This window comes from Acidobacteriaceae bacterium, from assembly GCA_035944135.1.
Lineage (GTDB): Bacteria > Acidobacteriota > Terriglobia > Terriglobales > Acidobacteriaceae > Granulicella.
On record DASZBM010000002.1, the window covers coordinates 1,038,088 to 1,095,758 of the forward strand.

Consider the following 57,671-nt stretch of genomic DNA (forward strand, 5'->3'; position numbering starts at 1 on the left):
GCTGCCCGTTGCATCGGACTACAAAACTGTGAACGTCCAGACGGAAGAGCAGGAACCGAACTCCGAATTGAACTGGTTTCGCAACCTCACGATGCTGCGTCGAACCAATCCGGCGCTGCACAATGGCAAGGAAGTGATGATCGACCAGAGCGATTCAAGCGTTCTCAGCTACGTGCGCACCGATGGAGCATCAAGCGTGGTGGTCGCGCTGAACTTTACAGACCAGCCTCATGCGATAACGCTCGATGTCGACACCGCCGGCGTGCATGGAAAATCCGTGAAGACTCTCATGAGTGATGTTCCGTCACTGCAGGGCGCAACCAGCCTGAATGTCACACTGCCGCCATACTCAAGCTGGATCGCCAGCGTGCAGTAGCGAAATCAAGACCAACGGCCCCGCCTACCAGCGGAGCGTGACCATTCGCGTGCTGTATTGATCTCCCGAAGCCTCGAAGACAACGTGCAGTACTTTCTGTGTCGGCATCTCCGCGCCCTCTACTCTCACCGCCGCAGAGCTATGCTCATGCACGGGCAGATCGAACGCTGAGCCCGCGGGCGCTTCGAGCTCCAGTTTCAGCATGCGCGGCTCACGCGTTTCGCTCAGCACCTTCAGCCCGCGAGTGCGCGCGCCACGGAGCGGCAATCCGTGCGGCAGCTCTACCTCGACCACTGACGTAGGCACGCGCATTGTCTGGCCATCACCTGCCCCGTCCAGCTTCACGGCAGGCCCGCTCCGTTGTTCCATCCTCACGATCCACTCCGCAGACGTGCGCTCAAACAAGAGGTCGACCGTACTCGCCCCTACATGCACGCGGCGCAATTCTGCCCGGTCCCAGCTGGCAGGCAGTTGAGGAGCGACACGGAGAGTGTGTGTGAGACCGTTCACTTCCAGGCCGAACATCCCACGCACAATCGGCGTGATGACCATAGCCGAAGACCAGAGCTGGTGGCTGGTGCTTCGCCCAAACGGTTCGTAAAACTCGCCTGAAAGAAGCTCGGTCACCGCTCCAGGATCTTGCGCAAACGTCAGATCTGCGTTCTGCATCGTGAGAGCATAGCCTGCTAGCGGATGTCCGCCGCGATACTCTGCGATGGCGGCCCACCCGGTGAACAGCGGCCACACTGAGCCTTCGTGGTAACTCATCGGGTCGAATCGCGCATCATCCTCTGCAACCGAGCGCGTTCCCCAGTCGGTGTCGAAACGATGCGAAGCCCAACCCCTGAGCGCAGCTTCCTTATGTTCGAGCCCTTTGCCATCGGTCCACCACGCAACGGCCGGGAAGATCGTGTCCGTCCGGTCGTCTCCCTGCCTGTTATCGCTGAACGCATAGCGACCGTCGCCGGCCCGAAAATATTCCTTCTCAATCGTGCCGCGGATCTTACCCGCCCGCTCTTGCGCGCCCTTTGCGACATCGGTCTCACCGAGCTCGTGAGCCAGCCCGGCCATGGCAGTCGAGGCTTGCGCGTCGAGCAACGCAAGATAAATCTCCTGCTGCGGAAACACGCCTTTCCAGCTTTCCACCCAGCCGGTTCCCTGCGCATTATCGTAGATGCCATCGCCATTGGCGTCGTGCGTGGTTTCAAACTCCCACGCCTTTCGAACCGTCTCTGACTGCTCGTGTAAGAACGCCGTATCACCACTGGCACGCACATAATCCTCCATGGCCAGCAAAAACAAAGGAGTGGCGTCCGCCGCCGCGTATTGGTACGGCAGCGCTGCCCAATTTGTATTCTGGGCGGTCTGCGAACGCTCGTGCATGATCTTGCCGTCACCACGTTGATGGAGTGCAAGGTAGGCTAGCTCCGAACGCACATCGGCAAAGTCACCATAGCTGTCTAGCGCGAACAGAGTGTAGAGCGCATCACGACCGAAGAACCATCCAAAGCCCGGCCGGGCGGAATCTCCCGAGGCATAGTAACCTGCGACGAATGCTGTGCCGCCGTCCGGAGTGCGCGCACGCAATTGTTCAATCGAAGTCTCTGCCCAACCAAACTCTGAATTTAACGTGGGGTCAGGTGAATCCAGATCCATGCGCTCGTTTTCCCGCGCCTGGTATTGCGCGGCATGAGATGCGTACAAGGAAGGAAGTTGCGCATCGAGTTCAGCGAGCTTCCCACCTAGCGCCGCCGACGAGGCGTGCTCTTTATCCTGACCGATGGCCATCAGTAGCGGAAATAGTTTGCCTCGATCCCTGACGGGATCGACATGCAAGATCAATTCCAGCGGATGAGTTTGCGGTCGCTCTTGATAAGGAGCCAGAATGCCCGGCTGGCTCCCCGGAATTGTGAATGCTCCTGAAAAGCTATCAAAGTCACTGTGCAACACATAGTAACCGCTGCCATCACTTGTCTTCACCCACTCCGGCGAAGGATTACCACTGCTTAACTGCGGCCACATGGCGCGCAGATCCCCTTGGAAACGGAATACCAGTTCGGTCGGATGAAGCGCATCAATGGAGAACAGCACAACGGGGCCTGTCCCCTCCGGGGCCTTATCTGGCGAGAACATGATCTGACGAACGACGAGCGCGATATGCGAGTAGGTGATCGCAGTGTGATCGGGACGCACCTCGATCTCGCGCGCCATGTCATTCAACTTCAGTGGGACGGGATAGCCTTCAACGCGTGCCTCAATGGTCATGTGACTAAGCAGCTTGACCGGGAGTACCCACGCCTCTAGCTCTCCGCTCTGCTGCCCAACTAACACGCCCCGTTCCCCTGCGACCGTAAACGGCTCTTGATCTTCCACGGGGCGCACAATAACCGCTCCATCGCCAGTAAAAGAAAGCCCAGTTATTGTGGTCCATTGCAGGTCCTGCCCGCCCGCGATCGCACAGATCGGGAAGAGGATCGAGGCCAACACCCAGTTCTTTGCCAACATGTATGCCACCTTCAAAAGCCGCTTCATTCTAACTTGCAGGCGTTTCCCTTTAGACCGTAGCATCAGACCATTGCCACAGTAGATCGACACGAGGCATCACGCGTCATCCGTAGACAATCGACTTACACTCTCGTCATGACCGAGTTCCTCAGGACGGCTGGAGCGCGCTTTCGCCGCATAGTCACAGGCACCGTCCTTTGCGCTGTGCTGGGGATCTCGGCCGCACAAACGCCACCATCCCTACAGAACGCGACTCGTCTTATGCGTGCAGGCCTTGAGGAGGCCAATCGCGGTGATCTCGTGGCGGCTCGCCGCGACCTGGAGCGAGTCGTTCGTCTGGCGCCCCAAATTGCTCCCGGGCATAGCGCGCTGGGGTCGGTCCTGCTTTCGCTGAATCAGCCTTCCGAGGCCGAACTGGAACTCCGCACGGCATTACGCCTTGCACCGGGCGACGTTCCTACGCAGATCAGTCTCGCTCGCTGCGATTCAGCCTTAGGCCGTCACGCGGAGGCAGTTATTTTGTTCCGCGAAGCGACCTCAAAATCGCAGGACGTGGTACTGAGTGAGGCGGAGGTTCTCGCCTTTGCCGTCTCCCTTAGCGCCACCGGAGACAACGCGGCCGCCATGCAGTTGCTTACATCTGCCGAGCCATCGTTTCAGAATTCTGCACCGATAGCGGACGCGATAGGAGTACTGCTGGCCGGACAAGGACAGTCCTCAGCGGCGCTCCACTATTTCGATCGCGCATTAGAACTCGATCCGAACAGTAATCGCGCTCTTTACCATCGTGCTGCCGCTTTGCTCGAAACAGGGCAAGCCTTGGAATCTGTAACTTCGGCTCAGGAGTTGGAGGCTAGGACTAATCCGCCGAGCTTCGACGTGGAACTCCTGCTGGGTCGCGCTTTGTCTGCGACGCACGATGACAGCCATGCGCTCACTCATCTGCGCCGTGCGGTTGGCATGCACCCGGAGCTACACTCGTCGGGAGCGCAATACGCACTCGCGCTAGCTCTGCAGGCGAGCGGTGATTCTGCCGGCGCGCTGCCGTGGTTCGCACGCGTTGTGAACGATGGAAGCGCTCTTCCTGCTGAGGGAAACTCACCGCTGATCAACTACGCGCTGGCTCGCGTTCAAACCGGCGACGCAACCGGGGCTCTTCTTCTCTATGCGCGTGCGCTCGAGGAAGGTCGCGATTCGGCGACGCTTCGCGAGGACTACGGGGCAGCCTATCTCCAGGCGAACAAAGTTGACGAGGCTCTCAAGCAATTCACCGCGGGAATCCGTCTGGAACCGAATTCCGCTTTGCTGCACTACGATCTGGGCCTCGCATTCAAACTTCAGGACAACCTGACCGAGGCCGTGCCAGAATTTGAGAAAGCAGCTGCGCTCGATCAGAGCCTGCCGGATCCGCCCTATACTTTGGCGATCATCTACATGCAGCAAGGACGATTCGCTGACGCGGCTAGCAGCCTGCGTGATGTTCTCCGGCTCCAACCAGAGAATGGGGAGGCCTGGGCTCTCCTCGGAAGCGTCTTGAAGGATAGCGAGCATATGGATGAAGCTGCCGAGGCACTGCAGCACGCAATCGCGCTGGAACCGGACCAGCCCAGCTTGCATATACAACTCGCCGCTATCGAAACAACGAAAGGGAATAAAGAACGGGCAGCAGCAGAGCGGAAGATCGCGGCTGATCTGAGCCGCGCAGCGAACGAGCACCAACGCGCAAACTTCGCCCTGCGCAGTGGGCGTGCGCTGCTGGCACAGGGCCAACTGGATATGGCGGTACTTCAGTTGAAGACTGCTGCGAATGCCGAACCCGCGCTCGCGGAACCACATCTTCTTCTCGCCGAAGCCTACACGAAGCAGGGCAAGACCGCAGCCGCCGCGCTGGAGCGCAAGGAAGCCGCGAAGCGGACCAACAGCGTAACACCGTAAGCACGCGCTCCTGCGACGCATTACCTGAACAAGATCGCACAGCATGAAACCTGCACATTTGCTGTATTTTCAGACCCGCAATCCGTTCAACGTGTCGGGAGAGTCCGTTGTGTTTTCTGTTTCTGAGCATGACGGTGCCGGTGATGAACCATCTGCTAACCATTCGATAGCGCTCAGAGCATGAGCCGCTAATGTCTGTAAGTTGCTTATTTTGGTGCCCGAGGGGGGACTTGAACCCCCACGCCGCTTTCGCAGCTGCGGATTTTAAGTCCGCTGTGTCTGCCGATTCCACCACCCGGGCGCCTGCTCCATCCTACCAACTCTCAGCCTCGCGCCACGACGAGGGAACAACCCGCCTCACGCCTGCGTACCCCAACTAACGCTCTTCATCGGGCGGACGCCATCATGCCCTTTCACGAGATCCTCAAACAAACGCTTGCCGCACTCTGGGAGTCGAAGCTCCGCAGCTTCCTCACCATGTTCGGCATCCTCTGGGGCATCACCTCGGTCATCCTCCTCGTCGGCCTCGGCATCGGCTTCAGCATTCAGCAGCGCAAGCAGCTCGCCACCATCGGCACCGACATCGCCATCATGTTCGGAGGCAAAACCGGCATGCCCTTCCAGGGCTACCCCGCCGGCCGCGACGTGCTCCTCAGCATCGACGACGCCGTCGCAATCAAGCAGCTCGCTCCGCTCATCAAAACCGTCTCACCCGAAATCCGCAAGACCGTCAACGAAGTCAGCCAGTGGAACGCCTCCAACCGCGCCGTCCGCGGTGTCTGGCCCGAGTACCAGCACTTTCGCTCGCTCACTGTCGCGCAGGGCCGCCTCATGTCCCAGGAAGACGAAGACTCGGGCGCACGCGTCGTGGTCCTCGGCGCTGACTCCGAGCGCCAACTCTTCCCCGGCAAGCTCTCCATCGGCCAACCCATCCAGATCTCCGGCTACCCCTACACCGTCGTCGGCGTGCTCGAGAAAAAACAGCAGAACGGCAGCTACGGCTCCGGCCCCGACAACACCCAGCTCTTCGTCCCGTTCTCCGCCATGGAGCGCGACTTCCCGCCCGACTTCAAAGGCTCCTTCGCCGGCTACGTCAACAACATTGTCGTCGCGCCCGTCGACCCCAAGCTCCACGAGGCTGCAATGCGTCAGGTCCGCGAAGTCCTCGGCGCGCGCCATCACTTCGACCCAATCGACCTCGACGCCCTCTGGGTCTGGGACACGCTCGACAGCGTCAAGTTCACCGACCGCATCTTCCACGTCATGACGCTCTTCTTCGCCGCCGTCGCTCTGCTCACGCTCGCGCTCGGCGGCATCGGCGTCATGAATATCATGCTCGTCGCCGTCTCCGAACGCACCCGCGAGATCGGGGTCCGCAAGGCACTCGGCGCCACCGCCCGCGACATCCGCCGTCAGTTCCTCACCGAAGCCGCTATCATCACCCTCGTCAGCGGCGGCCTGGGGCTCTTGTGCTCCTTCGCCATCATCGCCGGCATCCGTCTCATTCCACTGCCGCCGTTCATTCCGGTTCCGGCCATCTCTCCGTTCGCCATCGTCTCGTCACTTCTCACGCTCGCGGCCATCACCGTCGGCGCCGGCATGTATCCTGCCATGCGCGCCGCCAGCCTCACGCCCATCGAGTGCCTCACCACCGAATAAAAAGCATTAAGCAGATCCGGAAATCGTAGCCATGCAAATCCGCGAAGCCTTCATCCAGTCCGTCGACTCCCTTCGCCGCAATCGTGTGCGCTCCGTCCTCACCATGCTCGGCATCGTCTGGGGACTCGTCACCGTCGTTCTCCTGCTCAGCTACGGCAACGCCATCGGGAAGTGCGTGCTCCAGGGCTTCCTCGGCATCGGCAACAACATCGTCATGTTCTGGGGCGGTCAAACTTCAATGCAGGCCGGCGGCCAGCGTTCCGGCCAGAAAGTAATCCTCAAGGAAGAGGACGCCGAAGCCCTCCGCGACGCGCTTCCCTTCCTCCGCGCCGTCTCCGACGAGATCGACGACGGCCTCAGCGTCAAGTACGGCCCCAAAGTCGTCAGCATCCAGTCCAAAGCCGTCGAGCTCCCCTACGGTGGCATGCGCCGTCTCGACGTCGAAACCGGCCGCTACTTCGAGTCCGACGACTTCACGCAGCATCGCCAGGTCGTCATCTTTGGCTCCCACGCTGCCGAAAAGCTCTTCAACGGCTATCCGCCCGTCGGCGAAACCGTGCAGATCGAAGGCCAGCCCTTCGAAGTCATCGGCGTCCTTCGCAACAAGATCCAGGACTCGTCCAACAACGGCCCTGACAACGAAAACATCTTCGTTCCCTACGAAACCATGCGCTCGATTAAGCAGGAGCGCGACCCGGGCTCCATCGTCTTCCAGCCCAGCTCGCCGGAGATCCATCTCCGCGCCATCGCCGCCGTCCGCACCGTCCTCGCGCAGCGCCACCACTTCAACCCCGCCGACGACAAAGCCCTCAACATGTGGGACACCATCGAAAACTCCAAGCAGATCATGGCCTTTTCTATCGGCCTCGAAGTCCTGCTCGGCATCATCGGCGCCATGACCCTCGCCGTCGGCGGCGTCGGCGTTATGAACATCATGCTCGTCTCCGTCACCGAACGCACGCGGGAGATCGGCATCCTCAAAGCCCTCGGCGCGCGCCGCCGCGACATCCTCGCTCAGTTCCTTCTCGAGAGCCTCATCCTCACCTTCATGGCCGGTGCCATCGGCATGATCATCGCCGTCATCCTCGGCCATCTCATCCCGCCCATGCCCCTCTACTCCGACATCTACAAGACCGCGAACCACGAAGGCGACATCATCCTCCGCGCCTCCGGCTCCACCATGATCGCGTCCTTCGCCATCCTCGCGCTCGTCGGCATTATCAGCGGCTTCATCCCCGCCTTCCGCGCCTCACGCCTCGACCCCGTCGTCGCCCTTCGCCACGAGTAAACACAACTGCAGCGAGCCGCTTCTCCTCAGTTTGGCGTCGGATCTTCACTACGATCGACCACCAGCGTCTCGAACATCGCCTTTTTCGGCGTTATTTGCAATCCCAACTCCCCTTTCAGAGCAGCGTTCAGAACGGCGCCGACGCTCGGCAGCTGAGACTTGTCGGTCTCGGCAACGTCAACGTAGGACCTGAAGTCAAGCTCGAGGTCGTACTGTCCAGGCAGGCCGGTTTGGTCGGCCACAGGACCCTCCAGAGGACCGGAAAGAAAATCGGCGAACTCCTTCATCGTGATGTTGCGCGCCACAGTGCCTGTCGCCGAATTCTCGTGATAAGCCTGGCCGGGCGCGGCGGATCGATGAAACTTCGCTGGATTCTTCGGCGGTTGCGCGAAGACACTCATCACATATCCGCGCATCTCTCGCTGTTCATGGTGCAGAGTCAGATGAAACCGATCGGCGAGCAGTGCCTGCATCATCTGCCGCATCTGGTCGGCAGTAACGTCGTGATCTACCTTCGCGACAATGTCGTAGCGTTTGTCGCTAATGGAGGCAGGACCGGCTACCTGTGACGTAGAGACGCCGTAAGCAAACGCCACGCAATTCCGTACCGATACGTCGTGCATCTGAAGAGCGTCGCGCGAAATCGTCGTGCGGCCGTCCCTTTCATTAGCAACACGCTCTGTCGCAGGGCGAATGCTGGCGACATCGAAGCTCGTTTGGGCAAATCCTGAATACGGCAGCGCTGCCATGAGAGCGAGAAGAATCGAGCGAAGCATGATCCTGACTACGGCGCCGCCCTTGAGGAGGTTCCCACGCGTGAAAAATTCGCCCTACTTCCCTCCATAAATCGCCCGATACATCTCACGATTCCGCAAAATACTCTGCACATAATCCCGCGTCTCGCTATAGGGAATCGACTCCACCCACTCCGGCACATCCTTGTAGTCACCCTCCGCAATCCACTGCCTCACCGGCGAATCGCCCGCGTTGTAGCTTGCCAGCGCATACTCCACCTGGCCGCCATACTTATTGATCGCCTGCTTCAAATCCGTCGTCCCCAACTTGATATTCACCGTCGGGTCCAGCAACTCATTCGCGTTGAAGTGCTTCACGCCATCCTTGCGCGCCAGCCCCTTGCCCGTCGACGGCAGCAGCTGCATCAGCCCCACCGCATTCGCCCGGCTCACCGCGCCCGCATTGAACTCCGACTCCTGTCTTATCAGCGAAGCCACAAGATAGGGATCCAGCCCATTCGCCGCAGCATTATCCTTCAGCGTCGACCAGTACGGCCGCGGATACAAAATCTCCCAGTACGCATGCGGCACATCATCCACATTCAGCGCAAAGAACGGAATCTTGCTCCGCTTCATCGCCTGCAGCGCCCGCGTCGTCTCGCCAAAGCTCTCGTAGATATCCGCCTCCGCCAACGCGCCCCACTCGTTCGAGGTCGCACTCAGCGCAATCTCCGGCCGGATGTACTCATTCAGCGCCGCGTTCGCCAGCAGCCGCGCCTTGATCAAATGCGGATCGTTCTCCGGCAACTGATCGATCAACTCCGGATCATCCACCTCGCGCACCGCCGCCAGCGTCGTCGCCTCGACCGCCTCATCGCGCTTTCCGATCGCCGCCATCCTCTGCCGCGCCAGCATCGCGTAATAGCTGTTCACATACGCGTCGTTCAGCTTGTTGTAGTAGTTCAGCGCCTGCGAGAAGTTGTGCTCTACATCCTCGTACAATCGCCCGCGCCAATACAGCGCTCCCGGAATCTCCTGCCCTCCCGGATAGTTCTGTATCTGTTCATCCATCAGCCTTGCAGCCTCCGGATAATTCCGCGTCCGATAGTTCAGCCACGCCGCACGCCAGTGCGCGCTCGGCGCATACACACTCTTCGGAAAGTGCTGCACCAGCGCCGCGTAATCCCCAATCGCGCGCCCCGTGTCCCGGCGGATCAGGTACATGTTCCCGCCCGAGTACAGCGCCTCTTCCAGCCACCGGCTCTGCGGATACTGTTGCATCAACTGCTGCACAAGAATGTCCTGCGCCGTCGTGTCACCCACGTTGCGCGCGATCTCCGCCTGCAGATATAACTTCAGCGCCGCACTGTCATCGCCCGTCACCGGCAGCCGTTCCACATCCGCCCGGCTCAGCCGCTTCAGCTTCAGATCGCAAACTGCTGCATAGATCTCCAGCGCGTCGCGGTCCGCCTGCGTCAGATCTTTGTCATCCTTCTGCAGCTCGCGATACTCGATCGCCGCATCGCCATACTGATGCGCATTGAACATCGCATCCGCATGCTGCTTGCGCTCCGCCACCGTCAGCGGAATCTGCATGCTGGCCAGCTGGTTCTTCGCCTCATACGCCTGGCTGCTCAGCGGATCTCCCAGATAAATCCCGCGATACAACTTCGCCGCCTCCGCAGAGTTCCCACTCTGCTGATACGCCTTCGCCAGCGTCGACCGAAAATCCACATGGCTTCCCGCCGGCGTATTCGCCAGTGGCTGCAACACGCGCAGCGCGCTCGCAGCATCATGATTTTCCAGATACGCCTGGGCCAGCGTTACCGGCGCATTCGGCACAAACAAACTGTCCGGATACTTCTCCGCAAAATTCGCCAACGCCGGAATCGCGTCTGAAGGTCTGTTCGCTGCAATCGCCGCCTGCGCGCCCAGATACACCGCGTAATCATCCAGCGCATCGCCGGCCTGCTTCGCCGCCGCGTATGCCTCCTCCGCCTCCGGATATCTGTGGTCCAGCATCAGCGCATGCCCCAGCGCCAACTGCGCCGCCGCCGCGCCATCGCCCGGATGCCCCGCAGCCCAGTGCTGCACGCCCTCGTACGCAGCCGCACTCCGCGTGCTTATCAGCTCCTGCGCCATAGGCCGCAACTGCGCACTCGCTACAAACGCCGTATGCAGCCGTTTGCTCAGCGCCGTCGCCGCCACCTCAATATGCTTCCGCCGAACCTTCCCGCGCCCCGCATGCCTCTTCGCTGCAGTCCGCTTCGACGTCGCTGCATGATGAGTCGTCGCTGCGTGATGAGTCGTCGCCGCATGATGCGCAGCCTGACACGGGCAGCTCTTCCCGGAACTGCAGCAGCTCTTCGAAGGCGCGGCCTTCTTCTTGTGTGTGCTCGTACTCGAGCTCTGCGCCAGCCCAACAGCCATCGCCGTGCACATTGTGCCGGCTACCAACCACTTCAATCCCGAACCCTGCTTCACCATTCCACCTTGATTCGACTCTACGGCGTTCAAAAAGACTCTGCATCCACACCTCCGTGCTACCCGAACCACCACAGGTACATCACTGCCGCCCCGCGACCACCAGTGTGTCGGGCTGCGCCCTTTCGTTCCTGGGATCGATCGGAACTAAAATCCGGGAATGAGAGTTCTGATCGCCGGAGCCACCGGGGCGATTGGTAAGCCTTTGCTGCGTTGTCTCGACGACGCAGGACACCAGATGTTTGTACTGGTGCGCCCTTCCAAAGCCGCCGCCATCCAGGTAAAAAACGCCACTCAGGTGGCCGCCGACGCGCTCGATGCCGCAGCCGTGTCGCAGGCGGTTCGGCAAATCAAGCCTGACGCCATCATCAACGAACTCACGTCGCTTCCGAAACATTACACGCCGGCGGACATGAAAGAAGCCTCACCGCGGGACACCGAAGTGCGGGTGAAGGGCAATGCAAACCTGCTAACCGCCGCCCGTGCCGTGAATTGCCGCCGTTACATTCTGCAATCTTCCGGCTTCTGGTACGCGCCCGGGCCGGGGCTGGCCGATGAGTCCACTCCGTTTGCATCCGACGCCTCGCCCGGCATCGCCGCCGGATGCAGAACCTACGCGGATTTGGAAGCGACAGCCCAGAATTCCGGCGTGCAGACAGTACTGTTGCGTTACGGATTTTTCTACGGACCCGGAACCTGGTTCAGCCCGGAAGGCGACGTCGGCCAGCAGGTTCGCCGGCGCGAGGTTCCCGTCGTCGGTAAGGGTGAAGGAATCTGGAGCTGGGTCCACATAGACGATGCCGCCGCAGCCACCTGTGCCGCGCTCACCGCGGACCCGGGCGTGTTTAACGTGGTTGGCGATCAGCCAATTGCACAGTCTGCATGGCTGCCCGCATTTGCAAAGTTCGTTGGCGCCCCGGAGCCGCCAACTGTGTCGGAAGAACAGGCCCTGCAAAATGCCGGACCGGATTCTGTTTATTACGCCACCAGGCTCCGCGGAGCCTCCAACTACAAAGCAAAAATACAATTGGAATTCCGTCCACGGCCTCTCGAGTGGATCGGTACGCAGGCAGGCGCGTCGGCCTGAAATGAAGAGCAACTTTTTCCGAGCGAGCGTCACATCCGCGCCGGCGCTCGTCAAACGTTTATGAAGTCTCAATAGGCCACGGCAGCCGGTTCTGTCATCCATTCAATCCCAATCTGAGTCCTGTAAACTAAGAACATATGGCGGCCCATCCCTCATCTCTCGCAGACGACCCGGCCGAGCTCCACGGAGCCGCTGCCGTTGAGGCTCCGCACCCCGACCTCGAGCTCGTCGAGCGCGCCAAGGCTGGCGACACCGCCGCCTTCGAAAAACTGGTCCGTCAGTACGACCGCCAGATCTATCGCACCGCCCTCCACATCACCCAGAACCGCGAAGACGCCGAAGACATCACTCAGGACGTCTTCTTCAAGGCCTTCCAGAAGCTCGATCAGTTCCAGGGCAACTCCAAGTTCTCCACCTGGCTCGTCCGCATCGCCGTCAACGAGAGCCTCATGCGCCTCCGCAAGCGCAAGACCTCCAAGACCGTATCCATGGACCAGGACGTCCAGACCGACGAGGGTTCCATCCCCCGGGACTTCGCCGAATGGCGCCCTAACCCCGAGCAGATTTACTCGCAGGGCGAGCTGGGCGATATCCTCCGCAAAACAATCGCAGGATTGCCCCCAGGTTTCCGAACCGTTTTCACCCTCCGCGACATCGAAAACCTGTCGACCGAGGAAACGGCCGAGGCGCTAGGATTGAGCGTCCCTGCCGTGAAGTCACGACTGCTGCGTGCGCGCCTGCAACTACGCGAGCGCCTCAGCCGCTACTTCCGCAAAGCCAACGAGGGCTCGAAGTGAACTGCACCGATTTTCTTGCGAAACTAACCGACTACTTCGACGGCCAGATCGACCCCGATCTCCTTGCAGAAGTCAAAGAGCACCTCGGCACCTGCCACCACTGCGAAGTGGTCGTGAACACCACCCGCAAAACCATCGACATCTACCGCGGCAACCAGGCCTACGACTTCCCCGAAGACCTCTCGACCCGCCTTCGCTCGGCCATCATGGCCCGCTGTAACGCCTCCAAAGAAGGCGCAGAAGCCAAAGCCAAACTCCACGCTGAGCTCGTCCGCGACGCCTCCTCCCGCTCCTCCTGAAAGAATCCGAACCGTCCCGACCGGGCGGCCTAGCCTTTCACGGTTTCATCGTGAAAGGGCGGGGTATCGCCCGTTAAGGCGCGCGAGCCTTTTGCTTTCGTTTTCCTTGTTGTCATCCCCGAAGGGGATCTGCTTTTGCTTCTAAGTGCCTCATGACATGTTCTTCCAAACAAGCTGAGACCCCTTGACACGCCACCTGTTCCGAGAGCCCCTCGCAACGTCACGCCATTCCATCCTCGTCCACCAGAGACGCACTAAGGTCCACCCCTAAGGTCTTTCGTTCGAAGATTTTGCGCAAAAAGTACGGGGGGAGGGGGTACCCCACCCCGAACGCAAAAAGGCGGCCCGAAGGCCGCCTTTCACTAACTACTAACTACTAACCACTAACTACTCGCTTACTTCACTACCTGCTGGAACAGCGGCGAGCTTAGCAAACCAGCAAACTCGCTGTCCGACGACGAGTAATCCACCGTCAGCGTCCCCGAGTTCGAGTCGATCGACGTGTCATCCACCGCGCTCCGCTCGAGCGGCGACCCAGACGTCTTCTTCAGGATGGCAACACCCTTCAGCAGCGTCGCCGCCGTCGCCGCGGTCATCGTGTCCGACATCACCACGGACATGTCGAACTTCACCCCGTTGGAGAAGTCCATCGTGTACCGGGCGCTCTTCATCCGGTTCTTCACCGTGTCGTAGTCCGCCAGCTGCGAAGCCTCACCCAGCACGCTCTTCATCATGGTCTGGGTGCCCTTCTGGTCCAGAAGGCTCCAAACCGGACGGCTGTCCACGATGGCCATATCGTTCATCATGTCGCCGTTCTGGAGGAAGTTCGGCGCCAGGCCGTCGCGCGCATCCAGCGCCGCCTTCACCGCATCCCGGTCCCCGAAGATCATGACCGTCTGGTTCAGGAACGCCACACTCATCCCTGCCACACCCATCGGATACACCGGATTATTCCGCACCATCAGCGGCTTGGTCTTCTTCTTGGCGAAGTCCGCGAGGATCGACTGATAGTTGAACTGTCCCTGTGCAACTCCAAGAATCCGCACGTTATCCACGCCGGGCGCACGGAAGGCCGCAAACGCCAGCGTGTCGGCATCCTGGTCAACTTTGAGCCCTGAAGTCTTGAGCGAGGTTTCCAGCCGCTTCAACTCAGGTGGAAGCACCCGGTCCTTAAGCTGCATGGCGGCCGGCGAGTTCTGCATCGCCCGGTAGTCCACCACAATGATCTGCTGCACGTCCCGTGGGATCGACGAACGCGCGTCCCCTGAGAGCTGCGAAGCCCCTGCTATTGAAGGAACCGCCACCAGGCCCACGAGAAGGCCCAGAACCGCTCCACCCTTGAAAATCTTCGACATCGTCACTGTCCGCACTCCGACTGAAACCGCGGTTTCCGCAGCCTCTATTGTTTCGTGAACTACCTAAACTCGCAACAAATTCGCGCTACTGCTTTCGAATCAAGGCCACGCCAAAGGATGTAGCAGCCGGCGCTCCAGGACTCTCTCCTCGGGATTAAACCCGACTATTTGACGAACCCAATCAGCATTTGGCTCAAACGCCTGCTCCGGAATCAGGCCAATCAACTCCCCGTCGCCGACCAGTGCTCCGTGCCGCGCAGCACTTTCGGCGACCGCCGCATGCACCCGGGCCATCGGCGTGTGCCGGAAGTCCGTAACGTTCATGCTGACCTGCGCGTGGCCGTTGACCATAACTCCCATGGCTTTTACGCCATAGAGTCCCCCGCTCGACGCCCGTACGTCCTTCGCAACCGTCCGGGCAAGCCCGACGTCCGCCTTCCCGCGCCGCGCATGCAGCGTGATGTTGTAAGCGATAAGGAAGTGTCGTGCGCCCACCGCGCTGGCGCCCGCCGTGGAATGAATCCCCGGCCCCCCGATGTCCGGCTGTCGCGTCGAGTCCTTCAACGAATCCACGCTGAGGCCTTCGAATTCGCCCCGGCGCACATTCTCCAGGTGCACACGATCCGGACGCGACGCCGCCGCCTCATAGAAATAAACCGGAACGCCGAAGCGCTTCCATATCTCCATCCCAGCCTGGCGCGCCAGCAGAACGCATTTGGGCAACGAGATTCCGTTGACCGGAACAAACGGCACGACATCCGCCGCGCCCATGCGCGGGTGTTCGCCCTTCTGCTGCGTCAGATCGATCAGTTCGGCAGCCTTGCCAACGCCGCGCACAGCAGATTCAAGAACCGCTTCAGGCGAGCCCGCGATGGTCACGACCGAGCGGTTGTGATCAGGATCCAGCGACCAGTCCAGAAGGTGAACTCCCTCGACGTGCATCGCGCGAACAATGGCGCGGACCTTGCCCGCGTCTCGGCCTTCGGCGAAGTTGGGAACGCACTCGACGATCGGTGAAGCAACCGCTTGCGTCTCGTTTTCCTGGACCAGGACTTGGCTGCTCATCAACGGCTTCCCTACTTCCACCAGCTATACCCAACTGAAAACTGCACGCTTGCGTTCACGCCGGGATTCCGGTCGCCAAGACTAGCGCTGGAAATATGCACCGCGTTCGCGCTGACGTCAATGGATCTTCCAGGCCGCAGGAAATAATGCGTTCCAACTCCGAACTGCGGCGTAAAGTTCCACACGCTGGTGTCGGCACTGGGTCCGTCGTTATCCAGATAGGATTGGCCGCTGGGTGGTCCGATCGTCGTCGGTCCAGACGCCGACGTGGCCATCCCATAGGCTGGATATTTGTGATTCGTCCAGACCAGGCCACCGGCTCCCTGAATCCAGGGCATCCAGCGCGCCCCGTGCGTGAAGTTCCAGCGCAGAATAATCGGCGTAACGCTCACTCCTGTAAACGTGCCGCCGACGGTGTAGTTTGCCGAGCAACTCACGTAGGTTCCTGGTTGCGCGGGAGGAAAAATCTGGGTGCAGTTGGCGCGTTGGAACTTCGGCGTATAGCTCTGCCACAGCGGGAAGACTTCGACCCCATACTCGAAGTCGCCCTTAAGCAGACCCGCACCGACCTGAGACGTGAGGATGCGTCCGGCGTGCACACCGGCGGTAAGAAATTTGAAGCTGCCGCGATCTTCTGTGACGCCGAAGCCGCCTTGTAGGAGCGCGCCGAAGTTCCACTTGGCTGTTGCGGCAGCGTCGGCCACCGGCGATTCATTCGCATTTCGCTGTGCAACGGCGCTATGAGCCATGGTCAGCGCGATGAAAACCGCCAACACCCCTGCAACGTGTTTTACCGTCACTCGCTGCTCCTCACAGTGAAAAGCCGCCATGAGAGTGGCGGCTTTCGCTTCGTTCTCTGATGTTAGACGACTATGCCGGAACCTGCGCTTCATCCATTTCGAAGTTCGAGTAAACATTCTGCGTATCGTCGAGATCTTCGAGAGTTTCGAGCAGGCGCATCATCGCAGAGGCCTGCGTGCCTTCGAGCTTCTGATAGGTCGAGGGAACCATCGTAACCTCGGCGGATTCAGGCTCAATCTTCGCGGCTTTCACGGCATCGCGGACGGCCTCGAAGTCCTTCGGCGAGGTCAGAATCTCCCAGTAATCGCCGTCATTGTTGAGGTCGTCGGCGCCTGCATCGAGCACGATCTCGGTGAGCTTGTCCTCATCGGCGGCTGACTTCGCGACGATGATGACACCCTTCTTCGAGAACATATAGCCGACCGAACCGGTCTCACCGAGGTTGCCACCGTTCTTGGAGAACGCATGCCGAATCTCGCTGACAGCCCGATTGCGATTGTCGGTGAGGACCTCGACGATGATGGCCACACCGCCGGGACCGTAGCCCTCGAAGGTGATGTCCTCGTAGCTGGCGCCCTCGATTTCACCCGTGCCGCGCTTGATGGCGCGCGAGATGTTGTCGTTGGGCATGTTTTCGGCCTTGGCGGCCGCGATGGCGCTGCGCAGGCGCGGATTGCCGTCAGGGTCTCCGCCGCCGGCTTTCGCGGCGACCATGATTTCCTTGATCAGCCGAGTAAATATCTTGCCGCGCTTGGCGTCGAGTGCGCCCTTCTTGTGCTTAATGGTCGCCCATTTTGAATGGCCGGACATGCTGAAACCTCGAACTGAAAGTCTGTCTGCAAGCTCCGGAACGGGCTCGAAAGGCCACTCAACGAAGCATTTGCACCGTTGGTGATTCTACCGCATGCCCGCGACGTGAGGCTAGAGCAGCTCCGGAGCGAAGAGGTCGTCAAGGGTCTCGCGCCGGCGGATGAGGCGCGCCCTGTCGTCTTCGATGAGGACCTCGGCGGGGCGGACACGGGTGTTGTAGTGGGAACTGAGGCTCATACCGTAGGCGCCGGCATCGAGCAGGGCGACCAGCTCACCGGAGCGCAGTTGCTCGATTTCGCGATCGCGGGCGAAGAAGTCGCCGGACTCGCAGACGGGACCGACGATGTCGGCGATTTCTTTCGTCGCGTTTGATTGAAGCACGGGAACGATCTCGTGGTGCGCTCCGTAGAGCGCCGGGCGGATGAGGTCGTTCATCGCAGCGTCCGTGATGATAAAGCGTTTGCTCCCGTTCTGCTTGGTGTAAAGAACGCGCGACAGCAGCGCGCCAGCCTGTGCGATGAGGAAGCGGCCGGGTTCGAGCAGCAGATGAACGCCGAGTCCTTCCAGTGCGGACCGGATGGCGCGCGCATATTCGGCCACCCGTTCGGCGGGATCAAACGGCGCTCGGCCGTACTCAATGCCGAAGCCGCCGCCGGCGTCGAGGTACCGGATGTCGATGCCGTCGGCGCGAAGGTCTTCGATGAGGGCGCGAACGCGCTTGACGGATTCGGCAAACGGCGCGGTGTCGCGAATCTGCGAGCCGATGTGCACGCTAACGCCGGCGGGTATGATGCCGGGCAGTTGCGCAGCGCGGCGATAGACTTCGCGCGCTCGCTCAATAGCGATGCCAAACTTATGCTCGCGCAACCCGGTGGAGATGTAGGGATGCGTTTGCGCGAAGACGTCAGGATTTACGCGCAGCGCGATGCGGGCGCTTTTGCCGAGCGCCTGTGCGCGTTGAGCGAGAAGCTCGAGCTCGGCTTCGCTCTCGACGTTGAAGAGAAGGATGCCGGCGTCGAGTGCGGCGTCGATCTCCCAGGCCTGCTTGCCGACGCCAGAGAAGACGACGCGCTGCAAGGCTTCAGGAGCGGCGCGGCGCACGCGTTCCAGCTCGCCGCCGGAGACGATATCGAAGCCGCAATCGAGCGATGCGAGGAGCTTGAGGATCGCGAGCGAGGAATTCGCTTTGACCGCATAGCAGACGGTGTGCGCGACGCCGGCGAACTCACGCGTCAGCATGCCGACGCGATCGCGGATGTCGTCGGCGGAGTAGACGTAGAGCGGCGTGCCGAATTGTGCGGCGAGGTCTGCGAGTTTGACGCTGCCGCAGCAAAGTTGGGAGTCAATGTAGCGGAACGGCCGCGGGGCGGGAAATTCACTCACGAGTGGGTCACACTCGTCATCTGCGGCAGCAGGTAGGGTTCATTCGGGATGACAATCCACGCGATGATGTAGGCGATCAGGGGAGAACCCGCTCCACAGAAGACAGCAAGCACCAGGATCAAGCGGACCAGCAGCGGATCCCAGCCATAGCGCTGTGCGAAAGCGGCGCAGACGCCAGCAATTCTGCGGCCTTCGCGCGGGCGTTCCAGGCGAGGCCACTGGCGCGCATAGGGCACCGCTGACAGCGCGCAGCCGCAGTTGCTGCAGAATCGTGCGCCCTCGTTCAAAGTCGTGTGACACGCCGGACAAACCATACTTGCCTCCTTACGACACATCTTGCCATACGCGCCGAACGCGTGCGCGGTTCCATGTCGGGATCCGCTATTTGCCCGTGTATGGTGACTTCAAGTACTTGCGCGCGAGATCGGCCTGCGAGGTATCACCGCCCGAAGCCGCGAGCTGGTACATCTTCACGGCGTTCGCACGTTGATGGAGCATATCGTAGACCTCTCCGGCATTCACCTGCGCGCGGCTGCGCAGCCAGGGGCTGCAGTTCGGCTGCTCGGCGGCCTGTATGTATGACTTCACAGCGTCTGGAAGCTGGTTGTAGCCGCGCTGTGTTTCGGCGAGACCGAACCACGCCATCTGCAGCCGAGGGTCGATGAAGTACCCGGGCTTCTGCGCGTCGGCGAGTACCTGCTTGTACGCGGCGATGGCCTCGTAGCCGTGCCCTTCATCCTTGAGCAGGTTCGCTACTTCGAGGCTGAAGAGATAGTCGTGCGGGTACTGATCGGTCAGGCTGCGCTCGACCTGCAGGGCCTCGGGATATCGGCCATCGTGACGAAGAAAGAGGCTGAGCGCTGTGCGGGATTCGACCGTGGTCACGACACCGTGTTGGGCGGAGTCGCGCAGTAGAGCGATGCCTCTTGATTTTGAGCCACCAACGCCGAAGACGCCGACGACAAAGCGAAGGAAGCGCGGAAGGCTGGCGACGGCGAACTGCTGAATGCCGATGGCCATCTCGGCATCGGCGTATTGAGGATCGATCTTCAGGGCGGCTTCGCTGTCATTGCGGGCCTGCAACCCTTGGCGTGCCGCGGCTGAAAAGGCGTGGTCGGCGAGCGTGACGAACGCGGCGTGCATGCCCTTCGCGTAACCCCGGGCAAACAACGCGTCCTTATCCTGCGGGTTCTGGTTGACGCGCTGATCGCACATGCCGATCACTTTGTCGGTGAGGCCGTTGATCTGGTCGCGCGACTGCTTCGAGATGTTGATCTGACGCTTGTTGAACAGGAAGCTGTCATGCGCGTAATACGTGGTGTCGAGCAGGTCCTGGTGATAGAGCTCGCGGAAGATCGTCACGACGAGGATGTAGTCCCACGCCATCGGATCCTGTGCGTGCTGCGCCGCGACCTGGTTGAAGTCCTTAAGCGCGCCCTCGAAGTCGAGATTGTAGAAGCGGTCGTAGCCCTGGCGGACCAGCGGGTCGAGGTTGAGCGGATCGGTATGGACGTTTGCGGGCTGGGCTTGCGCCGGTGCGCAAAGAATCAGGAGGCAGACCAGCAATGGCAGCAGCCTCATCAGCGCCTGCGGCCACAAAATGAATCTTCGCACCCGGAGTCTCTCCTGTTTGCTCAGCGCGCGGTCCGCGCAGATACACTATACCTTTGGACGTGTGAGCAGGCTGTAAGCCTCCATGCCGCTCGCCGACCGCTATTCACGATGAGCGCATCGATCATACTTCCGCCCCTTCTTCTGCTGCTCGCCTGCGGCGCGTATATCTTTTGGCCGCAGCGCAGGCTCGCCGCGGCGCCGGAGAAAACGCGCCTGGACTATCTCCGCGAGCGCAAGGAGGTTATCTATGAGAACCTCCGCGACCTGAACTTCGAGTACAAGGCTGGCAAGTATCCGGAAGCCGACTACGCGGCGCAGCGCAATGTGTTGGAGACAGAAGCGGCGACCGTGCTGGCGGAGATGGAATCGCTGGGCGGTTAGCGCAGCAACGTATCGTTGGATTTCCCGCCTTTGTTATCGCTGAAGTATCCTGAATTGTGCCCCGAATTCAGCAATTGCTTCGCAGTTTCGTTCTCGCCTCACTCTGCTCTGCCCTGCCGGCACTTGCAGCGACGCCTATTACCGGTGTCGTGACGAACAAGACCACCGGCAAGCCTTCCGCCGGTGACACGGTCACGCTCATCCGTCTGGCGCAAGGCATGCAGGAGGCGACCCACACCACGACCGACGCGCATGGCCGGTACACGCTCGAGGTGCCGGACAATGGGCTGCACCTGGTCCGCGTTACTCATGATCTCGCGAATTACTTCCGTGCCGCGCAGGCGGGAACGACGACAGTCGATGTCGACGTGTACAGCGCCGCGGCAAAGGTGAAGGGCGTTACAAGCGAGGCGGAGGTGATGCGCATTGAGAGCGATGCCAGCGGAACCGCGCTGCACGTGGTGCAGAATTTCTTCCTGAAGAACGATTCAAATCCACCGATGACGCAGTTCTCGAAGCAGCCCTTCGACTTCTGGCTGCCGGATGGCGCCGTAGTCGAGGGCGCGGCGGCGGAGTCGCCCGACGGCATGCCGGTGCGGCAGGCTCCGGTGCCCCTCGCGGAGAAGAATCACTTCACGTTTCTGTTCCCGATCCGTCCGGGCGAGACGCGGTTTCAGATTACCTACCGGATTCCCTACACCGGCAAGCTCGCGCTCGAGCCGAAGCTGACGATGCCCACCGACACGGTCGCGATCATGATTCCGAAATCGATGACCTTTGCGCCGGTCGCGGGCGCGCCGTACAGTCCAGTCGACGATGAGGTGAACGCCCACACTCTGGTGGCGCGCAGTGTGGCGCCCAGCGCACCGCTTGGCTTTACGCTCACCGGAACCGGACAGCTTCCACGCGACGCAAATGCGCCCACGCAGGGCGGCGATCAATCAGCACAGGGCGCCCCGCAGGCGCAGGACAATAGTCAACCAGCCACAGCCGACACACGACCGGGTGGCGGCCTCGGCAATCCATTGGATGAGGGCGGCAACCGCGACCCGTGGGCGAAGTACAAGTGGTGGATTCTCTCGGGAATCGCTGTGCTGCTCGCCGCTGCGGCTGGCGTCCTTCTACGCAAGCCAGCGGCGCCCTCTGCAGTCGCGACGGGTTCCCACGCCGCGGGCCCGCTCCCGCTATCGCCCCAGGGAATGCAAACGCACTCGACGCAGCTGCTACAGGCCTTAAAGGAAGAGATGTTCGCGCTCGAGACAGACCATCTGCAGCAACGCATCTCCGATGAGGATTATGTCGCAAATAAAGCGGCGCTGGAGCTTGTGCTGCGGCGCGCGCTGCAACGTGGAAATGCAACGGAGCGGGAGTTGATCTCCCGCTAACCAATGACAACGTTCCTGCGTATTCTGCGACTGTATCCACTGGCTCTCTGGGTCGGTGGTGAGGTCTTTTTCGTCATTGTTGCGGGGATTGCCTTCAGCGTTTTGCCGGACAAGCATGCTGCCGGCCTTGTCGTACGCAGCGCTCTGATGGATCTGCATCGCATCGGAATCGGCGCAGCCGTGGTCTATTTGCTGGCGACGCTCGGCCTGATGGCAATGGAACGCGGCGGCCGACGGATTCGTCTTATTGAAATCATCCTCGTTGCCGCGATGTCGCTAATCACCCTCTACTCGCAACTCGGCGTCATTCCCCGGATGGAGAGGGACAGGCTCTCGATCGGGGGCGATATCACGGTGGCTTCTGCGGACAATCCGACGCGGCTCGATTTCGATCGCCTTCATCAGCGCTCTGTGACCCTTGAAGGATCAGTGCTTATCGCCGGGCTGGTGCTGATCGCACTCGCTCCGATTTACGACCGCAGATCGCGGCAGGCTACCTCTAAAGAACCGAACGATTTTTCGTAGGAGAGACGATGAAGCTTCTGGTAACAGGTGGGGCTGGATATATCGGCGGCACGGTTGCGACGATCCTGATGCAGGCCGGGCACAAGGTCACGATCGTCGACAACCTCTGCCACAGCAAGCGCCATGAAGTTCCGGCGGGCGCTGACTTTGTGCAGGCTGACATCGCCGACCGTCCACGCATCGAGTCGCTGCTGCGTGATCTGCAGCCCGACGGCGTGCTGCACTTTGCCGCGCTGATCGAGGCCGGCGAATCGATGCAGAAGCCGGAGATTTATTTCCGCAACAACACGGCTTCCACGCTGGCCCTCTTAGAAGCTATGCATGCGACCGGCGTGAACAAGCTCGTCTTCAGCTCAACGGCTGCAGTCTATGGCGAGCCGGAGCGCGTTCCGATTGACGAGGCGGCCAAGCTTGCGCCGACGAATGCGTACGGCGAGAGCAAGCTGCTCGTGGAACAGATGCTCACCTGGCTGCATCGCCTTCACGGCTTGCGATATGCGTCGTTGCGCTACTTCAATGTTGCAGGCGCGCTGCCCGGACGCGGCGAAGCGCACCAGCCGGAGACGCATCTGATTCCGCTGATCCTGGATGTCGCACTCGGCCGGCGCGAAAAGATCTTCATCTACGGCGACGATTACGACACGCCCGATGGAACCTGCATCCGCGACTACATTCACGTCGTGGACCTGGCGGCGGCGCACATCCTTGCGCTGGATGCGCTCGGCACACGAGATCGACTCATCTGCAATCTCGGGAACGGTCAAGGATTCTCTGTAAAGCAAGTCGTCGAGGCCGCAAGACGCGTGACCGGGCATCCGATTCCAGTCGAGGTAAAGCCGCGCCGCGCAGGTGATCCCGCGAGGCTGGTGGCGAGTTCCGAGCGCGCTCAGACGGAGCTTGGCTGGCGCCCACAGATTCCCGAGATCGACAGGATCCTGGCCTCAGCCTGGGAATGGCATAAGCAACGATATGCGGTTCCGGAGTAACCAAATCCAGTATTGAAGCTTAGCCGCTATTCCTGCGACAGTAGAAACACGACAGGCCGTATCGCACTACGATAAACTGTTCCCAGGCCAGTGTTTTTGCGAGCTTCGCTCGTTTGAGAAAAAATCATCGACACACATATAAATTCCGCCGACATAGGTCCGGTCAGTTCCAAACTCCGGCCAAGGCGCAAGATCATCCTGAGAGACAGCATCACGCTCCTGGTGCTGATTTTGTCGACGGTGGCGCTCTATGCGCTGACCTCGTTCTTGTTCCGCAGCTTTGCGGCGCGGCAAGCGCAGTTGGCAAAGCAGTTCGCTGCCAGCGGACAAGAAGCGCTCAGCCGGGGCGACGCAGAACGCGCGGTAAACGACCTGCGGACGTCGCTCTCCTACGCGCCCGACGACATGACCAACCGGCTGCTGCTCGCTGAGTCGCTTGCACGCTCGAATCACCCCGAACAGGCGCGGAGCTACTTTCTTGGCCTGCTGGACGCGCAGCCCGCTGATGGGTTTCTGAACCTTCAGCTCGCCAGGCTTGCGAGAGAGCGCAAAGATTCGCACGCGGCCATTGACTACTATCGGGCAGCGGCGGTCGGCAACTGGAGCGGCGATTCGCTCCGGGAACGCTATAGCGTGCAGTTTGAACTTGCCGAGTATCTGATTGAGTTGAACGATCTTCCCTCCGCACGCGCCGAGCTCCTCATCGCAACAGCGGACGCTCCCGCGGAAGGGGATGTTTACACGACGCTTGGCAAGAAGTTCGAGCAAGCCAAGGATCCTACGGACGCGCTGAATCTCTACAGCAAGGCGATCAAAGCAAATCCTGCGGATGCGGAGGCGCCCTACAGGGCCGGGCGCGTCGCGTATCAGATGGGCGATTTTTCCCAGGCCGCGGAGCTTTTGTCCGTCGCTCGCCGAAGGACTGCCGAGGCCAAGACGGGTGAAGAGAACGTGCGAGAGATCGACGACCTGTTGCAAAGCGCGAAACGCATCCAGGAGTTGACCTTGTCCGCAGACCTTTCCCCGCAGGATTACATAGAGCATCTGTTGCGGGCACTTCCAGTCGCAAAACAGCGTTTCGATAGCTGTGTCGCTCAGTTCAACGGCAGTCCGTTATCCAGCGACATGCAAATGTTGCAGAGCGGCTGGAGTGATGTCGACAAGATCAGTCTGAGGCGGTCATCCCTGCAGGATGCAACCGAACAACAGAACCTGACGAAGCTGATCTTCCAGACCGAGCAGATCACATCAAAATTCTGCGGTGGGCCATCCGGAGATGACGCACTGTTATTACAACTGGCGAACTCGTCGCCCGGAATTCACTGAGAACGGGGAGAGCGATGAGTTTGAAAACAGCAGCCATGAATGCAATGGAACCACTTGATCTAGGCGACTCCTTGCCCGTTCGCGAGGAGCGACTGTTTCTGCTGCTCTCGATCTTCGTTGGGATTCTCTCCGGGCTGTTGGTCGTTTCGTTTCGCATGGCAATCGAGTGGCTAAGTATCCTGCTGCTCGGCAGCGCGACAGGACCGCGCCAGATCCGGCTGATCGTGGTTCCCGCTGCAGTTGGAATCGTGGTCGCGATCATGACGCGATACGTCTTTCCTGGCGTGCGCGGCAGCGGCGTCAACCAGACGAAGGCTGCGCTCTACATCCATAACGGATATATCTCGGTTCGCACGGTCATCGGAAAATTCCTGCTTTCCGCGCTGGCCATCGGCAGCGGACAGTCGCTTGGCCCGGAAGATCCTTCGCTGCAGATTGGCGCGGGTGTCGCTTCCCTGATCGGCCGGCGTGTCGGGCTCTCGCGCAGCAGGCTCCGGCTGTTCGCTCCGGTAGGCGCGGCTGCTGGTTTGGCGGCAGCATTCAATGCACCGATCTCCGCAATTCTGTTCGTGATTGAAGAGGTCATCGGCAAGTGGACAGCAGGCGTGCTTGGGTCGATCGTCCTCGCCGCAGTGGCGAGCGTAGCTGTAGCGCGCTGGTTCTGGGGCGCCCAGCCGATGTTTCGCATCCCTTCGATCACCCTGCGCGATCCGCGCGAGTTGCTCGCATATTCAGTGCTTGGAATCATCGGCGGATTTGCATCGCTGATCTTCGCTAAATCACTCGGATTCCTTAGACCGCGACTTCGCGCCCAACCACAGTGGCTGCAGATGCTACAACCGGCGGCCGCCGGTCTTTGCGTCGGATGCATCGCGTACTTCGGCTTTCCTCAGGTGATGGGTGCCGGGTACGGCGCCATCGATCAGGCGATGCACGCGCAATTCGCTGTGAAGGCGCTGATCCTGCTGGCGCTATTCAAAATTCTCGCGACAACGCTTTCATTTTCAAGCGGAACGCCCGGCGGCATGTTCGCCCCTACGCTATTCATCGGCGCAATGCTCGGCGGCGCGGTCGGAGGATTCGAGAAGATCTTCTTCCCGCATCTGACCGGCTCCGTCGGCTCATACGCATTGGTCGGCATGGGCGTACTCTTCGCAGCATTTCTGCGGGCCCCCCTGACGTCTGTCTTCATGGTGCTCGAGGTCAGCGGCAACTACTCAATCATTCTTCCGGTCATTCTCGCCAACACCATCGCTTATCTCATCTCGCGCAGTCTGCAGCCCGTGCCCATCTTCGAGCTGCTCACGCATCAGGACGGACTCTATCTACCGTCGATGGAAGAGATTCGCGAGGAAAGCGACGTTCCCCTCGAGGACGCTTTGGAGCTCGTTAATTATCCGATCATCCAGGGGACAGAATCGATCAGCGACATACTCGCTTCAGGACAACAGCAGCGGCTGGATTCTCCATTTGTCCTCGTGCAGTGCCGCGATGGATGGTACTCCGCACGCAAGGACGAATTAGATCGACTGCTCGCCACACTCACCGAAAACCCGGAGGCTCCGGAAGCACAGCGCCCTCTCGAGGAAGCTCTCGGCAAAGATCGCACGCCGCTCCTCTTCCCCGACGAGCCGCTGGCGCACGCACTATCGTACTTTCAACGCTGGCCGGTACTGCCGGTCTCTAATCGGGCCATCCGTGGCGTTCTCGAAGGCGTCGTTTCGCTGGAGAGCGTACTTCACCGATATCAACGGGCTCGAATGTAGTTTGAATATCTGAATGACATGAAAAGAAACAAACTGTTAGCCCATCCACTTCTTCGCAAGTACCTTCCGCTGGTCCACGAAGACCTTACATCGGTTTACTCGCGCGATCTGCAGAAATGGCTTCTTGTCGCCCCTATCATTGGTCTCACTACGGGGCTGGCCATCACGGGCATCGCCGCGCTTCTTCTCGGCAAGCTCTGGCCTACGGTACTCAACTACTACCTGGGCCATCATTGGGCGATCGTTCCCGGCCTGGTACTCGCGTTCGCGGTAACCGGCCTCATCATGCAGTACCTGACGCCCAACCCCAACGAGCACTCAACCGAAGAGGTCATCCGCTCCTATCACGAGCATGAGGGCGACATCGACGTTCGTCCCTTCGCGGCGAAGATTCTGGCAGCGATAACCTGCGTCGGATTCGGCGGCAGTGCTGCTCTCGAAGGTCCAAGCATCTATGGCGGCGCGGCGATCGGTTCATGGCTATGGACAAAGCTCCGGCGTTTCCGCTTCACCAATCGCGACCGCCGCATCATGCTTATCTGCGGTGCGGCAGCCGGCATGTCCGCCGTGTTCCGCGCGCCGCTCACAGGTATCGTCTTCGCGCTGGAGATGCCCTACCGTGACGACCTGGCCCATGAAGCGCTTGTTCCGTCCCTGATCGCGTCGGTCGTTTCCTACGTGACACTCGGCGCATTCCTTGGCTCGGCTCCTTTGTTCGACTTCCCTCGCGCAGTCAATTACCACCGCAACGACCTCTACTGGAGCGCCTTGCTCGGACTGCTCGTCGGCCTTGTCGCGATGGCATTCGTGGTGACCTTCCGCAGGGTCCGCATCTTCTTCGTGAACTGGAACGTTCCCCACTGGTCGAAGCTGGCGCTCGGCGGTTTGCTCACTGGCCTCTGCGGCGTTCTGTTCCTTCACATCTACGGGGGTTCGCTTGTTCCCATCGGGCCCAACTACGAAGCCGTCGGAGACATCCTCAACAGAACACACAGCAGCTCTCAACTCCTGGCCTTCAGCGGATTCAAGCTCACCGCAACCATCGCCACGCTCGCATCCGGCGGCGTAAGTGCAATGTTCGTTCCGCTGTTCCTCACCGGAGGTGCGCTGGGCACGGCGTTCGCGCAGTCCATCGTGCACAGCCCGGCGCTTGAACTTTACGCCGCGGTCGGCATGGCTTCGTTCATCTCCGCCGGATACAAAACGCCACTCGCAGCAGTCGTCTTCGTCGCAGAAGCGACGGGAGGCCATGCCTTCATCATTCCTGCGCTCATCGGCGCTGCTGTCGCGTACGCAGTCTCGGGTGACGCTTCCGCATCAGGTGACCAGCGCCTGCACGAAACCACGAAGGCGTCTCCGCTGCGTTACATCCCTGTGAGTGAGATCATGCAGCAGCACGTTATCTCGGCGCCCGCGGATCTAACTATCGGCGAGTTCGTCAAGATGCTCTCGCCGGATGTACAGCACGAGGCCTTCCCGGTCATTGAAGATAAGAAGCTGCTGGGCACAGTCAACCCTCTCTGCATCACGCGCATTGCGCCGGACCAATGGATGCATACGGCGCTGCGCGAGGTAGTCGATCAGCGCGTCGGCACCATCACCCCGGACACCGACGTGATGGAGGCCCTTCGATTGCTCACCGCCGAGCACAGGCGGCCGATGCTTCTTGTTGTCGCGTCAGGCGGCGAAATCAAGGGTATCGTTACCAAGACTGACATCCTTCAGGTCTTGAACGATCAGGAAGCCACATCACACCATAAGGACCACGCAGTCCGTTCCAGTTCCGAGGAGAGTTCACCTGAACTAATTTGATCCGCGCGAGGGAGAGTTCCACATGGCCGAGTTTCCGATTCCTGGAATTCCTGCAATCCCAGAGAAGCAGTCCAGCAAGAAGGGGCAGTTCGGCGTAGCTCTCGAACCAGAGATCATAAAAATCTGCGGTTATGCGCTGCTTGTAGGTGTGGTGGCCGGTTTCGTCGCTGAAGGCTTACTCGAACTCATTCAGCTCTTCACGAATATCTTTTTCTACGGGAAATTCTCCTTCGCGTACAGCAATCCTGCACACAACCACCTCGGGTTATGGGTCATCCTTATTCCGCCGATTGGCGGTCTGCTGGTCGGCATCATGATTCATTTCTGGGAGCCAACCCTCAAGGGTCACGGCATTCCTGAAGCGATGGAATCGGTTCTGTTCGGACACAGCCGCATGCGGCTTCGAGTCGCTCTACTGAAGCCGCTGGCGACTGCATTCGCGATCGGAACCGGCGGCCCGTTCGGCGCCGAAGGCCCAATCATCCAGACGGGTGCCGCGCTCGGTTCTCTCTTCGGCCAGGCCGTCGGGCTCACGCCGTACTATCGCCGCGTCCTGCTCGCCTCCGGCGCGGCAGCCGGAATGGCCGCGACATTTACCGCTCCCATGGCCGGCATTCTCGTGGCCATCGAGCTTCTGCTCTTCGAGCTGCGCGCACGTTCCTTCATTCCTGTTGCGCTGGCCGCGTCCATCGCCACCGGCGTGCGCATTCACTTCGCCGGTTGGGCACCGCTCTTTCCCACGCCGATGTTCCGCCTCACGGGTATGAACGAGCTCTGGCTCTTCGCGCTTCTCGGCGTGCTCATGGGCGGCGTCGGCATCATCATGATTCGAGTGCTCTCCTGGCTCGAAGACTTCTTCGACGAACTGCCGATCAAAAATCCGCTCATCTGGTCTCCCGTCATTGGAGCATTGCTGCTCGGAGTCATCGGCTACTTCTACCCGCAGGTGCTCGGAACCAGCTACGACACCATCCGCGATATGCTCAACGACCGCATGACCATGTCGAGCCTCACGGGCGTCTCCATCGCGAAATTCTGGGCGCTTGTCCTGTCGCTTGGATCAGGAACCACAGGCGGCGTCTTCGCTCCATCGCTCGTCGTCGGCGGGGGCCTTGGCGCGTCCTTCGCAATCTTGTTCAAGCACATCGCACCCCATCTGGTCAGCGACCCCGCGTTCTACGCCCTCGCCGCGATGGGTGGAGTCTTCGGCGGAATTGCGCGCGCTCCACTCACCAGCATCGTCTTCCTGTTCGAGTTGAGCCACAACCCGAACGCAATTCTGCCGCTCATCGTCTGCGTCATGATCTCCGACGCCACGGTACGCCTCTGCAGCCGCGAATCCATCATGACCGTGAAACTCGTCAAGCGCGGGCTCATCATCCTGCAGGACTACTCCGTGCCCGTTCTCATGCGTGCACGAATTGATCAGGTGATGAGGAAAGAGTTCAGCCTGCTCCACGCAAATGACGAGCTCAGGACCGTACTCGAGACCTTTGTACCCGGCCACCTCAGCCTGATCCCAGTCGTCGACGCTGACGGCGGATTGGTTGGGATCGTCGAGCCGCATGATCTCTTACGCACCGAACCGCCGGACCACCACTTCACCATGCGAGAACTGGCGCGCCAGGACTTCGTGCTCGCCTATACCGGGGAGCCGGTCGACCGCATCCATCGCGAGATGATGCTGAAGAATACGGAGAACGTCGTCGTAGTCGAGCCCGACGACCGGCGCAAACCGGTCGGGGTTGCACGCGCCAACGACATTCTGCAGTTGCGCCGCTGGCTGCTCGAAGAAGAAACCGGCGACGCCAGTGTGAAGATCGCCGAACCATGACATCCACACGCACAAAATCTAAGAAGTAACCGACGACGCTTCGCGCTGTCCCCTGCTGCTGAAGATGGCCTCGATCTCTTCCAGCGTCTTGCCCTTTGTCTCCGGCAGGAAGAACGCAGCCGTCACCAGGTACACGACCGTGAACGCCGCAAACAGGTAGAACATCGTCGAATAGCCGAATCTCCCCACAACCGGCAGAAAGATCGCCGCCAGTGTCGTGGAAACCATCTGGTTCAGCACCAGCGCAATGCTCATACCATTCGATCGGATCCGCGTGGGCATCAGTTCACTCAGCGCGAGCCAGACACAAACCCCCGGTCCCATCGCGAAAAATCCCACAAAGAGATACAGGCAGAGCGCCACGATCCAGCCATTCGTTGTACTCGGCACAGGAGTGATGTACGCGTGCTCGATTCTTAACGGAGCCGTGCGCGCCGCATCAAGATTCGCAAATGGGTTCTGAAAGAAGGCCGCAACCTTCGTCGAAGGAATCGCTTCCGCACGATCGATCGCCGCCGGTTCCGCGTCGCCTAGAAGAACAGGCTTCGTACTCGAAATAAAATCCCCGTACGAATAGATGATGGCCAGCGATTGCTGTCCATTCGCCACTGGCGCGCCCAGCCGCTCCGCCTCCGCCTTGTCGAACTTCACGTTCAGCGCGTCCCCATTCGTCACCACGCTCTGCACCGCGTCGCGCGCGTCATAGCGCTGTTTCTCCGTGCGCAGGAACAGAGTCCCCACCGCAAGCAACGCCACAATCACCCCTGACGTTCCCGTGACGAGCAGAAACCTGCGCCCTTTCCTGTCGACAAGCTGCAGTCCCACAACCGTCATCAGGAAATTCACGAACGTGAACACCACATAACCCCAGTGCGCCAGCACATCGCTTAGCCCGCTCTGGATCAAAATGTCCACGTTGTATCCAATGACAGAGTTAATCCCCGTCGCCGTGTTGCACACCAGAATCACGCACGCCAGTAGAAACGGAATCACATATCGCCGGCTCAGCAGCGGGTCTTTATAAGCAACTCCGGCCTTGCCCTTCGCCGCGATCTGCTCCATCTCCTCCATCTCGATAGCAGCCTGTTCCGGTGTTCGCGAGCGCTCCAGCGCCGCCCGCGCAGCTTCGACGCGGCCACGCAGAAACAGCCATCTCGGAGACTCCGAGATAAAGCACGCAGCGAAAATAAAGAACAGCCCCGGCGGCAACGACATCCAGAAGATGCTGCGCCATGCGTTGTCCTTTACGTGAAACAGCGCATCCGCGGAGGCAGTCTTCGCAATCGCCGCCACATGGTAGCTCGTGTAAATCCCGATCAGCGCAGCCACAAAAATCCCGAGCGTCAGCAGCCATTGAAAGATGCCGGTTCCCTTGCCTCGCACCTTCGCCGATAAGCACTCCGCCAGATACAGCGGCACGACGACGCCTACAAAGCCACCGCTCATGCCTTGCAGCAGCCGCCCCAGAAACAGCGGCCCGAAGCCCCGCGACAGCGCAATGATGGGCACGCTCACCGAGAAGGCAACACCGCTCAGCAGCATCAGCGGCTTGCGCCCCATCCAGTCCGCAAGCACTCCGGCAAACAGCGTAGAGAACACGCTGCCCAGCAGCACCGCCGCCACAATTATCGAGATCTGTCCACGGCTCAGGCCGGACGTGGCTTCCAGATAAGGAAGCGCCCCGCCGATAATGCCCACGTCAATCCCGTACAGCAGGCCCCCGAGCCCCGCCACGAGTAACATCAACCTGCCGTATCCACTGTGGCCCAGGCGAGCTGCAGCCCTCATTCAACAATCCTCCAGAGTGAGCTTCGGCCCATCCTACACGCTCGCGCGCCAAGCCACACCTGAAAGACCGCGTTACGCCGGCCGCAGCAACGCCGCCGCCGTCCACAGCAACGGCGCCTGCCCGTGGAAGTCACCGGTGCGCCGCTTGCGCAGAAGATAGTAATCCAGATCGTTCTTCTTGTTCGTTCCCTCGCACACGCTGGTCACATCGTTGTTTTGATCCACATAACCCGCCAGCGCAATCCACGAGCGGTGAGCCGCAGAGCCGTACTCCGAAACCTTCAGCCGGCCGGTGCGCACGCCCGAGGTCAGAGCGTACGCGAACATGCCGGTCCCCGAGCTCTCCGGCCATGACTCCTCATGGTCGATAAGCTGCCGCCACGCTCCCGCAGCAGGCTGGTACTTCAGCAGTGCAGCCATCATCAGGTGATAGCCTTGTTCAATTCGCTCGCGCTGCGGATGCTGCTGCGGAAGATCGCGCAGAATCTCTGTCATCCCTGCGGCAAACCAGCCGTTGCCACGGCCCCAGAAGAACGGCACATCCGGAGCATGGAAGAAAAGCCCGTTCGGCTGCTGCAGCTTGTCCAGATACGCCGCCATCTCCATAGCTGCACGATCCAGATACTTATGATCGCCAGTCGCGCGGAACGCCTGCACCTGCACGATCGTGATCATCCACATGTCATCGATCCAGAACCGTGTCTCATCCGTCAGACCCTGGGCGTCAGGCTTCGCCCACTGTGCATCGGCGTAGCGCAAACCAAGGTCGAGATACCGTTTGTCCTTCGTCAGGATATAAAGCTCCAGCGGCAGCGATCCAAACATCGAATAGTCGACGTGCTTTCCTTCAGGCGGAAGCAGCGACGCTTCCGAGCTGAACAACGGCTCGAACCGCGACTGCAGCTTTTTGATCAGCTCCGTGTTGTTGGTAACCCGCGCGAGCTCAAGCGACCCCCACCAGGCGCAGACCTCCGGATAGACGATGCGATCCGGATGAAAGTGTGGTGACGTGACAAAGTGCTCAGCCACCTTCGTGCCGAGCTCGCTCGGATCGTAACCCTCCGGCCAGCTCTTCATGTCCGTCGACGTCATCAGTGCAGAAGCACTCGAGCTCTGTTGCGGCGCGGCCTCACCGTTGGCAAGTCGAGGCGCCACAGCGGCAGTCGCCGACAGCAGCACCGATGCGCTAAATCTTCTCCGCGTAATCAAACTCATGCATTTCCTCCAGTGGGAGAGCCTTCAAAATGAAAGACCTCAGGTATCTGTAGCCATTTGTCACCAGGCCCTGCCTCAGGCAGAACCTCCTGCATCGCATCCGTGATCTTCCACCATCGTTGCGTCTCGGGGTCGGCAGCCATCTTCCGCATGTCCGCCTCATAGTCGTCGCCATAATATTCGAAGTACGCGACGAGCAGATCGTTATACAGAAATATCGAGTAGTTACGGATGTTGCAGGCATCGATCGTTGCAAGCACGGTCGGCCACACCCTGCGGTGATACTCGATGTACTCCACCCGGTGTTCAGGCAGCAGACGAATTAGCTGACAGTAACGGCGCATGATTCTCCACATCCACGAAGCAGATGATGATTGCGGCTGAGCTTAGTTCACACCAGAAGTTCCACGGACAACAATCTTATCGGGATTCCATCCGTCTGCTGCTTTCTGGTGTCTCCGTCCCAAAAACAATCTGAACCGGTCCGCGAATCCCGGAAGGCACCGGCTGGAGGTTGTTCATATCCTGCATCTGAAAACGATCTCCGTACTTGGCCTTCAATGATGTGTAATCACGCGGCGGCTGGCCCGCGAGCTCGTTGATCGCCGTGTTGAACACACGCAATTCCAAAGTGTTCTCTCCGGAATGCGTTGCCGAGGTCACGTCGATCTCATACGGCGGATGCCACAAATCTCCCACGTGATTTCCATTCACGAACACCTCGGCCGCTTCATGAATCGGCGGATCGAGCCACGCCCTCATGCCCGGACTTCCCGGCGGACGGTTGTCTCGCACCGGCTCTCCCGACGCAAACTGCAGCCGCACATGCTCTCCGGTCTTCAGACTGTCCACATGGAACTGCGTCGTGTAGCGCGCCTCACCGGAGTAAAACTTCGTCGCCGCATTGTCAGTCCACAACGTATCGCTCACATTTTGCAGCGTCGGCTGCGCAGCAGATCCGCGGCTTCCCGGAAATGTCACGCTCCAATCAGCAAGCTTGATTGCTGATCCTGAGTCCGGCACGAACCGTGTCATCGCAGGAGCACCTGAACCTCCAGCTCCGTTAGACAGCACCAGCAGCCGCGATCCATATGCCGGCAGAGTCACAGGTTCACCCAGCTCAGCTCGTTCAGCACGTCCACCATCTGTGTCCCACCACTCTGCCTCGCGATAGCCAGAACGCACCCGCACCGGGAACGAAACGGGCTCCGCAGTCGTGTTCGCAAAGAAGTAGATGTCCGCATCGCTCAGATGCCGGTGCAGAAAGCCGACGTTGCCGCCGGCAGCTCCCAGCTCCATATCCGGTTTCAGCAACCGCGGAAGAGCAGATGCAAGCTCGCCTGTTGTCTCGACGTGAATCGCCTTCTGCAATAACTCCCGCACGCCGCTCGCGACCGCCGGTGTATCGCCGGCGTCCGCCAGCCCTCCAGCACGCGACGGCGTCTGCCCCAGGAACACCAGCTTCCCTCCGCCCGCCACATAAGCCTGCAAAATCCGAACACCGCTTAGTGGCATGCGCTCTGTCGGAGGCACCACAACAATTGGATAGTGCAATCCTCGATCCTCCGCCGCTGCAAGATCGACATAGTCCACGTTGTAGCCCGTGTTCAGAATCGCTCCCATCAGATCCGAGCTGATCCGGGTATGCATCTCGTCCGTCACGGACGCGTGACCCGGCCGGAACGCCGCCTGCGCATCATCCTCCGGAAGCAGCAGCGCCACATCATTCGCCGGCTCGCCCTGCCGCATCGCCCAGCTTATGCGCTGAATGTATGCGGTCACGTCATGCATCACCGGCCACCACGGATTATGGTCATTCAGCGCTGCCGCCGCGTATAGCGACCACCCCGGCTCCGCCACTCCCGGCGCCGAATACGGAAACCCGTGCCCGATAATCTGGTTCACGCCCTCCAGAAACATGCAGTCAGCTTCCGCCTTCATATCCAGCGGAGTCGCGCGCCACGCCGGTGAGTGCAGCCACGTAAACGTCTCCGCCGACGTGATCCTGTTCCCGTACACATGATTCGCAGAGCTCGCCCATCGCGTAAACGAGAACGCATGCCACTGCGGCCCTTCACCCTCCGGCAGCTGCGCAATATGTTCATCCGACAGCGTCACCGGCGGCTGGCCATATGTCTGCGACCGAAACTTCGTCGCATGCGCCGTCGCATACTCCGCCATCGGCCGCAGATAGTTGTCGCGCACCAGTTCCGACAGCGTCAGCCCCCAATCACGCCGCACACTCTCCGCCTCAGGCGTTCCTCCCTGCACTAGCTCCGGGAGATGCGGAATCAGATCGTAGCCCCGCCGCCGCGCAAACTCCGCCGGCAAACCCTTCGTCCAATCGGCCCCATACACCTCCAGCGAGTCCGAAAAAATCGAATACGGAGGCTGGCCCGAGAATCCTCCCAGCAGATCATCTCCCGTCGTCTGCTGATAATGCTTAATCGCCTGCCGTGACATGTGATCGAGCACATACCCTTCCCCACCAAACGCCGCTCGCTTCACCTGCTGTCGGGTGTGGCTCGAGATAAAAAACAGCTCCACCTGCTGCCCCGCACCCTCCGCGCGCGCCAGCTCCGCCGGCATCGCATCTCCCGGCACTCGCCTTGCGCTCTTCGCGTCGAACTCCCCCACTCTCCCATTCGCCACAAACGCCGCGATGAAGCTCTCACCCGCCGCCAGCTTGGGCAGTTCGCTCCCATTCCCCGGAAGCGCAACCTCCGCCGCCCGCAGCTTCCCCGACGCAAGATCAATCGGAATATTCGGCCCGCCGTACGGCCACCCGCTGCCCAGCGTGAGGTCGACACGCATCCCCAGCCCGCGCGCATGCTCATTCGCAAACTTCAGATCATCCACATACTCCGGCGATCCATAACGAAGATTCAGAATCCCCTTCGCCGGATCATCCAGAGCCAGTGGATACTCCGCCGCCAGCTCCACGCCGCCAATCCCCGCCGCGTGCATCACATCGAGCTCTCGCGCAATCTCCGGCTTCACCACTGCCGGCCCAAACCACCACCATCGCACCATCGGCCGCGCGTCAGCCGGCGGCGACGCAAACTCTGCTCGCAGTTGCTGAATCGACGGCTGCGCCACACCCGCACTCGCGCAGGCGCCGCATAGCGCCGCGGCAAAAACATATCGAAGTATCTGGCAGCGATGTTTGCTCCGTGCTCTGGTCATCGTCTACGAACTCTATTGGCCGCAAGATATGAACGTCAATAGAGATACTTATTCTTATTTGAACAATTGGTCTTTGACATCACAGACCTCGCAACCCTCGACCTCGTCAATTTGGAATAGTTTTCCTATTGACACCTGTCATACAGAAACCATAGAGTGCTCCCTCAGTTCAAAACTCGTTTGTTTGGAGGCCACCAAACATGTACTCGCTCTCTGTCGCCACATCCTTGAGACTCTTCCCAAAGGCTGCTCGCAAGCACGGGCTCCGGGAAATCTGTCTCGCTCTCCTCCTTTTCTGCTTCGGAATCACGTCCTCCGCCACCGCACAAACCGGCGGCGAAGGCGGCATCCAGGGCACCGTCGCCGACTCCACCGGAGCCGCCATCCCCAACGCCACCGTCACCGCGACCAATAACGCCACCGGTGTCTCCGAAAAACGCCAGACGACCAGCGCCGGCCTCTACACCATCTCTCCGATCGTCCCGGGCACCTACACCGTCACCGCCACAGCGCAGGGCTTTGACACCGTCAGCCAGAAGAACCTCACGGTCAACGCGCTCGTCATGACGCCGCTCGATATCACCCTCACCGTCGGCTCGACTGCCACCGAGGTCACCGTCACCACTGAACCCCCGCAGCTCGAGACCACAAACGCCACACTCGGCATGACCATCGAGAACGCCGCCTACTCAGGCCTCCCGCTCATCATGAACGGCGCCCAGCGCGACCCGACCGCCTTCGGCACCCTCGCGCCTGGAGCGCAGGGCGGCTCCCGCCTTCCCGTCATCGGCGGCACCGGCAACTACCTCGGCCAGCTCTACCTCGACGGTCTCCCTGCCGAAACCGTCAGCCAGCAGGGCGACAACCGTCTCGTCTCCCAGTCGATCAGCGTGGATGCCGTCGACCAGATGCAGGTCGTCACCAGCACACCGCCGGCCGAGTACTCCGGCGCCGGCGCCGAAAACTTCACCATGAAGTCCGGTGGCCTCAAGTTCCACGGCAGCGTGCAGGACTTTATCCGCAACACCGCCCTCGACGCCTGGCAGTTCAGCAAAGGCGCCACCAAGCCCGTCGATCACCAGAACGAGCTCTCGGCCACCATCGGTGGTCACGTCCCGGGCACACGCCGTGTCTTCTTCTTCTTCGCCTACGACCGCTATCACAATCGCACCTTTAATAATCCGGTCACCACCACGATCCCCACGCTGCAGATGCGGCAGGGCGATTTCTCGCAACTCAACTGCCTCACGATCACCAATGCATCGGACCGCCTGGCCTGCGCGACAGCCGGCGGTCCCTCTGGCCTCGGCGGCAGCTTCACCTACGGCGGCACAACCATCACCAACACGCCCTATCTCTTCGATCCCACAAACAACAACTGCGGCGGCACGGACGTCCGCTGTGCCTTCGAAGGGGCGAAAAATGGGGTTGCCACCTACAACGTCATCCCGCAAAGCTACCTGTCCCCCTTCGCGCTGAAGGCGGAGCAGTGGCTGCCTACACCCACGAACTCGGACGTCGTCAACAACTACACGGCCGGTCAAGCCGGAGGATTCGACAATCACCTCTACGATTGGCGAGTGGACTTTGATGTCAGTCCCAAGCACCGCATCTCCACCATCGGCGCCATGGGAACGGTCAACTACCTGAACAACTTCAACACTCCCTATCTGCCCCTTCCCTACACCGGCGGCGATCTCGCCAACATCTACCCCAAGGACTTCGACGTCGAGGATGCCTACACCATCACGAACTCGCTCGTAAATCAGTTGAAGTTCGGCTACGTCCGCTTCTACCAGAACATCCACAACACCACGCAGAACTCATCCACCTATGGCATCGGTGCCCTGGGCGTGACCAACCTCCCGGCCGGCCAGGCCGGCACGGAGTTCCCTGGCGCGACGTTCAGCGCCACCACGAAGTTCGGAACCGTCCAGCAGTATTGGACCGGCACCACGTCCGGACCTTCAGGCTCCGTCGCCACCCAGATCACCACTCCGAACAACTATGCTCTCGTCGATAACCTGCAGTGGGTCAAGGGAGCGCACTCGCTCACCTTCGGCGGCGTCCTGCAGTGGCAGGAGATCAACAACGCAAACCCCTCCACCTACACCGGCGTGCTCTCACTCACCTACAACGGCAACGATACAGCGCAGTACGTTGGCAGTTCCCTTTCGACCACTGCGACCGGCTACTCCTACGCCAGCTTCCTGCTCGGCGCGGTCGGAGGAACGCCTTCGCTTGGCCTGCAACCGGTCAGTGAGGAGGGCGGACGTTATTTCACGATCGCTCCCTACGCCGAAGACACCTGGAAGGTGAACTCGAAGCTCACCGTCGACGCCGGAGTCCGGTGGGACTACCTCCCGCCTTATCACGAGGTGAAAGATCGCTGGAGCTTCATGAATCCAACGCTCACCAACCCCGCCACCGGCACTCCGGGTGCAATTCAATTCGCCGGGAATTACGGCGGCGCAGGCGCAAGCTGCGGTTGCCGCACTCCGGTCCAGACCTACTGGAAGAACTGGGGACCGCGCATCGGCATCACCTACCAGACTGATCAGAAGACGGTCTTCCGTGCTGGCGTCGGCCGGGTCTTCTCCCAGGCCGGAGGTGTCGGCGGACGCGGCGGTGCGTTCAATGGCACCGGCCAGCTCGGCTTCAACGTGACCGCCACCGGACCGGCGGAAGTCACTACCGGCGCCGGCGCCGCGCCGTCCTTCTATCTCAACAACAGCGCCTATTTCACGTCGCTGGGGATCAACAACACCGATCTCTTCGGCAAGGGCTACGCTTATCCGACGCCGCCCGCGCCCGGCGCTGCCACGGAGAGCCTCAACGCCGGCCATTACGTGGACTCTTCGGGCGTGAAACATTTCACCGCCCAGTCAGTCTCCTACGCTGACCCATACTTCTCCAGCCGCGCGCCCGACTTCATGTTCTACAACGCAGGCGTCGAGCGCGCGATCACGAACAACATGACGCTGGCCATCAACTACGTCGGCAATGAGAGCCATCACCTCATCAACTCCACCAACACCGGGACCGGCACAGCACGCGGCTACTGGTCCAACCAGCTTGACCCCAGGTATCTCGTCGGCCTCGGCGCGGCAACCGATACCACCGGGAAGCTTCCGCTCCTCACAGCTCCTGCGAACACGGGGAACGTGCAAAAGGCGCAGGGTCTGATGTCCGGCATCAATATTCCCGGCTTCTTTACCAACGCCGCCAACCTCGGTGATACGACCGCGACCATCGCCCAGGGCCTCATAGCCTTTCCGCAGTACTCCGGCGTTTCCGATACCTGGGGCAACGTCGGCAACTTCAGCTACAACTCGCTTCAGGTCACCGTCCAGCAGCGCCTCGCTCATGGCCTGACGTTCAACTTCAACTACACCTGGGCGCGCAACGTGGGCGATGATGGTCCGTACCGCACCGGCTTCAACCTCCCGTCAGGCTCCGTCTCCGGAACCAGCCAGTCCTACCGCATGAACCGCATCGACCGCAGTGAGACGACCGTGTCGACCCCCAATGTGATCCATGCATTCGGGGTCTGGGACCTTCCCTTTGGCCGCAACCATATAGGCGGGAACAACTGGGCCGTCCGTACGCTGGCCGGCGGATGGTCTCTGGGGGACGTCTTCACCTACGCCTCAGGCACCCCGGTCCAGATCACCTACGGCGGCTGCACGACGCCTCTGCAGGGGCAATGCATGCCCGATCTGAACCCGTCCTTCTCCGGCTCCGCGCGCCAAAACGGCGGATACGGCGACGGTCCCAACGGCCGCACCGCAGCCAACCTGGCAAAGGTCGTCTACATCAACCCAACCGCCTTCAAGACACCCACGAATATCAATCAAACCGCGGGCGTCACCCTGCTCAACCTCATCGGCAACGCCCCGCGCACCGGCGCCCTGGACCTCCGCAACCCCATCCAGTGGAATATGGATGCCAACCTCCGCCGCAGCATCCCGTTGGTCAGAGAACGACTGGCGCTCGTGATTGAAGTCGACTCCTTCAACGTCTTCAATCACACCCTGTTCTCTAACCCGAACGCCGTCTTCAACTCCGCCACCTTCGGCCAGATCTCCAGCGCCTCCAATAAGCCCCGCTCCTTCGAGCTGGCCGGTCACATAACTTTCTAAGGTGTTGTCTCCTCCTCGAGCCCCGGCGACGTCCACCATCGCCGGGGCTTTTCTTCGCTGGCAGCCCCTCGCGACTTGACGAAACACCCCCTCCACAGGACGGGGCATGTCTGGGACCGCCCGCTCTCACACACTTAAAGTCCAGACCTAAAGTCTCTCTTCTGAAGACTTTGCGCAAAAAGTACGGGGGGGGGGGTACCCCACTAAAACCCCTTCGTCTTCAGGAAATTTCCGTAGCCAACTACCACGGTAGATCCGACGAGCAGGGTTAGCCCCAGCGTCACCAGCAGCTTCGTGGTCCGGCTCGTCCCCCGCCACTCGTGCAGCACCAGCCCCCACAGCGTCGCAAAGATAATGATCGACGCCATGTGCAGCGTCCACGACGAGAAGTCATACTTGCCCATCTTCGTCTGCCCCATCGAGTAGAAGAAGAACTGGAAGTACCAGATCACGCCCGCCATCGCCGCAAAGATGTAGTTCCCAAACAGCGCCCGCCCGGACAGCCGATAGCTGGACGGATCCGTCGGATCGAACTCCGCCAGCGTCTCTCCCGTCGTATGCGTCGCCCGCATCGGATTGATCCCCGGCTCCCCCGCAAACTGCCGAAACGACCTGTTCTGCAGGATAAGAATTGCTGACCAGACGAAATTCGTCAGGAACCCTCCCCACAGCACCACGATGAGAATCGGAAGATTCTGCCACAGGTCCAAGCGGCCTTCCGCCAGCAGTTGCGCCTTGGCCAGGTCGCCGAGAGGCTTTCCGGCCGACAGTCCGAAGGCGAAGAACGAGCTCATAAACCCGGCCAGGACCGCGATGAGGATGCCCTTTACGAAGCTGTAATCGCGCTCGCCGGCTTCTGCCCTAGCCTCCGGCGTAAGCTCCCGCTCCTTCCAGTACCCCGCCGCTCCATTGACCGCCACGCCCAGCACACACACAACCACACCCAGCAAAATGACCTTGCCGGACAACGCGTGCGCCATGACAAAAAGCTCGCGCTGGTTCATGGGCGGAACGCGATTATGGAATGGCGGCACCAGCGTTCCGAAGAACGCGCATAGACCGAGAGCAATCGCGTATCCCAGCGCGATGCCGAGATAGCGGATCGCCAGGCCGAACGTGATTCCCCCCACACCCCACAGCACGCCAAACAAGAACGCATACCGCAGGTCGCGCGGATAGCTGTGGTAGGCCTGCCCCAGCAACGGGAACACGTGCGGCACGAAAATGGTCGCCAGCACAGTCGGCGCGATGATCCAGGCGGCGAAGCCCTGGATGATCCAGTAGACCTCCCACGACCAGCGCCGTATCCGGCGGAACGGGATAAAGTTGGTAGCGGAAGCGAAGCCGCCAATCCAGTGATAGATCAATCCAAGAAACGGATTCGGTCCCACGATGTCTCCGTACGTTCAAAAGTTCGAATCATCCTACCGAACTCGACATAGCATTGTGAAATAGAATCTGTATTGAAATTTGTCCGCGAAGGAGCCTCCCTGCGCATCTCGCTCTTTATCACCTGCTATAACGACACCCTGTTTCCCGCCACAGGACAGGCCGTCGTTCGCGTGCTTGACCACCTGGGCCATACGGTCGACTTCCCTGCCGGCCAAACCTGCTGCGGTCAGATGCACGTCAATACGGGCTACTGGGATGAGGCACTGCCTCTGCTGCCGCGCTTCGTCGAACAGTTTCGCGACTCCGAGGCGGTCGTCGTTCCATCCTCGAGTTGCGTCGCTCACATGCGCGAGCACTACCCCGCCATGGCTCGCCAGCTCGAAGGCACCGGGAAATATCCCGGCCTCACAGCCGCGGTTGAGGCGCTGCTCCCGCGTGTTTACGAATTCTCGGAGCTGCTGACAAAACGGCTGGGCATCACAAATCTGGAATCGCTGTTTCCGCACCGCGTTACCTATCACGCAAGCTGCCATGGTTTACGCGTTCTCCAACTCGGAGAGGGACCGAATTCTTTGCTCCACTCTGTGCGTGGGATCGATCTCGTCCCGCTGCCGGGACTTGAGCAGTGTTGTGGATTCGGTGGAACGTTCGCCATCAAGAATCCGGATGTTTCGAGCGCGATGCTGGATGAAAAGCTGGACGCCGTGCTCTCGACAAACGCCGAGATCGTCACGGCCTGCGACAACAGTTGCCTGATGCACATCTACGGCGGCCTGCATCGGCGCGGCGCGCCTGTTCGCGCCATGCATATCGCTGAGATCCTGGCCGGTGAAGAGGAGAGTCCGCAATGAGCGGCCCTCTGCTCGATCCGCGCACGGCTCCCGCGTTTCCCAAGGCCGCGCACAACCTTCTGCGCGACCAGCAGCTTCGCAAGAATCTTCATCACGCGACATCCGTGATTCAGGACAAGCGCGCGCGCGTCGTCTCTGAACTGCATGACTGGGAGCAGTTGCGCCTCGCCGGCCAGCGCATTCGCGAGCATACGATGGCGCACCTCGATGCGTATCTAGAACAGTTCGAGCAAAACTGCACGCGTGCAGGCGGCGTCGTTCACTGGGCGCGCAACGCTGAAGAAGCTCGCCAAATTGTCGTGCGGCTCGCGACAGAGGCGATCAAGGAAAACCTGCAAACTTCGCCCGAGATCCTCAAGATCAAGTCGATGACCACCGAGGAGATCGGCCTCAACGGTGCGCTCGAAGCTGCGGGCATTCATCCCTACGAGACGGATCTAGCCGAACTCATCATCCAACTCGGCCACGACAAGCCATCTCATATCGTTGTCCCCGCGCTACACAAAAACCGTCAGCAGATTCACGAGATCTTCCGGCGCGAGATGAACCTGCCGGAACTCGGCAGCTCGCCCGAAGATCTCGCCGATGCGGCGCGCCTGTTTCTGCGCGAAAAGTTCCTGCGCGTTCCGACGGCGATCAGCGGAGCAAACTTCCTCATCGCAGAGACCGGTGGCGTCTGCATCGTCGAGAGCGAAGGCAACGGGCGCATGTGCCTGACGTTGCCGCGCACGCTCATCACCGTCGCCGGCATTGATAAGGTCATTCCGCGCTTCCGCGACCTCGAAGTATTCCTCCAGCTTCTGCCTCGCAGCGCAACCGGCGAGCGTATGAATCCGTACAACTCCATCTGGACCGGGATTTACGAAAACGATGGCCCGCGCAGCTTTCATGTCGTCCTGATGGACAACGCGCGAACCAGTGTGCTCGCCGACCAGGAAGGCCGGCAGACGCTCAACTGCATCCGTTGTGGCGCCTGCCAGAACATCTGCCCGGTGTATCGCGAGACGGGCGGCCACGCCTACGGAAGCGTGTACGCAGGCCCTATCGGCGCGATTCTTACACCGCAGCTTCAGCAGATGGAGCACGCGCGCAGCCTGCCTTACGCAAGCTCGCTTTGCGGAGCGTGTTATGAGGTCTGCCCGGTCCGCATCAACATTCCGGAGATTCTCGTTCACCTCCGCCATCGCGTCGTTCAGCACGATTCGAAAGGACTCGGCGCGCTGCGGCCGGAACCAATTGCAATGAAGGCAATGAGCCGCATCTTCCAAAGCGAGTCACGCTTTCGTGCGGCGCAGCGCCTCGCCCGCAATGCGGACCGCCCACTCGCGCGCAAGGACAAGACTGGCAAGGCTTGGATTCATTGGCTTCCCGGAATGCTCGGCGGCTGGACGCAATCGCGCGATCTTCAAGCGCTTCCGGATCAGACGTTTCGCGAATGGTGGGAGCAGCGGAATCGCGCGGCGCAGCGAAAGGTTGACTCATCAGCAGGAGGCACGAATGCCGGCTGACGCGCGATCTGAAGTCCTGAGCGCCATCCGGTCCGCAAATCGGGACGGGACAGACCTGAGACGCGCAGAGCTCGAGTATGCAGAGATCCCGCGGGATTACACCCAGCACGCCGCACTGTCGCGTGATGAAACCATCACTCAGCTCACAGAGCGCCTCATCGATTACAACGCGCACGTGTTTCCCTGTGACGCCGATCAGTTGCCGTCCGCCATTCGTGATGCGCTGCAGCAGCACGGCGCTGCTCGCGTTCTGGTACCGGAAGACTTTCCGCGCAACATGCTTCCAGAAGGATTGGCCGTCTCACCGGACACGAATCTCACACCCGCGGAGCTGGACCTATTTGATGCGGCGGTAACGTTGTGCACGCTTGCGATTGCTGAGACCGGGACGCTTGTTCTGCAAGGTCTGGCCGGCCAGGGTCGACGCGCCGCGACCCTCGTTCCGGACCTCCACGTCTGCGTCCTTCGCGCGGAGGACGTCGTCAATACCGTACCGGAGGGCTTTGAACGGCTTGTTTCGACGGCCAGGCACCCACTGACGTTTGTGTCAGGACCGTCTGCGACCGCCGACATCGAGATGACCAGAATTAAAGGCGTTCATGGACCGCGGCAGCTTCATATTCTGCTGGTTAACGACTTCGTTTAACTGCTGCCGACACGAAAGCCTTTGACAACGGAACAAAAATCGGCGAAGCTTGCAGTTTCAATAGGTATTGAATTCCTCATTCGACTCAAACCGGGACGGCGCATATGAAAGACCAAAGCATAGAGCGGATAGATAAGGCCCTTGATCAATTCCGGATTGAGATTCCGTCCTGGGGTTTCGCCAACACTGGAACGCGTTTCGGCAAGTTCATCCAGGACGGCGCGGCGACCTCGACGGCTGAGAAGTTCGCCGATGCGGGCGAGGTCTTTCGACTGACCGGGATCACGCCGACGGTTGCGCTGCATGTGCTCTGGGATATGCCTAATGGGCTGGACGATGTTGAAGTGATCCGCGCGCTGGAGCGTGAACACGGTGTGCGCGCAGGCTCGATCAATCCGAACCTTTTTCAGTCGCAGGACTACAAGTTCGGCTCCATTGCGAATCCCTCCGCCGAGATTCGGCAGATGGCGATTCAGCACTTGGTCGATTCGGTTGAGATTGCCAAGGCTTTGGAAAGCCGGGACATTTCACTGTGGATCTCCGACGGCTCCAACTACCCTGGCACGCAGTCGATCCGCCGACGGATTGGCTGGATGGAAGAGGCGATGGCCGCGACACACGCCGCGCTCGGCGCCGGGCAGCGGATGCTGATCGAATACAAGCCGTTCGAGCCGGCGTTCTATCACACTGACATCGCGGATTGGGGCATGGCGCTGCTGCTGGCGCGTCACGCCGGCGCACAGGCAAAGGTGCTGGTCGACACCGGCCATCACTACCAGGGAACGAACATCGAGCAGATCGTCGCGTGGCTGCTCCATACGAACGAGCTTGGCGGCTTCCACTTCAACGATCGCAAGTATTCGGACGACGACCTGACGCTTGGCTCGATCGATCCGTATCAGCTGTTCCGCATCTTCGCCGAGATCCTCAGTGCCGGCGCGGAGGCCGACTCTGTAGCCTTCATGATCGACCAAAGCCACAACCTGAAGGGCAAGATGGAAGCGATGGTCCAGAGCGTGGTCACGGCACAGGAGCTGTATGCGCGCGCGGCGTTGATCGACTTCGATCGCCTCGCCGAGCTGCAGGACGCGTGCCGACTCGTCGAGGCGGAAGAGTGCTTCCGATCGGGTTTCTGGACGGATGTGCGGCCGGCGATCCGTGCCTGGCGCGAGCGCCGCGGACTGGCTGCGGACCCGTTGCAGGAGCTCGCCGCGAGTGGGTACGTGGAGCGCGTCAGCGAACAGCGTCGCGAGCACAACCGCCGGTCCACCGCGACCTACGCGTGAGACCGGTAACCCGGCTCATGGACTTTAGGCTCAAGGAGTTTCAGAATTCAATAGCGGAACTGTATCATTCCTAGCTGTACCCTCAGTTCAGGAGCCTCCGTTGGCGAAATCCAGTCCGCGCCTTTATTTGATCCCTGTTCTTTCCAAAGCTCTCGACATCCTTGAACTGCTGCAAAACGAAAACCAGCCGCTAACGCTGGAGGCGATCCATCGCCGCACGCGCGTTTCGAAGACCACCGTGTACCGGGTGCTGAAGACGTTCGCGCATCGTGGCTACATCTCGCAGGCGCAGGACGGCACGTACCGGCATGTCTCGCGCCCGAAGAAGCTACGCTTTGGCTTCGCCGGTCAGAGCGCCGACATGCCTTTCTCGGTCGAGGTGACGAGCAGCCTTGTGGAAGCTGCGGCAAGCTGCGGGGTCGATCTCATGGTGCTGGATAACAAGTACGATGGACCCACCGCGATCAAGAATGCTGAAGAGTTCATCCAGGCGGGTGTGGATCTGATCTTCGAGCTGCAGGTGGAGCATGAGGTTGCGCCGATCATCGGCGACAAGATTGCAGCCGCGAAGATCCCGCTCATCGCGATTGATATCCCGCATCCGCATGCGACATTTTTCGGTGTGGACAACTACCGCGCGGGGATGACCGCCGGCCAGGCACTTGCAGAATTCGCGATGAGCGAGTGGGAGGGCAAGGTGGATTGGGTGCTCGGCCTTGATCTGCCGGAGGCCGGCCTGCTGGTGCAGAGCCGCGTCTCGGGCGCTTTTGAGGCGATTCGTTCCGCACTCCCCGACCTTCCCGTGGAGGCGTTCGTCAGGATCGATGGCCGCGGAATTCGTGAGCGCAGCCGCAAGGTCATCTCGGAGTTCCTGGAGCGGCATAAGCGCGAAAAGAACATCCTGATTGCCGCCGCGACCGACACCAGCGCGCTGGGCGCGATCGATGCTGCACGCGAACTGAAGCGTGAACGCCATGTGGCCGTCGTCGGCCAGGATTGCATCCATGAGGCAGTGGAGGAGATGAAGCGAAAGAGCTCGCCCATGATTGCCTCCGTGTCGCACGAAACTAACAGCTACGGTCCAGCGCTCATGAACCTTGGCCTGGCGCTGCTCCGCGGCCAAACTGTTCCGCCATACAACTACGTCACGCACCGTCTGGTCACGCGCAGGTCTGTTCTGGAGAATGTGAACTCGACCTTTGAATAGGGTGAAATTCAAATACGAAACTGTTGCTCTATTGCCTTTCAATGTGTGACAATGGTCGGGCATTTTCCTTCTGAGAGCGCCCTATGCCCCAAGCCACTGCGACAGCCAAGCTGAAGTTTCTCGAAGACAAGTGGGACGAGTCGTACGCGAAGACGCTCGACGCCCCTGAACTCCTCCGCTACCGCTCGAATCTGCTCGGCTCTGACCTCCGACTAACGAACTTCGGCGGCGGGAACACGAGCTCGAAGCTCGAGACAGTCGATCCGGTCGACGGCCAGAAGAAGCTGGTGCTGTGGGTCAAGGGTAGCGGCGGCGATCTCGGCAGCATCAAGCGCTCCGGCTTCGCGACGCTGTATCTGGACAAGCTGCTCGCGCTCGAGAAGCAGTATCGCGGCGTTGACGAAGAGGACGCCATGGTCGAGCTCTATCCGATCGTGACCTTCGGCAACAATCCGACGGCGGCATCCATCGACACGCCCCTGCACGGCTTCCTTCCCTTCCCGCACGTCGATCACCTACACCCTGACTGGGCAATCGCGCTCGCGGCATCAGGGAACGGCAAGCAGCGTATGGATGAGTTTAACGCCGAGTTCGGGCACAAGCTCGCGTGGCTGCCGTGGCAGCGCCCGGGCTTCGAACTCGGCATGATGCTTCGACAGATTGTGCAGGAAACACCCGGCTGTGATGGCGTTATTCTTGGTGGCCACGGGCTCTTCACGTGGGGTGACACGCAGCGCGACTGCTACGTCAACACGATCACGATCATCGATCAGATCGGCCAGTTTATCGAGCGTCATGCCGCTCGGCCCGGCTACAAACGCTTCGGCGGAGAGCGTGTTCCGACTCGCGAGGACCGCAAGAAGATTGCGGCGAAGATCATGCCTCGCTTGCGCGGCGCGGTCTCTCACAACCAGCGTTTCATTGGCACCTACACTGATTCGCCGCAGGTGCTTGAGTTCGCGAACTCGACGCAAGCCGAGCAACTCGCACACCTTGGTACAAGCTGCCCCGATCACTTCATCCGCACCAAGATTCGTCCGCTCTTCGTCCGCTGGAATCCTGCCGATGACCCCGCGCAGCTGCCGGCGCTCTTCGATTCGGCGCTCCAGACCTATCGTGCCGAGTACGCCGATTACTACACGAAACACGCAGAGCCGAACTCGCCCAAGCAGCGCGATGCCAACCCCACCGTCGTTCTGATCCCGGGCGTCGGCATGTTCTCCTTCGGCAAGAACAAGGCCGAGTCGCGCATCACCGGCGAGTTCTACACGAACGCGATCGGCGTGATGCAAGGTGCGGGCGCTCTCGGTGACAACAAGCCGTGCCCTGCAGTCCCGCAGGCTTCAACGCGCATTCCGTCGGACCGCTTCACGGTGCACGAGAACTACGTCGCGCTGCCACCCAGTGAGGCGTTCCGCATCGAGTACTGGCAACTCGAAGAGGCCAAGATTCGCCGCCAGCCTGCTGAGAAGCAGCTCTCCCGTCAGATTGCGCTTATCGTCGGGGGCGGCAGTGGTATCGGCCGCGAGGTCGCGCTGCTTGCAGCCGAGCGCGGTGCGCACGTCATGGTCGCCGATCGCGATACCAAGGGCGCCGAAGCCGTGGCCAAGGAAGTTCAATCGAAGTACGGACGCGAGGTCGCGGACTTCACCTCGATCGACATCCGCGACCGCGCTGCAATTCGGTCTGCCCTCGATGCGACCATCCTGCGGTACGGCGGCATCGATATCCTGATCAACACCGCTGCGCTCTTCCCCTCTTCGGCGGACGGCATCATCACCGATGCGCAGTGGGCTCTTACGCTTGAGGTGAACGTCACTGCAAACTATCTGCTCACCGACGAGCTCAAGTCGATCCTCGATGCGCAGGGACTCGAAACGAGCATCGTTCTGACCAGCTCGGCGAATGCGGTCGTCGCCAAGCGCGGCAGCGAGGCCTATGACGTCAGCAAGGCAGCGCTGAGTCATCTCGTGCGCGAGCTCGCCGTGAGCATGTCGCCGAAGACCCGTGTGAACGGAATCAGTCCCGCGACGGTTGTAAAGGGCTCGACGATGTTCCCGCGCGATCGCGTCATCGCCTCGCTGAAGAAGTACAACCTTCCCTTCGACGAGTCGGGCTCCGATGACGATCTGCGCAACGTGCTGGCGCGTTTCTACGCCACGCGCACGCTTACACACCAGCCGATCGATCCGAAAGACTGCGCCGAAGCCATTATGTTTCTCGCCGGACCGCAGGCGCGCTGCACCACCGGGCACCTGATTCCGGTTGATGGGGGTCTGGTGGAGGCGTATCTCCGGTGAGCCAGCAGGCAGCCTTTCTAGCACCGAAGGACAAACGCGCGCTGATCGCGGTCGACCTCGGCGCCGAGAGCTGCCGTGTCTCTCTTCTCCGCTGGCGCGATGACGCGCCGGAGATCACACTCGTTCATCGTTTCGCCAACGGCCCGGTCGAAAGCGGCGGCCTTCACTGGCCGATGCGCGCGATCGAAGATGGCATCGACGACGGTCTTCGCCGCTGCGCAGAGCTTGCTCCTGAAGGCATCCGCTCCGTTGCGGTCGACGGCTGGGCTGTCGACTACGTGCGTGTGGGGCCCGACAACACCGCATTGGATGCGGCGTTCTGTTACCGGGACGAGCGCACCATCGCCGCGCAGCAACAGCTCCACACAAAGATTTCGCCGCAACGCCTGCAGGAGATCACCGGCATTCAGCTTGCGCGACTTAACACTCTGTATCAGCTCTACGCGGATGACGCCGCCAATCTCCCGCCCGGCACACGCTGGCTCAATCTGCCCGAGTACATGCTCACGCGCTGGGGCGCCGCGCCGTTCGCCGAATACACCAACGCGACGCACACCGGCATGATCGACCTCGCGACGCGCAACTGGAGTGCAGAAATCTTCGCCGCCGCGGGCCTTGATCTTCAGCGCGCGGCAACGATCACGCAGCCAGGCACGCGCCTCGGCAAACTCCGTCGCCCACTCGCCGAGTTAGCCGCGCTGCGCGATACCGAACTCATCGCACCTGCCTGCCACGACACCGCTTCCGCTATCGCCGGCATTCCCGCGCATGCCAAGCAGTGGGCCTACATCAGCTCCGGCACGTGGTCACTCATCGGAGCGCTGCTGTCAGCGCCCTGCAATTCGCCCTCGGCGCTTGCCGACGACTTCACCAATCTCGGCGCGATCGGCAACCGCATCTGCTTTCACAAAGCCGTCAACGGCATGTGGCTCCTCAAGCAGTGCATGGACGCGTGGGAGGCCGCCGGTACATCCTTCACGGTGGAAGACCTGGTCCGCCGCGCGTCCGTCGAGTCCGAACCTCCCGCTCTCCTTGATGTTGGCGATCCCGAACTCGGCCTCGTCGGCAACATGCCCTCGCGCATCAACGCTCAGCTCCGCGCGCAGGGTCACGCCACGCTGGATGAGAGCCCTGCTGGCGCTGCGCGGATGGCCGCGCTCATCTTCCATAGCCTCGCCGCGGCCTACGCTCGCGCGCTCGAAGAGCTTCGCCGGTACACGGGCGTGCAGCTCACTGAAATCGTCGTTGTCGGTGGCGGGTGCCGCAATGATCTTCTCTGTCGTCTTACGGCAGAACGAACCGGCCTTCCCGTTCGCCGCGGAGCTCCCGAAAGCTCCACCATCGGAAACTTCGCAGTACAGCTCGCTGCGCTCGAAGGCGCCTCGCCGGCCGAACCGGATGCGTTTGCTGCCGCAGTGTCCTCCTGGGCCGCCACGCTTCTGCACTCCGCCGAACCGGCATCGACTGCACCAGCACCGAGCCCCATATGCAACGCCGCGACATCCTGAAGGCAGCCGCACTCAGCACACTCGCGCCTGCGATGCGCCCGCTTGCGCTCCTTGCACAACCCAGCGCCGGCACCGCAACTGCCCCGCGCTTCTCGACCTCGAACATGACGTGGCAGCACGCTTATGATCGCGCGCTCCAGGTCCTCGCGGCGAATGTTCAGGTGCTTCCACGCTTCAACGGTCCTGTGCTCATCGAAGGCGCCGAGTACGCTGGAATCTGGCAGGAATGTGGACCACACGAATCGCTCGTCTACTCGCTCTTTCGTCCTGACGTGGCCCGCAACACGCACATGACCTTCTTCGTTCTGCAGCACGATGACGGCCAGCTTCCGGCGAACAATAAGCGTTCAGAGACCGGTTTCGGTCAGATCCAGATGGTCGTGCCCATCGCTGCCACCGCGTGGGAGCTCGCAGATGCCACCGGCGACTCCGAGTTGCTCCAGACTGCCTACTACGCCTGCTCGCGCTGGGATGCATGGCTGATGCGCTATCGCAACACGCGCGGTACTGGACTCATCGAAGGTTTCTGCACCTACGACACTGGCATGGACAACAGTCCCCGCTGGGCAGGCTGCGCCAATCAGTGCCCCGACAAAGATGCGCGTCAATGTCCTCCGAACCCCACGTTACCGCGCCTTTGCCCGGATCTCTCGGCGACGGTCTACGGCGGCCGCGTCGCACTCGCCGCAATGGCTCGTGCTCTGGGTAAGTCCTCGGAATCCGATCAGTGGCTCGATCGCGCCGAAAGCCTTCGCAAACTCATCCTGGAGAAGCTCTACGTTTCCGAGGACGCTGCCTTCTACGATCTAGACGCGCACAACAACTTCGTCAAAGTCCGGAGCGATATCCTCTCGCGCATCTGCGGCGAACACGTCCTTGATCAGAAGACCTTCGACACACTATGGTCGCGACAACTGGGAGACCCGCACGCGTTTTGGGCTCCGTATCCTCTGCCGTCGATCGCGCTCAACGATCCAACCTTCGTTCGCCCGATTCCGCGTAACTCGTGGGGCGGCCCGTCGCAGGCGCTCACTGCGCTGCGCGCCGGACGATGGTTCGATCACTACAACCGCTCGGCTGAGTTTGCTCACATGATGCAGCGGTGGTGCGACGCAATCCTGCGCGATCCATCGTTTCGTCAGCAGATCGATCCTCTGACGGGCGAGTTCACGCAATCAGGCTCGGCCAGCTACTCTCCCGCGGCGTTGGTGCTATGCGACTACACCTGGCGGCTCGCCGGCGTGAGAATGGAGGACGACGGACTTTACTGGAACATTCGTCCCGACTGTGCGGCGGCACAAGACGGCGTCTTTTCTGTCTCACTCCACAACGGGAAAGTCGCCGAGCTTCGCTACACTGCCGGCAGCGCAGAGCTAAGACTTGGTGGCAGGTCACTCGGGCGCATTCACGGCACCGCTCGTCTCGTCACGAGCCTGGATGGCAAGCCCCACTATCTCCTCGGAATTAATTCCGTCGTCACAAGAGTAAACATTGCACTGGGTGGCCATTCGCGTCGCCAGGTAATTGTCGAACCGAACGAACGCAATCCTCTCTTCTGACGAACCTAAGATCACGAAGCGCGACCACTGCGTCGTGATTTGAGTTACTTCCGGAATCACACTACTTACAAAAGTAGTGGTAACGGCACCTGAAGTTACTAAAAGTCATTGACACTTAGTGTAGCGACTGATACTTGTAACGGCACGATAGCCGAAATGGAAGAGGGATTAGGCCGACAGGCGGCACGTTCCGAGTAAGTGCTCGAAACGAACCTTCACTCCTGAAGCTATAGGCACGTCCCTTCCTCTTGTGCGCAGTGCGGACGCGCGATTGTGAACGATCCAATCGGGCCAGCTCTCAAAGAACACGACATCTGAATACGCCATACGCCGCACTGCTTATTTTTCCCAAGGAGAACTACCATGACTCTTCGCAATCTCGTCTCCGTTTTCCATGAGGACGAATCCGGTCAGGATTTAATCGAGTACGCGCTCATCTGCGCCCTCATCGCTCTTGGTGCCATCGCTGGCATGAAGACCGTCGCCAATTACATCAACAACGCGTTTAGCTCGATCGGCAGCCAGTTGAGCAGCGCTACCGGCCAGTAAGACGCAAATTCAGCCGATGGTGCCGGGCATTACGGGATCAATCCCGCACGCCCGGCAGCGTGGCTTTCCTGAAATGCGGGCCTTATGGGCAAGGGGTTCACAATGCAAATCTGGTTGCTCGACGGAGCGGTACTAGCAGCGCTTCTCGGCGCCTGGTTCGATGTCATCTCTGCCCGTATCCCGAACCGGGTCACGTACCCGGCAATTCTCGCCGCGCTTTTGGTTCGTTTCTGTTTTCTCGGCTGGCACGGGCTGCTGGAGGGGCTGCTCGGCATGGTTCTTTGCGGCGGGGCTTTTTTCCTGCTGTTTGTGATTCACGCGATGGGAGGTGGCGACGTCAAGCTCATGGCTGCGGTAGGCGCATGGGTGGGCTATCGCAACGCTGGTTTGGCACTCATCGTATGCGCCCTCGCCGGTGGTCTCATTGCATTGGGATATGTCATCGTTCTCAAGCGATACCGGGCTACCTTCTCCAACATTGCTGCGGTGATTCGTTTTCACGCAACCAGCGGTTTGCGTCAAAACCCGGCGCTGAATCTCTCCAGCGCGAACGCCGTGCGCATGCCCTATGGGCTCGCCATTGCTGCGGGCGCCGTGGGCACGTTGATCTCGACCGTTTGGAAGGGTTGAAGTCATGGATATTCGTCGAGTCTCCCTCGCGCTCCTCATCGCTCTCGTGCTCTCGGCAGGCGCGACGTATCTTCTCTATTCACATCTCCGCAGCGAACGAGCGAAGTCGCCGTTGACAATTCGTGTCGTCGCTGCCGTGGATCAGCTCCCGGCCGGAACGCCACTCACTCCCGAAAACCTCAGGGTTGTCGACTGGCCCGCTTCCATGCCCCTCACCGGCGCATTCTCTCGGCCCGAGCAGGTTCTCGGTCGTTCACTGATTTATCCCGTCAGCGCAAATGAACCCGTGGTCGAAAGTGAGTTGGCCGCACCCGGATCCGGCCTCGGTCTGTCGGTAAAGATCCCGGAAGGCATGCGCGCCATCTCGATCCGGTCCAATGACGTGGTCGGTGTGGCTGGGTTCCTCTACCCCGGCAGTCACGTGGATGTCCTCCTCACCTATCGTCCTGACAACGCATCTGCGCCGCTCACACAAACAATTCTTCAAAACGTTGAAGTGCTCACTGCCGGACAGACGCTCGAACCTGACCCGAAAGGCAGACCCGCAACCGTCAACGTGGTCACGCTGCTTCTCAGTCCGCGCGACGCACAGAAACTTGTACTCGCAACTCAGCAAGGCTCAGTCCAATTCGTTCTGAGAAACGGCGCGGATCAGAACAGGCCCGAGCCGAAGCCCGTTCTGGCCTCACAGTTGGTCGCGGACGTCACGCCTGTTGCACCCAGACCGCACGTGGCCGCGGCTCCAAAACCCCAACCCCGACCTGCTGAGTTTTATAGTGTCGAAACCATTGCAGGGGATAAACACACCGTCGCGAAGTTCTAGTCGCAGGATGAGGCTCTAGATATGCACATTCGAGCAGGACGGGTTCTGGTTCTTGCTGTTCCACTTTGCGTTGCGTCGGTTGCAGTATCGCAGACCGATAGCGTTCCTCAATCAACTGCGACCCCGGCCGCGGCTCCTCAGACGTCCGCTGAAACCGAGACCGTTCACATCCTCGTGGGCCGCTCCATCATCGTCACGATGCAGGCGCGGCTTCGCAAAATCTACGTGAGTAATCCCGCCGTGATCGACAGCACTACAACCGAACCGACGCAGGTCGTCATCACCGCAAAGGCGCCGGGCTCCTCCAACGTCGTCTTCTGGGACGAGGACGGCCGTTCGCGCATGCTTGAGGTTTCAGCCGACGTCGATATCGCCGGGTTACGTGCCGCGCTCCAGCAGACCTACCCAAATCAGCCCATCGAGGCTCGCGCTGAAGAAGGCCGAGTTGTTCTCTCCGGCACCGTCACGGATCAAGGCGTCGCCGACACTGTGCTCAAAATGGCGCAGACTTACACCAAAGAAGTCGTCAACGGTCTACTGGTCTTTACGCCGGCGCATAGCAAACAGATCATGCTCAAAGTCCGCTTTGCCGAAGTGGATCGTGGAAAGATGAACACCTTCGGCATCAACATCCTCAGCACGGGCGGAGCCAATACCATCGGCACTGTTTCGACCCAGCAGTTCTCGGCGCCCACGGCGGGGGGCACGGTCAACGGCTCGATAGGCGCTGGAGTTCAGGGCACCACTTCCAGTTTCACCGTCGGCAGCCTGCTCAACATCTTCCTCTTCCGCCCCGATTTGAATCTTGGCGCGACGATCGAAGATCTTGAGACGAAGAATGTCCTTCAGATCCTTGCGGAACCCGACCTGCTCGCTGTCAGCGGAGAACCTGCACACTTTCTCGCCGGTGGCGAATTTCCCTACCCTGTCGTGCAGGGAACGCAGGCCGGAGGGGCCGGCGCAGTTACAATCCAGTTCCGTCCCTACGGCATCAAGCTCGACTTTACTGGTACGATCGAGCCAGATAATTCCATTCGGCTAAAGGTCGCTCCCGAGGTCAGCTCGCTCGATTACGGGAACGCTGTCACGATCTCCGGTTTTACGGTCCCCGCTCTTTCTACGCGCCGTGCTGAGACCTCCGTTGAGTTGAAAGATGGCCAAAGCTTCGGCATCGCCGGGCTACTCGACTCCAACACCACGATCCAGATGAGCAAGATTCCAGGGATCGGGGATATCCCGATTTTGGGCCTCTTCTTTCGCTCGCATTCCAAGAACCTCACGACGTCTGAGCTGCTGGTCGTCGTAACTCCGACAATCGTGGATCCGCTCGGAATACCCAGCCCGGTTCCACTGTTGCCGAAGCCCGTCGTCCCGGCGCTCGATCCGAATCGTTTCGATCAGCATTTCCCGGGGGCTCATCAAGTTCCAGGAACCGCTACACCCATAATGCAGAGATAGGAATTACGGTGCGCGATATGTTCGGAAACTCGAACCCGGATAACAACCAGGAGATGTCCATCCTGGCGATTCATCTGGACGACGCCGCCGTCCATGTTCTCGGTCGCGTTGTTGCGTCCGTACCTGGCTTCACACTCGGCGCATCGCTTCGGCAATACTTCGGCGAAAAGGATGCGTCGCTCCTCCGCACCTTCCGCGAGGTTCACCCCGAGGTCTGCATCATTGATTTCGACCGTGACCGTCCGATGGCCCTCGAGACCGTCGAGTATCTGCGCCGCACCTCTCTCTATCCGATGTCAATCTTCGCCGTGTCCAGCCGCATGGAGGCCGAGGCCATCATCGAAGCGATGCGCTCAGGCTGCACGGAGTACCTCGAAAAGCCGCTCGTCGCTGACCGCGTTCAGGACGCTCTTGCGCAGGTCGCACGCAAGAAGCGCGACTCCTTCGTCTCTGACGTACAAGGCAAACTCGTCACGCTCATGGGCGTGAAAGGCGGAGTTGGCACGACGACGCTGGCTGTTCATCTCGCCTATTCCCTCGCCAAGCGCAGCAAGAGGGTGCTCCTCGTCGATCACCAGCCGGAATTGGGTGAGGTGACACTGCACCTTGGCCTTGAACACCACAGCTACGGTTTCTACGAGCTCGCCTGCAACCTCAGCCGCATGGATGCCGAACTGCTCCAGGGCTTCGTTCTCAAGCATGAGAGCGGTCTCGAAGTGCTGGCCTCACCCGAGGGGCTCGGAGCGACACCGAAGACCACACCCGAAGCCGTTCAGCAGACCTTGCGCTTCTTGCTTCGAATGTATGACTACGTGGTGGTCGATACCGACGCGCGCTTCGATGAGCAGAACCTCGCTATCGTTGAGCTGAGCGACGAGTTCTCGCTCATCGCCACACCTCAATTGCCTGCTGTCCGCGCAACGTCGCGCTATCTCGACTATCTATTGCGTCTGAATTTTCCGACATCTAAATCGCAGGTCGTCCTCAACCGATGGACAAAGAAAGCTCCCTTGTCGATCGAAACGATCGAGAAGGCCTTGCACAGAAAAATTTCACTCATCATTCCCAACTCTGACCAGGAGCTTGCGGAAGCGATCTCAACCGGAATCCCGGTCTCCATCAAGTCACGATCCGATTTCATGCAGGGCATCGGTAAGTGGACGCTCCGACTCAACGGCTCACTGGACACGACAGCCGACAACAACACCGAGAAGCGAATCAATCAAGCGCGCTCTCGTTTCAACGTTCTCGGAATTTCGGGATAGCTTTAGGCGCGGACTGCAGCATGCAGGGAGGTCAACATGGGCTCTATGAATGAAGTACTTCCTTCTTTTAGCCGCATACCACCAATTCGCGGCAATGAGTCGCCACGGTCCGGTGTCACCGGTCGTGTTTATCAGGAGATCAAGTCCGCGC

The 57,671-nt window shown here is 60.4% G+C and carries 45 protein-coding genes and 1 tRNA gene (2 of these 46 only partly in view); 30 read left to right on the forward strand and 16 right to left on the reverse strand.

Annotation, left to right across the window (positions count from 1 at the left end):
- Positions 1-376 carry the 3' end of an alpha-glucosidase gene (locus VGU25_07030; GenBank protein ID HEV2576947.1) on the forward strand. 1,475 nt of this gene lie to the left of the window's left edge, so the window shows 376 of its 1,851 coding nt (coding positions 1,476-1,851); its start codon lies beyond the left edge, outside the window; it ends in the stop codon at positions 374-376.
- Between the two features lie 24 nt (positions 377-400).
- On the opposite strand, the gene VGU25_07035 is transcribed toward VGU25_07030, so the two are convergent.
- Entirely contained in the window at positions 401-2,881 is a 2,481-nt protein-coding gene (locus VGU25_07035) for a hypothetical protein (GenBank protein HEV2576948.1), read from the reverse strand.
- Between the two features lie 261 nt (positions 2,882-3,142).
- On the opposite strand from VGU25_07035, the gene VGU25_07040 reads away from it, so the two are divergent.
- A complete protein-coding gene (locus tag VGU25_07040; protein HEV2576949.1) occupies positions 3,143-4,816 on the forward strand; it encodes a tetratricopeptide repeat protein in 1,674 nt (557 codons plus the stop codon).
- A 212-nt stretch (positions 4,817-5,028) separates the two neighbouring features.
- Here VGU25_07040 and VGU25_07045 read toward each other — a convergent pair.
- A tRNA-Leu gene (locus tag VGU25_07045) sits at positions 5,029-5,117 on the reverse strand.
- 104 nt (positions 5,118-5,221) lie between these two features.
- Between VGU25_07045 and VGU25_07050 the strand changes: the two genes are divergently transcribed.
- The gene (locus VGU25_07050) at positions 5,222-6,475 is read left to right on the forward strand and encodes an ABC transporter permease (GenBank protein ID HEV2576950.1); all 1,254 of its coding nucleotides are present in this window, start codon (positions 5,222-5,224) and stop codon (positions 6,473-6,475) included.
- Between the two features lie 31 nt (positions 6,476-6,506).
- Positions 6,507-7,763, forward strand: a complete 1,257-nt coding sequence (locus tag VGU25_07055) for an ABC transporter permease (GenBank protein ID HEV2576951.1) — start codon at positions 6,507-6,509, stop codon at positions 7,761-7,763.
- A 26-nt stretch (positions 7,764-7,789) separates the two neighbouring features.
- On the opposite strand, the gene VGU25_07060 is transcribed toward VGU25_07055, so the two are convergent.
- Together VGU25_07060 and VGU25_07065 are read right to left on the reverse strand one after the other, a co-directional pair.
- Entirely contained in the window at positions 7,790-8,539 is a 750-nt protein-coding gene (locus VGU25_07060) for a TIGR03435 family protein (protein ID HEV2576952.1), read from the reverse strand.
- Positions 8,540-8,593: 54 nt separating this feature from the next.
- Positions 8,594-10,963, reverse strand: a complete 2,370-nt coding sequence (locus VGU25_07065; protein HEV2576953.1) for a transglycosylase SLT domain-containing protein — start codon at positions 10,961-10,963, stop codon at positions 8,594-8,596.
- 178 nt (positions 10,964-11,141) lie between these two features.
- Between VGU25_07065 and VGU25_07070 the strand changes: the two genes are divergently transcribed.
- The 3 genes from VGU25_07070 to VGU25_07080 all read left to right on the forward strand — a co-directional run bounded on the left by VGU25_07070 (position 11,142) and on the right by VGU25_07080 (position 13,164).
- Positions 11,142-12,068 (forward strand): NAD(P)-dependent oxidoreductase, encoded by a 927-nt coding sequence (locus VGU25_07070; protein HEV2576954.1) that lies wholly within the window; start codon positions 11,142-11,144, stop codon positions 12,066-12,068.
- A gap of 137 nt (positions 12,069-12,205) precedes the next feature.
- Positions 12,206-12,865 carry a sigma-70 family RNA polymerase sigma factor gene (locus VGU25_07075; GenBank protein HEV2576955.1) on the forward strand — a complete coding sequence of 220 codons (660 nt, stop codon included), beginning with the start codon at positions 12,206-12,208 and terminating at the stop codon, positions 12,863-12,865.
- The gene (locus tag VGU25_07080) at positions 12,862-13,164 is read left to right on the forward strand and encodes a zf-HC2 domain-containing protein (GenBank protein ID HEV2576956.1); all 303 of its coding nucleotides are present in this window, start codon (positions 12,862-12,864) and stop codon (positions 13,162-13,164) included. Before VGU25_07075 ends, VGU25_07080 begins: the two co-directional genes overlap by 4 nt.
- 395 nt (positions 13,165-13,559) lie before the next feature.
- Here VGU25_07080 and VGU25_07085 read toward each other — a convergent pair whose 3' ends face one another.
- From VGU25_07085 to VGU25_07115, 7 genes are all read right to left on the reverse strand, one after another.
- The gene (locus VGU25_07085) at positions 13,560-14,519 is read right to left on the reverse strand and encodes a hypothetical protein (GenBank protein HEV2576957.1); all 960 of its coding nucleotides are present in this window, start codon (positions 14,517-14,519) and stop codon (positions 13,560-13,562) included.
- A 99-nt stretch (positions 14,520-14,618) separates the two neighbouring features.
- Entirely contained in the window at positions 14,619-15,584 is a 966-nt protein-coding gene (gene ftcD, locus VGU25_07090) for a glutamate formimidoyltransferase (GenBank protein HEV2576958.1), read from the reverse strand.
- An 11-nt stretch (positions 15,585-15,595) separates the two neighbouring features.
- A complete protein-coding gene (locus VGU25_07095) occupies positions 15,596-16,384 on the reverse strand; it encodes an acyloxyacyl hydrolase (GenBank protein ID HEV2576959.1) in 789 nt (262 codons plus the stop codon).
- A gap of 70 nt (positions 16,385-16,454) precedes the next feature.
- Complete coding sequence (locus VGU25_07100; protein ID HEV2576960.1) at positions 16,455-17,195, reverse strand: YebC/PmpR family DNA-binding transcriptional regulator; 741 nt, start codon at positions 17,193-17,195, stop codon at positions 16,455-16,457.
- 111 nt (positions 17,196-17,306) lie between these two features.
- On the reverse strand, positions 17,307-18,578 hold the full coding sequence (lysA, locus tag VGU25_07105) for a diaminopimelate decarboxylase (protein ID HEV2576961.1): 1,272 nt from the start codon (positions 18,576-18,578) through the stop codon (positions 17,307-17,309).
- Positions 18,575-18,814 carry a PspC domain-containing protein gene (locus VGU25_07110; protein ID HEV2576962.1) on the reverse strand — a complete coding sequence of 80 codons (240 nt, stop codon included), beginning with the start codon at positions 18,812-18,814 and terminating at the stop codon, positions 18,575-18,577. The genes lysA and VGU25_07110 overlap by 4 nt, the downstream gene beginning before the upstream one ends.
- A gap of 145 nt (positions 18,815-18,959) precedes the next feature.
- On the reverse strand, positions 18,960-20,192 hold the full coding sequence (locus VGU25_07115) for a hypothetical protein (protein ID HEV2576963.1): 1,233 nt from the start codon (positions 20,190-20,192) through the stop codon (positions 18,960-18,962).
- Positions 20,193-20,300: 108 nt separating this feature from the next.
- Between VGU25_07115 and VGU25_07120 the strand changes: the two genes are divergently transcribed.
- The 8 genes from VGU25_07120 (at position 20,301) to VGU25_07155 (ending at position 30,207) form a co-directional block, all read left to right on the forward strand.
- On the forward strand, positions 20,301-20,573 hold the full coding sequence (locus tag VGU25_07120; GenBank protein ID HEV2576964.1) for a hypothetical protein: 273 nt from the start codon (positions 20,301-20,303) through the stop codon (positions 20,571-20,573).
- A 56-nt stretch (positions 20,574-20,629) separates the two neighbouring features.
- Positions 20,630-21,958: a carboxypeptidase regulatory-like domain-containing protein gene (locus VGU25_07125; protein ID HEV2576965.1), complete on the forward strand. Its 1,329-nt coding sequence runs from the start codon at positions 20,630-20,632 to the stop codon at positions 21,956-21,958.
- A gap of 3 nt (positions 21,959-21,961) precedes the next feature.
- On the forward strand, positions 21,962-22,483 hold the full coding sequence (locus VGU25_07130) for a DUF4149 domain-containing protein (GenBank protein HEV2576966.1): 522 nt from the start codon (positions 21,962-21,964) through the stop codon (positions 22,481-22,483).
- A gap of 8 nt (positions 22,484-22,491) precedes the next feature.
- Entirely contained in the window at positions 22,492-23,469 is a 978-nt protein-coding gene (gene galE / locus VGU25_07135) for a UDP-glucose 4-epimerase GalE (GenBank protein ID HEV2576967.1), read from the forward strand.
- A 222-nt stretch (positions 23,470-23,691) separates the two neighbouring features.
- Positions 23,692-24,795, forward strand: a complete 1,104-nt coding sequence (locus VGU25_07140; GenBank protein HEV2576968.1) for a tetratricopeptide repeat protein — start codon at positions 23,692-23,694, stop codon at positions 24,793-24,795.
- 14 nt (positions 24,796-24,809) lie between these two features.
- Positions 24,810-26,561, forward strand: a complete 1,752-nt coding sequence (locus tag VGU25_07145; GenBank protein ID HEV2576969.1) for a chloride channel protein — start codon at positions 24,810-24,812, stop codon at positions 26,559-26,561.
- Positions 26,562-26,579: 18 nt separating this feature from the next.
- On the forward strand, positions 26,580-28,373 hold the full coding sequence (locus VGU25_07150; protein HEV2576970.1) for a chloride channel protein: 1,794 nt from the start codon (positions 26,580-26,582) through the stop codon (positions 28,371-28,373).
- 22 nt (positions 28,374-28,395) lie between these two features.
- Positions 28,396-30,207 (forward strand): chloride channel protein, encoded by a 1,812-nt coding sequence (locus VGU25_07155; GenBank protein ID HEV2576971.1) that lies wholly within the window; start codon positions 28,396-28,398, stop codon positions 30,205-30,207.
- Between the two features lie 18 nt (positions 30,208-30,225).
- Here the strand turns inward: VGU25_07155 and VGU25_07160 are convergent, their stop codons facing one another.
- The 4 genes from VGU25_07160 to VGU25_07175 all read right to left on the reverse strand — a co-directional run bounded on the left by VGU25_07160 (position 30,226) and on the right by VGU25_07175 (position 36,396).
- Positions 30,226-31,995 carry an MFS transporter gene (locus VGU25_07160; protein ID HEV2576972.1) on the reverse strand — a complete coding sequence of 590 codons (1,770 nt, stop codon included), beginning with the start codon at positions 31,993-31,995 and terminating at the stop codon, positions 30,226-30,228.
- Positions 31,996-32,067: 72 nt separating this feature from the next.
- Positions 32,068-33,210 carry a glycoside hydrolase family 88 protein gene (locus VGU25_07165; protein HEV2576973.1) on the reverse strand — a complete coding sequence of 381 codons (1,143 nt, stop codon included), beginning with the start codon at positions 33,208-33,210 and terminating at the stop codon, positions 32,068-32,070.
- The gene (locus VGU25_07170; GenBank protein ID HEV2576974.1) at positions 33,207-33,554 is read right to left on the reverse strand and encodes an L-rhamnose mutarotase; all 348 of its coding nucleotides are present in this window, start codon (positions 33,552-33,554) and stop codon (positions 33,207-33,209) included. The genes VGU25_07165 and VGU25_07170 overlap by 4 nt, the downstream gene beginning before the upstream one ends.
- 76 nt (positions 33,555-33,630) lie before the next feature.
- Positions 33,631-36,396: a glycosyl hydrolase gene (locus tag VGU25_07175; protein ID HEV2576975.1), complete on the reverse strand. Its 2,766-nt coding sequence runs from the start codon at positions 36,394-36,396 to the stop codon at positions 33,631-33,633.
- Positions 36,397-36,596: 200 nt separating this feature from the next.
- On the opposite strand from VGU25_07175, the gene VGU25_07180 reads away from it, so the two are divergent.
- Positions 36,597-40,538 carry a carboxypeptidase regulatory-like domain-containing protein gene (locus tag VGU25_07180; GenBank protein HEV2576976.1) on the forward strand — a complete coding sequence of 1,314 codons (3,942 nt, stop codon included), beginning with the start codon at positions 36,597-36,599 and terminating at the stop codon, positions 40,536-40,538.
- A gap of 203 nt (positions 40,539-40,741) precedes the next feature.
- Here VGU25_07180 and VGU25_07185 read toward each other — a convergent pair whose 3' ends face one another.
- Entirely contained in the window at positions 40,742-41,929 is a 1,188-nt protein-coding gene (locus VGU25_07185) for an L-rhamnose/proton symporter RhaT (protein ID HEV2576977.1), read from the reverse strand.
- Positions 41,930-42,001: 72 nt separating this feature from the next.
- Here VGU25_07185 and VGU25_07190 point away from each other — a divergent pair, with 72 nt between their 5' ends.
- From VGU25_07190 to VGU25_07255, 14 genes are all read left to right on the forward strand, one after another.
- The gene (locus tag VGU25_07190; GenBank protein HEV2576978.1) at positions 42,002-42,781 is read left to right on the forward strand and encodes a (Fe-S)-binding protein; all 780 of its coding nucleotides are present in this window, start codon (positions 42,002-42,004) and stop codon (positions 42,779-42,781) included.
- Entirely contained in the window at positions 42,778-44,289 is a 1,512-nt protein-coding gene (locus VGU25_07195; protein HEV2576979.1) for a LutB/LldF family L-lactate oxidation iron-sulfur protein, read from the forward strand. Before VGU25_07190 ends, VGU25_07195 begins: the two co-directional genes overlap by 4 nt.
- Positions 44,279-44,935, forward strand: a complete 657-nt coding sequence (locus tag VGU25_07200; protein ID HEV2576980.1) for a lactate utilization protein C — start codon at positions 44,279-44,281, stop codon at positions 44,933-44,935. Before VGU25_07195 ends, VGU25_07200 begins: the two co-directional genes overlap by 11 nt.
- 104 nt (positions 44,936-45,039) lie before the next feature.
- On the forward strand, positions 45,040-46,221 hold the full coding sequence (locus tag VGU25_07205; GenBank protein HEV2576981.1) for a TIM barrel protein: 1,182 nt from the start codon (positions 45,040-45,042) through the stop codon (positions 46,219-46,221).
- A gap of 100 nt (positions 46,222-46,321) precedes the next feature.
- The gene (locus VGU25_07210) at positions 46,322-47,428 is read left to right on the forward strand and encodes a substrate-binding domain-containing protein (GenBank protein ID HEV2576982.1); all 1,107 of its coding nucleotides are present in this window, start codon (positions 46,322-46,324) and stop codon (positions 47,426-47,428) included.
- An 83-nt stretch (positions 47,429-47,511) separates the two neighbouring features.
- On the forward strand, positions 47,512-49,728 hold the full coding sequence (locus VGU25_07215; GenBank protein HEV2576983.1) for a bifunctional rhamnulose-1-phosphate aldolase/short-chain dehydrogenase: 2,217 nt from the start codon (positions 47,512-47,514) through the stop codon (positions 49,726-49,728).
- Positions 49,725-51,236 carry an FGGY-family carbohydrate kinase gene (locus tag VGU25_07220; GenBank protein HEV2576984.1) on the forward strand — a complete coding sequence of 504 codons (1,512 nt, stop codon included), beginning with the start codon at positions 49,725-49,727 and terminating at the stop codon, positions 51,234-51,236. The genes VGU25_07215 and VGU25_07220 overlap by 4 nt, the downstream gene beginning before the upstream one ends.
- Positions 51,215-52,795 carry an alpha-L-rhamnosidase gene (locus tag VGU25_07225; protein ID HEV2576985.1) on the forward strand — a complete coding sequence of 527 codons (1,581 nt, stop codon included), beginning with the start codon at positions 51,215-51,217 and terminating at the stop codon, positions 52,793-52,795. The genes VGU25_07220 and VGU25_07225 overlap by 22 nt, the downstream gene beginning before the upstream one ends.
- 363 nt (positions 52,796-53,158) lie before the next feature.
- The gene (locus tag VGU25_07230) at positions 53,159-53,344 is read left to right on the forward strand and encodes a Flp family type IVb pilin (protein HEV2576986.1); all 186 of its coding nucleotides are present in this window, start codon (positions 53,159-53,161) and stop codon (positions 53,342-53,344) included.
- An 84-nt stretch (positions 53,345-53,428) separates the two neighbouring features.
- The gene (locus VGU25_07235) at positions 53,429-53,974 is read left to right on the forward strand and encodes an A24 family peptidase (GenBank protein HEV2576987.1); all 546 of its coding nucleotides are present in this window, start codon (positions 53,429-53,431) and stop codon (positions 53,972-53,974) included.
- 4 nt (positions 53,975-53,978) lie between these two features.
- Positions 53,979-54,797, forward strand: a complete 819-nt coding sequence (gene cpaB, locus VGU25_07240; GenBank protein ID HEV2576988.1) for a Flp pilus assembly protein CpaB — start codon at positions 53,979-53,981, stop codon at positions 54,795-54,797.
- Positions 54,798-54,818: 21 nt separating this feature from the next.
- The gene (locus VGU25_07245; GenBank protein ID HEV2576989.1) at positions 54,819-56,255 is read left to right on the forward strand and encodes a type II and III secretion system protein family protein; all 1,437 of its coding nucleotides are present in this window, start codon (positions 54,819-54,821) and stop codon (positions 56,253-56,255) included.
- Between the two features lie 17 nt (positions 56,256-56,272).
- Positions 56,273-57,520 carry an AAA family ATPase gene (locus VGU25_07250; protein HEV2576990.1) on the forward strand — a complete coding sequence of 416 codons (1,248 nt, stop codon included), beginning with the start codon at positions 56,273-56,275 and terminating at the stop codon, positions 57,518-57,520.
- Positions 57,521-57,556: 36 nt separating this feature from the next.
- On the forward strand, positions 57,557-57,671 hold the start of the coding sequence (locus tag VGU25_07255) for a CpaF family protein (GenBank protein ID HEV2576991.1). 1,241 nt of this gene lie beyond the right edge of the window; only the first 115 of its 1,356 coding nucleotides appear in the window; it begins with the start codon at positions 57,557-57,559; its stop codon lies beyond the right edge, outside the window.

What these genes read in the sequence shown, in the direction of transcription:
- cpaB (HEV2576988.1), top strand. Translation starts at nt 53,979, where the DNA reads ATGGATATTCGTCGAGTCTCCCTCGCGCTCCTCATCGCTCTCGTGCTC.
- VGU25_07075 (HEV2576955.1), top strand. Translation starts at nt 12,206, where the DNA reads ATGGCGGCCCATCCCTCATCTCTCGCAGACGACCCGGCCGAGCTCCAC.
- ftcD (HEV2576958.1), bottom strand. Translation starts at nt 15,584, where the DNA reads ATGAGCAGCCAAGTCCTGGTCCAGGAAAACGAGACGCAAGCGGTTGCT.
- VGU25_07245 (HEV2576989.1), top strand. Translation starts at nt 54,819, where the DNA reads ATGCACATTCGAGCAGGACGGGTTCTGGTTCTTGCTGTTCCACTTTGC.
- VGU25_07205 (HEV2576981.1), top strand. Translation starts at nt 45,040, where the DNA reads ATGAAAGACCAAAGCATAGAGCGGATAGATAAGGCCCTTGATCAATTC.
- VGU25_07060 (HEV2576952.1), bottom strand. Translation starts at nt 8,539, where the DNA reads ATGCTTCGCTCGATTCTTCTCGCTCTCATGGCAGCGCTGCCGTATTCA.
- VGU25_07225 (HEV2576985.1), top strand. Translation starts at nt 51,215, where the DNA reads ATGCAACGCCGCGACATCCTGAAGGCAGCCGCACTCAGCACACTCGCG.
- VGU25_07215 (HEV2576983.1), top strand. Translation starts at nt 47,512, where the DNA reads ATGCCCCAAGCCACTGCGACAGCCAAGCTGAAGTTTCTCGAAGACAAG.
- VGU25_07175 (HEV2576975.1), bottom strand. Translation starts at nt 36,396, where the DNA reads ATGACCAGAGCACGGAGCAAACATCGCTGCCAGATACTTCGATATGTT.
- galE (HEV2576967.1), top strand. Translation starts at nt 22,492, where the DNA reads ATGAAGCTTCTGGTAACAGGTGGGGCTGGATATATCGGCGGCACGGTT.
- VGU25_07155 (HEV2576971.1), top strand. Translation starts at nt 28,396, where the DNA reads ATGGCCGAGTTTCCGATTCCTGGAATTCCTGCAATCCCAGAGAAGCAG.
- VGU25_07200 (HEV2576980.1), top strand. Translation starts at nt 44,279, where the DNA reads ATGCCGGCTGACGCGCGATCTGAAGTCCTGAGCGCCATCCGGTCCGCA.
- VGU25_07160 (HEV2576972.1), bottom strand. Translation starts at nt 31,995, where the DNA reads ATGAGGGCTGCAGCTCGCCTGGGCCACAGTGGATACGGCAGGTTGATG.
- VGU25_07145 (HEV2576969.1), top strand. Translation starts at nt 24,810, where the DNA reads ATGAGTTTGAAAACAGCAGCCATGAATGCAATGGAACCACTTGATCTA.
- VGU25_07150 (HEV2576970.1), top strand. Translation starts at nt 26,580, where the DNA reads ATGAAAAGAAACAAACTGTTAGCCCATCCACTTCTTCGCAAGTACCTT.
- VGU25_07170 (HEV2576974.1), bottom strand. Translation starts at nt 33,554, where the DNA reads ATGCGCCGTTACTGTCAGCTAATTCGTCTGCTGCCTGAACACCGGGTG.
- VGU25_07195 (HEV2576979.1), top strand. Translation starts at nt 42,778, where the DNA reads ATGAGCGGCCCTCTGCTCGATCCGCGCACGGCTCCCGCGTTTCCCAAG.
- VGU25_07055 (HEV2576951.1), top strand. Translation starts at nt 6,507, where the DNA reads ATGCAAATCCGCGAAGCCTTCATCCAGTCCGTCGACTCCCTTCGCCGC.
- VGU25_07180 (HEV2576976.1), top strand. Translation starts at nt 36,597, where the DNA reads ATGTACTCGCTCTCTGTCGCCACATCCTTGAGACTCTTCCCAAAGGCT.
- VGU25_07050 (HEV2576950.1), top strand. Translation starts at nt 5,222, where the DNA reads ATGCCCTTTCACGAGATCCTCAAACAAACGCTTGCCGCACTCTGGGAG.
- VGU25_07040 (HEV2576949.1), top strand. Translation starts at nt 3,143, where the DNA reads ATGCGTGCAGGCCTTGAGGAGGCCAATCGCGGTGATCTCGTGGCGGCT.
- VGU25_07230 (HEV2576986.1), top strand. Translation starts at nt 53,159, where the DNA reads ATGACTCTTCGCAATCTCGTCTCCGTTTTCCATGAGGACGAATCCGGT.
- VGU25_07120 (HEV2576964.1), top strand. Translation starts at nt 20,301, where the DNA reads ATGAGCGCATCGATCATACTTCCGCCCCTTCTTCTGCTGCTCGCCTGC.
- VGU25_07035 (HEV2576948.1), bottom strand. Translation starts at nt 2,881, where the DNA reads ATGTTGGCAAAGAACTGGGTGTTGGCCTCGATCCTCTTCCCGATCTGT.
- VGU25_07165 (HEV2576973.1), bottom strand. Translation starts at nt 33,210, where the DNA reads ATGAGTTTGATTACGCGGAGAAGATTTAGCGCATCGGTGCTGCTGTCG.
- VGU25_07235 (HEV2576987.1), top strand. Translation starts at nt 53,429, where the DNA reads ATGGGCAAGGGGTTCACAATGCAAATCTGGTTGCTCGACGGAGCGGTA.
- VGU25_07250 (HEV2576990.1), top strand. Translation starts at nt 56,273, where the DNA reads ATGTTCGGAAACTCGAACCCGGATAACAACCAGGAGATGTCCATCCTG.
- VGU25_07130 (HEV2576966.1), top strand. Translation starts at nt 21,962, where the DNA reads ATGACAACGTTCCTGCGTATTCTGCGACTGTATCCACTGGCTCTCTGG.
- VGU25_07070 (HEV2576954.1), top strand. Translation starts at nt 11,142, where the DNA reads ATGAGAGTTCTGATCGCCGGAGCCACCGGGGCGATTGGTAAGCCTTTG.
- VGU25_07085 (HEV2576957.1), bottom strand. Translation starts at nt 14,519, where the DNA reads ATGTCGAAGATTTTCAAGGGTGGAGCGGTTCTGGGCCTTCTCGTGGGC.
- VGU25_07100 (HEV2576960.1), bottom strand. Translation starts at nt 17,195, where the DNA reads ATGTCCGGCCATTCAAAATGGGCGACCATTAAGCACAAGAAGGGCGCA.